The 57208-nt window shown below is 71.3% G+C and carries 52 protein-coding genes and 1 pseudogene (2 of these 53 only partly in view); 19 read left to right on the top strand and 34 right to left on the bottom strand.

Annotation, left to right across the window (positions count from 1 at the left end):
• Positions 1–97, top strand: the end of a protein-coding gene (locus G515_RS21130; protein WP_036555472.1) for a hypothetical protein. Its footprint begins 149 nt before the window's first position; 97 of the gene's 246 nt are visible here — the last part of the coding sequence; its start codon lies beyond the left edge, outside the window; the stop codon is at positions 95–97.
• 55 nt (positions 98–152) lie between these two features.
• On the opposite strand, the gene ccsB is transcribed toward G515_RS21130, so the two are convergent.
• The 6 genes from ccsB to hemL are packed head-to-tail and all read right to left on the bottom strand — an operon-like array spanning position 153 to position 6527.
• Positions 153–1217, bottom strand: coding sequence for a c-type cytochrome biogenesis protein CcsB (gene ccsB / locus G515_RS21125; RefSeq protein WP_051218323.1), 1065 nt, complete (start codon positions 1215–1217; stop codon positions 153–155).
• Entirely contained in the window at positions 1214–2959 is a 1746-nt protein-coding gene (resB, locus tag G515_RS21120; protein WP_084653506.1) for a cytochrome c biogenesis protein ResB, read from the bottom strand. Before resB ends, ccsB begins: the two co-directional genes overlap by 4 nt.
• A complete protein-coding gene (locus G515_RS0112030) occupies positions 2956–3711 on the bottom strand; it encodes a cytochrome c biogenesis CcdA family protein (RefSeq protein ID WP_028660332.1) in 756 nt (251 codons plus the stop codon). Before G515_RS0112030 ends, resB begins: the two co-directional genes overlap by 4 nt.
• Positions 3704–4513: a TlpA family protein disulfide reductase gene (locus G515_RS0112025; protein ID WP_245565375.1), complete on the bottom strand. Its 810-nt coding sequence runs from the start codon at positions 4511–4513 to the stop codon at positions 3704–3706. The genes G515_RS0112030 and G515_RS0112025 overlap by 8 nt, the downstream gene beginning before the upstream one ends.
• 2 nt (positions 4514–4515) lie before the next feature.
• Entirely contained in the window at positions 4516–5202 is a 687-nt protein-coding gene (locus G515_RS21115) for a histidine phosphatase family protein (RefSeq protein ID WP_036555471.1), read from the bottom strand.
• A complete protein-coding gene (gene hemL, locus G515_RS0112015; protein ID WP_028660330.1) occupies positions 5199–6527 on the bottom strand; it encodes a glutamate-1-semialdehyde 2,1-aminomutase in 1329 nt (442 codons plus the stop codon). Before hemL ends, G515_RS21115 begins: the two co-directional genes overlap by 4 nt.
• Positions 6528–6737: 210 nt before the next feature.
• On the opposite strand from hemL, the gene G515_RS23935 reads away from it, so the two are divergent.
• On the top strand, positions 6738–8186 hold the full coding sequence (locus G515_RS23935) for a lytic murein transglycosylase (RefSeq protein ID WP_051218322.1): 1449 nt from the start codon (positions 6738–6740) through the stop codon (positions 8184–8186).
• 108 nt (positions 8187–8294) lie between these two features.
• Here the strand turns inward: G515_RS23935 and hemB are convergent, their stop codons facing one another.
• From hemB to G515_RS0111970, 7 genes are all read right to left on the bottom strand, one after another.
• Positions 8295–9281: a porphobilinogen synthase gene (hemB, locus tag G515_RS0112005; RefSeq protein ID WP_028660329.1), complete on the bottom strand. Its 987-nt coding sequence runs from the start codon at positions 9279–9281 to the stop codon at positions 8295–8297.
• Positions 9282–9405: 124 nt separating this feature from the next.
• The gene (locus tag G515_RS0112000) at positions 9406–11067 is read right to left on the bottom strand and encodes a bifunctional uroporphyrinogen-III C-methyltransferase/uroporphyrinogen-III synthase (protein WP_028660328.1); all 1662 of its coding nucleotides are present in this window, start codon (positions 11065–11067) and stop codon (positions 9406–9408) included.
• 162 nt (positions 11068–11229) lie between these two features.
• The gene (gene hemC / locus G515_RS0111995) at positions 11230–12180 is read right to left on the bottom strand and encodes a hydroxymethylbilane synthase (RefSeq protein WP_028660327.1); all 951 of its coding nucleotides are present in this window, start codon (positions 12178–12180) and stop codon (positions 11230–11232) included.
• Entirely contained in the window at positions 12177–13445 is a 1269-nt protein-coding gene (locus G515_RS0111990; RefSeq protein ID WP_028660326.1) for a glutamyl-tRNA reductase, read from the bottom strand. Before G515_RS0111990 ends, hemC begins: the two co-directional genes overlap by 4 nt.
• A 103-nt stretch (positions 13446–13548) precedes the next feature.
• Positions 13549–14214 (bottom strand): redox-sensing transcriptional repressor Rex, encoded by a 666-nt coding sequence (locus G515_RS0111980; protein WP_028660325.1) that lies wholly within the window; start codon positions 14212–14214, stop codon positions 13549–13551.
• A 159-nt stretch (positions 14215–14373) separates the two neighbouring features.
• On the bottom strand, positions 14374–14631 hold the full coding sequence (locus G515_RS0111975; protein WP_028660324.1) for a glutaredoxin family protein: 258 nt from the start codon (positions 14629–14631) through the stop codon (positions 14374–14376).
• Positions 14632–14645: 14 nt separating this feature from the next.
• Positions 14646–16265, bottom strand: a complete 1620-nt coding sequence (locus tag G515_RS0111970) for an AMP-binding protein (protein ID WP_028660323.1) — start codon at positions 16263–16265, stop codon at positions 14646–14648.
• A 165-nt stretch (positions 16266–16430) separates the two neighbouring features.
• Here G515_RS0111970 and G515_RS0111965 point away from each other — a divergent pair, with 165 nt between their 5' ends.
• Positions 16431–17321 carry an HAD family hydrolase gene (locus G515_RS0111965; protein ID WP_051218320.1) on the top strand — a complete coding sequence of 297 codons (891 nt, stop codon included), beginning with the start codon at positions 16431–16433 and terminating at the stop codon, positions 17319–17321.
• Positions 17322–17427: 106 nt separating this feature from the next.
• Here G515_RS0111965 and G515_RS21105 read toward each other — a convergent pair whose 3' ends face one another.
• From G515_RS21105 to G515_RS0111920, 9 genes are all read right to left on the bottom strand, one after another.
• Entirely contained in the window at positions 17428–18498 is a 1071-nt protein-coding gene (locus G515_RS21105) for a lysophospholipid acyltransferase family protein (RefSeq protein WP_245565373.1), read from the bottom strand.
• Positions 18491–19585: an NAD-dependent epimerase/dehydratase family protein gene (locus G515_RS21100; protein WP_036555468.1), complete on the bottom strand. Its 1095-nt coding sequence runs from the start codon at positions 19583–19585 to the stop codon at positions 18491–18493. Before G515_RS21100 ends, G515_RS21105 begins: the two co-directional genes overlap by 8 nt.
• 29 nt (positions 19586–19614) lie before the next feature.
• Positions 19615–19716 carry a 30S ribosomal protein bS22 gene (locus tag G515_RS23090; protein ID WP_084653504.1) on the bottom strand — a complete coding sequence of 34 codons (102 nt, stop codon included), beginning with the start codon at positions 19714–19716 and terminating at the stop codon, positions 19615–19617.
• Between the two features lie 154 nt (positions 19717–19870).
• Positions 19871–20077 (bottom strand): helix-turn-helix domain-containing protein, encoded by a 207-nt coding sequence (locus G515_RS0111945; protein WP_028660321.1) that lies wholly within the window; start codon positions 20075–20077, stop codon positions 19871–19873.
• A gap of 276 nt (positions 20078–20353) precedes the next feature.
• Positions 20354–21544 carry an acetoin utilization protein AcuC gene (locus tag G515_RS0111940; RefSeq protein ID WP_028660320.1) on the bottom strand — a complete coding sequence of 397 codons (1191 nt, stop codon included), beginning with the start codon at positions 21542–21544 and terminating at the stop codon, positions 20354–20356.
• Positions 21545–21735: 191 nt separating this feature from the next.
• A complete protein-coding gene (gene proC / locus G515_RS0111935) occupies positions 21736–22536 on the bottom strand; it encodes a pyrroline-5-carboxylate reductase (RefSeq protein WP_245565371.1) in 801 nt (266 codons plus the stop codon).
• A gap of 211 nt (positions 22537–22747) precedes the next feature.
• Positions 22748–23443 (bottom strand): hypothetical protein, encoded by a 696-nt coding sequence (locus G515_RS22735; protein WP_051218319.1) that lies wholly within the window; start codon positions 23441–23443, stop codon positions 22748–22750.
• A gap of 142 nt (positions 23444–23585) precedes the next feature.
• The gene (locus G515_RS0111925; protein WP_028660318.1) at positions 23586–24377 is read right to left on the bottom strand and encodes a sugar phosphate isomerase/epimerase family protein; all 792 of its coding nucleotides are present in this window, start codon (positions 24375–24377) and stop codon (positions 23586–23588) included.
• The gene (locus tag G515_RS0111920) at positions 24374–25333 is read right to left on the bottom strand and encodes a Ppx/GppA family phosphatase (RefSeq protein WP_028660317.1); all 960 of its coding nucleotides are present in this window, start codon (positions 25331–25333) and stop codon (positions 24374–24376) included. Before G515_RS0111920 ends, G515_RS0111925 begins: the two co-directional genes overlap by 4 nt.
• 75 nt (positions 25334–25408) lie before the next feature.
• Here G515_RS0111920 and G515_RS0111915 point away from each other — a divergent pair, with 75 nt between their 5' ends.
• The 3 genes from G515_RS0111915 to G515_RS0111905 all read left to right on the top strand — a co-directional run bounded on the left by G515_RS0111915 (position 25409) and on the right by G515_RS0111905 (position 27663).
• Entirely contained in the window at positions 25409–26188 is a 780-nt protein-coding gene (locus tag G515_RS0111915; protein WP_028660316.1) for a DUF3109 family protein, read from the top strand.
• Positions 26189–26281: 93 nt separating this feature from the next.
• Positions 26282–26941 carry a VOC family protein gene (locus G515_RS0111910; RefSeq protein WP_028660315.1) on the top strand — a complete coding sequence of 220 codons (660 nt, stop codon included), beginning with the start codon at positions 26282–26284 and terminating at the stop codon, positions 26939–26941.
• Positions 26938–27663, top strand: a complete 726-nt coding sequence (locus G515_RS0111905) for a class I SAM-dependent methyltransferase (RefSeq protein ID WP_028660314.1) — start codon at positions 26938–26940, stop codon at positions 27661–27663. Before G515_RS0111910 ends, G515_RS0111905 begins: the two co-directional genes overlap by 4 nt.
• A 21-nt stretch (positions 27664–27684) precedes the next feature.
• On the opposite strand, the gene G515_RS0111900 is transcribed toward G515_RS0111905, so the two are convergent.
• A complete protein-coding gene (locus tag G515_RS0111900; protein WP_051218318.1) occupies positions 27685–28737 on the bottom strand; it encodes a LacI family DNA-binding transcriptional regulator in 1053 nt (350 codons plus the stop codon).
• A 145-nt stretch (positions 28738–28882) separates the two neighbouring features.
• Here G515_RS0111900 and radA point away from each other — a divergent pair, with 145 nt between their 5' ends.
• The 3 genes and pseudogenes from radA to G515_RS21085 all read left to right on the top strand — a co-directional run bounded on the left by radA (position 28883) and on the right by G515_RS21085 (position 32163).
• Positions 28883–30301: a DNA repair protein RadA gene (gene radA / locus G515_RS0111895; RefSeq protein ID WP_028660312.1), complete on the top strand. Its 1419-nt coding sequence runs from the start codon at positions 28883–28885 to the stop codon at positions 30299–30301.
• Between the two features lie 158 nt (positions 30302–30459).
• Positions 30460–31540 (top strand): annotated as a pseudogene (gene disA / locus G515_RS21090) (DNA integrity scanning diadenylate cyclase DisA).
• Between the two features lie 8 nt (positions 31541–31548).
• Positions 31549–32163 carry a rhomboid family intramembrane serine protease gene (locus G515_RS21085; protein WP_051218317.1) on the top strand — a complete coding sequence of 205 codons (615 nt, stop codon included), beginning with the start codon at positions 31549–31551 and terminating at the stop codon, positions 32161–32163.
• A gap of 78 nt (positions 32164–32241) precedes the next feature.
• Here the strand turns inward: G515_RS21085 and G515_RS0111880 are convergent, their stop codons facing one another.
• The gene (locus G515_RS0111880; RefSeq protein ID WP_028660311.1) at positions 32242–33045 is read right to left on the bottom strand and encodes a hypothetical protein; all 804 of its coding nucleotides are present in this window, start codon (positions 33043–33045) and stop codon (positions 32242–32244) included.
• A 79-nt stretch (positions 33046–33124) separates the two neighbouring features.
• On the opposite strand from G515_RS0111880, the gene G515_RS0111875 reads away from it, so the two are divergent.
• Positions 33125–33994 (top strand): HhH-GPD family protein, encoded by an 870-nt coding sequence (locus G515_RS0111875; protein WP_028660310.1) that lies wholly within the window; start codon positions 33125–33127, stop codon positions 33992–33994.
• 179 nt (positions 33995–34173) lie between these two features.
• On the opposite strand, the gene G515_RS0111870 is transcribed toward G515_RS0111875, so the two are convergent.
• Positions 34174–35553: a cryptochrome/photolyase family protein gene (locus G515_RS0111870; RefSeq protein ID WP_051218419.1), complete on the bottom strand. Its 1380-nt coding sequence runs from the start codon at positions 35551–35553 to the stop codon at positions 34174–34176.
• Between the two features lie 242 nt (positions 35554–35795).
• On the opposite strand from G515_RS0111870, the gene G515_RS22730 reads away from it, so the two are divergent.
• From G515_RS22730 to G515_RS0111830, 8 genes are all read left to right on the top strand, one after another.
• A complete protein-coding gene (locus G515_RS22730) occupies positions 35796–36398 on the top strand; it encodes a low temperature requirement protein A (RefSeq protein ID WP_084653498.1) in 603 nt (200 codons plus the stop codon).
• A 207-nt stretch (positions 36399–36605) separates the two neighbouring features.
• Positions 36606–37280, top strand: a complete 675-nt coding sequence (locus G515_RS0111860; protein WP_028660308.1) for a fasciclin domain-containing protein — start codon at positions 36606–36608, stop codon at positions 37278–37280.
• A gap of 53 nt (positions 37281–37333) precedes the next feature.
• Entirely contained in the window at positions 37334–37933 is a 600-nt protein-coding gene (gene sigK / locus G515_RS0111855) for an ECF RNA polymerase sigma factor SigK (protein ID WP_028660307.1), read from the top strand.
• On the top strand, positions 37930–38712 hold the full coding sequence (locus G515_RS0111850; protein WP_028660306.1) for an anti-sigma factor: 783 nt from the start codon (positions 37930–37932) through the stop codon (positions 38710–38712). The genes sigK and G515_RS0111850 overlap by 4 nt, the downstream gene beginning before the upstream one ends.
• 5 nt (positions 38713–38717) lie before the next feature.
• Positions 38718–40706, top strand: coding sequence for an FAD-dependent oxidoreductase (locus G515_RS0111845; protein WP_036555467.1), 1989 nt, complete (start codon positions 38718–38720; stop codon positions 40704–40706).
• Entirely contained in the window at positions 40703–42001 is a 1299-nt protein-coding gene (locus tag G515_RS21075) for an SAM-dependent methyltransferase (protein WP_084653496.1), read from the top strand. Before G515_RS0111845 ends, G515_RS21075 begins: the two co-directional genes overlap by 4 nt.
• A complete protein-coding gene (locus tag G515_RS0111835) occupies positions 41998–43287 on the top strand; it encodes an SAM-dependent methyltransferase (protein WP_036555466.1) in 1290 nt (429 codons plus the stop codon). Before G515_RS21075 ends, G515_RS0111835 begins: the two co-directional genes overlap by 4 nt.
• Positions 43281–44129 carry a DUF1295 domain-containing protein gene (locus G515_RS0111830; RefSeq protein ID WP_036555464.1) on the top strand — a complete coding sequence of 283 codons (849 nt, stop codon included), beginning with the start codon at positions 43281–43283 and terminating at the stop codon, positions 44127–44129. The genes G515_RS0111835 and G515_RS0111830 overlap by 7 nt, the downstream gene beginning before the upstream one ends.
• Positions 44130–44174: 45 nt before the next feature.
• Here G515_RS0111830 and G515_RS0111825 read toward each other — a convergent pair whose 3' ends face one another.
• The 7 genes from G515_RS0111825 to G515_RS0111795 all read right to left on the bottom strand — a co-directional run bounded on the left by G515_RS0111825 (position 44175) and on the right by G515_RS0111795 (position 53582).
• Complete coding sequence (locus tag G515_RS0111825) at positions 44175–44777, bottom strand: carboxymuconolactone decarboxylase family protein (protein WP_028660302.1); 603 nt, start codon at positions 44775–44777, stop codon at positions 44175–44177.
• A 219-nt stretch (positions 44778–44996) separates the two neighbouring features.
• Complete coding sequence (locus G515_RS0111820) at positions 44997–47555, bottom strand: ATP-dependent Clp protease ATP-binding subunit (protein WP_028660301.1); 2559 nt, start codon at positions 47553–47555, stop codon at positions 44997–44999.
• Positions 47556–47795: 240 nt separating this feature from the next.
• Positions 47796–48125 (bottom strand): histone-like nucleoid-structuring protein Lsr2, encoded by a 330-nt coding sequence (locus G515_RS0111815; protein ID WP_028660300.1) that lies wholly within the window; start codon positions 48123–48125, stop codon positions 47796–47798.
• A 132-nt stretch (positions 48126–48257) separates the two neighbouring features.
• Complete coding sequence (locus G515_RS0111810) at positions 48258–49031, bottom strand: type III pantothenate kinase (protein ID WP_028660299.1); 774 nt, start codon at positions 49029–49031, stop codon at positions 48258–48260.
• A 53-nt stretch (positions 49032–49084) separates the two neighbouring features.
• Positions 49085–50011: a carboxylating nicotinate-nucleotide diphosphorylase gene (gene nadC, locus G515_RS21070; RefSeq protein WP_036555461.1), complete on the bottom strand. Its 927-nt coding sequence runs from the start codon at positions 50009–50011 to the stop codon at positions 49085–49087.
• A 13-nt stretch (positions 50012–50024) separates the two neighbouring features.
• Complete coding sequence (locus G515_RS21065) at positions 50025–51779, bottom strand: L-aspartate oxidase (RefSeq protein ID WP_051218313.1); 1755 nt, start codon at positions 51777–51779, stop codon at positions 50025–50027.
• A 135-nt stretch (positions 51780–51914) separates the two neighbouring features.
• Complete coding sequence (locus G515_RS0111795) at positions 51915–53582, bottom strand: glycosyltransferase 61 family protein (protein WP_028660298.1); 1668 nt, start codon at positions 53580–53582, stop codon at positions 51915–51917.
• Between the two features lie 294 nt (positions 53583–53876).
• Here G515_RS0111795 and G515_RS22725 point away from each other — a divergent pair, with 294 nt between their 5' ends.
• Entirely contained in the window at positions 53877–54806 is a 930-nt protein-coding gene (locus G515_RS22725; protein WP_051218309.1) for an O-methyltransferase, read from the top strand.
• Here G515_RS22725 and G515_RS22720 read toward each other — a convergent pair.
• Both G515_RS22720 and G515_RS0111780 read right to left on the bottom strand, forming a co-directional pair.
• Positions 54799–56739: a glycosyltransferase family 2 protein gene (locus G515_RS22720; RefSeq protein WP_084653490.1), complete on the bottom strand. Its 1941-nt coding sequence runs from the start codon at positions 56737–56739 to the stop codon at positions 54799–54801. The genes G515_RS22725 and G515_RS22720 overlap by 8 nt on opposite strands.
• A gap of 55 nt (positions 56740–56794) precedes the next feature.
• Positions 56795–57208 carry the final stretch of a nucleotide sugar dehydrogenase gene (locus tag G515_RS0111780; RefSeq protein ID WP_028660297.1) on the bottom strand. The gene runs 846 nt beyond the window's last position, so only the last 414 of its 1260 coding nucleotides appear in the window; the start codon falls outside the window, past its right edge — the gene reads right to left on this strand; it ends in the stop codon at positions 56795–56797.

Raw genomic sequence — 57208 nt, 5'->3', positions numbered from 1 at the left:
GCGACGTCAGCAGGGAAGACCGGTGGCCCCCGACGACGACGAGGAGTTCCTCCGCGAGCTCGACCGCAAGCGGATGGGCAACGACCCCGACAACTGAGCCGGATGGCTGACCCCGGCACCGGCGAGGTGATCGGCCCTCCGCCGGGACGGCCCTACAGGTTCGCCGTGGGCGCCGGTGCGAGGGGTTGATCCACGGTCTGGACGACGGCGGTGGTCGGAGCGGGCAGCGAGCCGGCATAGGAGTGCTGCGAGGCGTCGTTGAAGAAGTTGACGCCGATGAAGCTGTACCACAGCGAAGCCAGGCCGATCAGCGAGATCCAGGCGGCATTGCGGCCCCGCCAGCCGCCGGTCGCGCGCGCGTGCAGGTAGCCGGCGTAGACGACCCAGGTGATGAAGGCCCAAACCTCCTTGGGGTCCCAGTTCCAGTAGCGGGACCAGGCCTCGTGCGCCCAGATCGGCCCGGTGATGAGGACGGCGAAGGTCCACACCGGGAACGCGAAGGCGTGGATGCGGTAGGAGGTGCGCTCCAAGACGTCGGTCGAGGGCACGTGCGCGAGCAGGCCGGTCGTCGCACCCGGCTTGCGCAGCTTGAGCAGGTAGACGATCGAAAGTAGGCCGGCCAGGCTGAAGGCGCCGGTGGCGATCACCGCCGAGACGACGTGGATCACCAGCCAGTAGGAGTTGAGCGCCTCGGTCAGCGGGGCGACCGGGTCGTAGAGCCAGATGACGGCGATCATCAGGCAGGCCAGGTTGAAGATCAGGACGAGCGGGGCCAGCCAGGCCAGCTTGAACTTCCGGTACAGCGCCAGATACGCCACCGAGAGCACGAAGGTGCCGGCCACGGTGAACTCGTACATGTTGCCCCACGGCACCCGGTTGGGGTCGGCGGCCATGCCCCGGCCCACCAGCGACACGCCGTGACAGCAGGTCGCCACGATGGTGAGGAGCAGCCCCAGCCGGCCGAAGAACGCGCGGCGGTGGTCGAGGTCGGGGCCCGAGCCGGTGGCCTCCGTCGTACCGCCCTCGGTGGAGTCGGCGGCGACCGTGTCCGGGCCGGCCTGGCCGGCGGCGACCAGTTCGGGAGCGGCGGCCCGCTGCTTGTCCTTGCCCAGCAGCGCCGCCCACTCGACCAGATGGCACAGCAGGGCGAGGAAGTAGACGACCCCCGCCGCGGCGAGCGCCTGGTTGGAGAGGACTTCCCAGGACGCGTCGGTCATGACTTCTTCTCCGGGTTCTCGGGGTTGTCTGGGTTCTCGGGCTGAGCGGGCTCAGCGGGCTCAGTGGACCCACGGGGTTCGGCGGCTCCGGTGCCTTCCGGCGCCAGCTCGGTGACCAGGCGGGCCACGAGCACGTCCGGGTCACCGCCGCCGGAGCGGTCCAGCGAGGCGACCTCCACCAGTGTGCCCTCTTCGGTACGACGGGCGCGCACCCAGACCCGTCGGGGCCGGATGAACAGCGAACCGAGCAGCCCGATCAGGGCGAGGATGACGCCGCCGAGCGCCAGCTCCTTGCCGGGGGTCTGGCTGATCTGCAGCTTGTTCCAGGGCTGGACGCCCTCGAAGGTGACGCTGCCCAGCCCGTCGGGGAGCTGCTTGGTGTCCCCGACCTGTAGGTCCATCCGGTAGGGGACGTCGTCCTCACCCATCAGCTGGTCGGCCTTGGAGGTGTCGAGCACGTAGACCGACTGCGGTCCGGACTCGAGGTTGAGGTCGCCCTTCCAGACGTTGAGGGAGACCAGCGGGTTGCGGTCGTCTCCCATCAGGGTGGTCGGATCACCCTCGTCGGTCATCATGTACCAGGGGAAGAACAGGCCGCGCATACCGATGCCCTCGGGTTCGGCGTAGGGCGCCTTGACCACGCCGAAGGACATGAAGCTCTCGTCCTCGGGCAGGAAGATGGTCGGGCCGGAGTAGGTGATGTTGCCCTCGCCGTCGCGCACGGTGAGCACCGGGGCGTAGCCGTGACCGATCAGGAAGAGTTCGGTGTCACCGATCTGCAACGGGTGGTTGACCTGCAGGTCGTAGGTCTTCTCCTCCGCGCCCGGCTCTTCGGTGTAGGAGATGTGGGAGACGAACTTCTGCGCCATCCCGGCGCGTGGGCCGTCCATGATCCAGTTGACGTCGAAGTCGTCGATGGTGAAGGAGAACGGCTCCATCGAGTCCTCGTCGAAGAGGCTGCCGGGCTGGAACTCGTCGTACTGCTGGCCGATGTTGGAGAAACCCTGGCCGGCCACCACGATCACGCCACCCTTGTAGCCGAACAGGCTGCCCATCGCGAAGCCCACCAGCACCACGATGATCGAGACGTGGAAGAGCAGGTTGCCCGCCTCGCGCAGGTAGCCACGCTCGGCGCTGACGGCGTCCGCTCCATCGACGCCGGCGCCTGCACCGGCGCCTGTGCGTCGGAGCCGGTAGCGCTTGCCTTTGAGCAGCGTCCGCGCCCGGGCCAGCACCTCCTCCGGCGACTCGTCGGTCGTGTACGACGTGGAGGCGGGCAGGCGGTCGAGATGGCGGGGGGCTGCGGGCGGCTGGGCCCGCAGCGCCTTCCAGTAGACCTTGGTGCGCGGCAGGATGCACCCGATCAGGGAGACCATCAACAGCAGGTAGATCGCCGCGAACCAGGGCGAGGAGTAGACGTCGAAGAGCCCCAGCCGCTCATAGATCGGGGTGAGCTTGGGGTGGGCGTCCTGCCAGTTGGAGGTCTTGAGGGAGTCGACCCCCTCCTGCGGGACGATCGACCCGGGTACGGCGGCCAGCGCGAGCAGCAGGAGCAGCACCAGCGCGGTCCGCATCGAGGTGAGCTGGCGCCACCCCCAGCGCGCGAACTCGACCGCGTTCAGTTCGCCGGCCCGGCGCGGTTTGCGCTGCTTGCCGCCGGAGTCCGCCGACCCGGCGGGCTCTGTTTCCCGACCGGTGCCGGGGGTGGTCTCCGGACCGGTGTCGGTCTCGGGGCTGGTCATACCATCACCGTGGTCCCATTGACGAGGTTGATCTGGAGCCACTGCACTGCGTAGTCCCACCAGCCGGTGAGCAGGGCGAGTCCGATCAGGATCATGAACACGCCACCGAAGCCGGTCACCCAGCGCTGGTGGCGCCGGACGAAGGCGAGGGTGCGCAGCATCCGGCGCCACAGCAGCGCGAAGAGCAGGAACGGGATGCCCAGACCGATGGCGTAGAAGGCGAGCAGCACTCCCCCACGCGCCGCGGTGCCCTCGTTGGCCGCGAGGGTGGAGATGACGCCCAGGGTGGGGCCCATGCACGGCGTCCAGCCGAGCCCGAAGAGGAAGCCCAGCACCGGGGCAGCACCGAGGCCGACGGCGGGGACGCTGTGCACGCGGACGTCACGTTGCAGCCACGGCACCACCCCGAGGAAGGCCAGTCCCATCAGGATCGCGACCAGGCCGAGCACGACGGTGAGCTCCCGCTGATAGGAGACCAACCAGGTCGCGAGCCCGCCGGCGGCGAGTCCGAGCAGCACGAAGACCACGGAGAAGCCGGCGATGAAGAGCAACGCACCGGCGACCAGCCGGCGGCGGGAGGCGTTGCCCTCGGCGAGGTCGGCACCGGAGAGTCCGGTCGTGTAGGAGAAGTACGCCGGCACCAGCGGGATCACGCACGGCGAGAAGAACGACACCAGCCCGGCCACCACGGCGAGCGGGACGGCGAGGACGAGCGACCCGGAGGCCGCTACCTCCTGGAGCCCGTCAGTCATCGCCGATCACGTCCTCGACCACCTCGGTGAGCGTGGTCTTGCTGGGGATCTCGCCGCGGATGACGGCCGCCACCCGGCCCTCGTCGTCCAGGACGACGGTGGCGGGCATGGCGAACAGCGGCACCTGCCCGTGGAAGGCCAGCAGCGCCTTCCCGGACGGGTCGTAGATCGAGGGGTAGCTCACCCCGGTACTGCGCTCGAAGGCCTGTCCCTGGGCGGGGTCGAGGTCGCGGGTGTTGACGCCCACGAAGGCGACCTCGCCCGGTCGCTCGGCCTCGAGCTCGTCGGCGGCCTGCTGGAGCATCGGCAGCTCCCGCTTGCACGGCCCGCAGCCGGACCACCAGACGTTCACCACGACGGCCTTGCCGCGGTCGGCGGCCACGTCGAGCTCGGCGTCGCCGGTGAGCGAATCGCCCTTGAGGTCGACCGGCTCGTCCCGCTCCGCGACCGCGGTGTAGGAGACCTGGCCGTCACCGGTGATGTAGCCGGCCTCGTTCGTGCCGTCGGCTCCCGAGCAGGCGGCCAGCGCGACCACCGAACCGGCCGCCAGGACGGCGGCCAGGCGGCGGCGTACGGCCCCCATCGGGCGGCCGGGACGCTCGGGCGGGTTGGCGCGCTCGCGCCGGTTGGCGCGCGGCAGCGTGTCAGGCGCAGCGGGTGGATCCTGGCGCTTGCGCCCCCCGGCGAGCAGGACACGCTCGCGCAGGTTGGCGCGCGGCAGCGTGTCAGGCGCAGCGGGTGGATCCTGGCGCTTGCGCCCACCGGCGAGCAGGACACGCTCGCGCAGGTTGAATCGGGACATCGTTACGGCTTCTTCTCCTCGGGGGCGTCTCCGGCCGAGAAGGGCGCCGAGCGGTCGCCGGCGGGGATGAGGTCCCCGGCGGGTTCGTGGTAGGAGAGCAGGGTCAGTTCGTCGCCGGTGAAGTGGAACGAGGTGACCGAGCACAGGGTGCACTGCCGCGAGCGGGGGTTGTGCAGGTAGGAGCGCTTCTCGGCGGCGAGCCGGGCGGTCCAGATCGGCAGCTGGTGGGAGACGATGACCGCCTCGTGCCCGCGGGCGGCGTCACGGGCGTCGCGGATGGCGGCGAACATCCTGGCCGCGATCTCGCGGTAGGGCTCACCCCAGGACGGGCGGAAGGGGTTCCACAGGTGCCGCCAGGTGCGCGGGTCCTTCAACGCGTTGTCGCGGCCGGCGAACCGCAGCCCCTCGAAGGTGTTGAGCGATTCGATGACGCGGTCGTCGATCTCCACCTCCACCTCGCGGACCTCCGCGAGCGGTGCGGCCGTCTCCCGCGCCCGTTCGAGCGGACTGGAGCGCACGTGCACGATGTCGTGCTCGCCGAGCCGCTCGGCGACCCGGTCGGCCATCCTCTGGCCGAGGGCGGAGAGGTGGTAGCCGTCCCGGCGCCCGTAGAGGATGCCCTCCGGGTTGTGCACCTCGCCGTGACGCACCAGATGCACGACTGTGTCGGCACGGTCGGCGGTGCTCATCGGGACTCCTGGGCCGCGGCGGCCGAGCGGGCCGCGACCGGGAGGGCGTCCAGCACTCGCTGGACGGCTCGGTCGTCGTGGGCGGCAGAGACGAACCACACCTCGTAGGCGGACGGCGGCAGGTGCACGCCGGCGTCGAGCATGGCATGGAAGAAGGCGCCGTAGGCCGCCGAATCGGTCGACGAGGCGTCCGCGAAGTCACGGACCTGCGGCCGGTCGGTGAAGAAGATCGAGAACATCGTGCCGCTCGACTGCGCCACGTGCGCGACGCCGGCCTCGACCAGGGCGGAGGCGGCGGCGTCCTTGATCACCGTCGCGGTGGCCTCGAGGTGCTGATAGACCTCGGGGGTGGCGAGCCGCAGGGTGGCGAGCCCGGCCGTGGTGGCGACCGGATTGCCGGCGAGGGTGCCGGCCTGGTAGACGCCGCCCTCCGGAGCCAGGTGGCGCATCACCTCGGCCCGGCCGCCGAACGCCGCGGCGGGGAAGCCGCCGCCCATCACCTTGCCGAAGGTGAACAGATCGGGCGTCCAGCCCTCCACGGCGCCGTCCAGCCCCCACTGTCCCTGCCGGGAGGCGCGGAAACCGGTCATCACCTCATCCGAGATGAACAGGGCGCCGTGGGCGCGGCAGGTCTCGGCGAGGAAGGCGTTGAACCCCGGCTCGGGTGGAACCAGGCCCATGTTGCCCGGGGCGGCCTCGGTGATCAGGCAGGCGATCCGGTCGCCGTACTCGGTGAAGGCGCGGGAGACCGCGGCACGGTCGTTGTAGGGCAGGACCACGGTGAGGTCGGTGCTGCTGGTGGGCACGCCGGGGGTGCCCGGCACCGCGAAGGTGGCCAACCCCGACCCGGCGCTGGCCAGCAGCGCATCGACATGCCCGTGGTAGCAACCGGCGAACTTCACCACGACGTCTCGACCGGTGAACCCGCGTGCGAGACGGATCGCCGACATGGTGGCCTCGGTGCCGGAGGTGACCAGTCGGACCTCCTCGGCCGCGGTGCGGGCGACGATCTCCTCGGCGAGTTCGACCTCGGGCTCGGTGGGCGTGCCGTACGACGTGCCGCGCGCGACCGCGGCCTGGACCGCCGCCTGGACCTCGGGGTGGGCGTGCCCCAGCAGCATCGGGCCCCAGGAGCAGATCAGGTCGACGTACTCGTTGCCGTCCACGTCGGTCAGCCAGGCGCCGGACCCGGACCGGATGAAGCGCGGCGTGCCGCCGACGGCGTTGAAGGCACGCACCGGGGAGTTGACTCCCCCGGGCGTCACGGCACGGGCTCGTGCGAAGAGAGCCTCGGAGACTCTGCTGTCAGTGTCGGATCGGCGCACCGTGTCATTCTGTAGCAGCGGTTCAAGGAAATCCTCTTCGCGGCTTTCCCGACGCCTGGGCTGAGAGCCGTCTCACACCTCGGAACACCTCATCCTCCATCCAGGGTACGGCGAGACGCCCCGTTGCCCCTCGCGCGCGGCCATGCCACGATTCAGGGGAGAGGTGAAATGGCCCACGTCGGGTCGTGTCCGGCACTACGAAAGCAGCCTATGTCGCAGCGTTCCGCCCGCTTGAAGAAGGCGTCCGTGTTGCTGCCGCTGGCCGTGCTCTCGGGTGCGTGGACGGTGAGCCTCACCGGTGTGGACCTCGGGGCCGCCGACGCGAGCCGTGTTCTGGCCGAGAGTTCCACCGCCGACACGACCCCGTCCGATGTCGTCTCCGGGGCGGTTCCGGCCGCCGAGGCGCCCGTCGTACCCGCCAGCCTCAGCGACCCTGTGCTGGTGACCCAGGACAAGGTGGAGCGGGCGGCCGCGATGCAGGGCGCCGGCCAGCGGGTCTCGCCGGCCTCCGCCCGGTCCGCGAGCCTGACCGGGATCCCGTCCGCCGCCCTGGCCGCCTATCAGCGCGCCGGCACGGTGATCAATCGTGCCGACCCCTCGTGCCACCTCTCCTGGCAGTTGATCGCCGCCCTCGGCAAGGTCGAGTCCAACCACGGCCGCTACGGCGGCAACGCCCTCGACGCCGAGGGCGCCGCCTCGCCGGGCATCTACGGACTCCCCCTCAACGGCACCTCGGGCACTCGCGCGATCGCCGACACCGACGGCGGGCAGTACGACCGTGATCCCCGGTGGGATCGGGCGGTCGGCCCGATGCAGTTCATCCCCTCCACCTGGTCGGTCGTCGGCGTGGACGGCGACGGCGACGGCGTCCGTGACCCACAGAACGTGCACGATGCGGCCCTGGCCAGCGCGGTCTACCTCTGCTCGGGCGACGACGACCTCTCCACCGACGCCGGCCGACGCTCCGCGGTCTTCCGCTACAACCACAGCACCTCCTACGTCGAGACCGTGCTGGCGGTGATGAACTCCTACCTCGACGGCGAGTTCACCAGCGTGCCGACCAACACCGTGCCCTCCTCCGACACCGTCGTCACCGCACGTGAGCCCGCGACCGGCGGAGACGACGCCGGGGCCGGCAACGGCAAGGGTGACGGAAAGCGTGACGGCGACCAGCTCGCGGTCGCCGCGGGCGGACCGGGCGCCCACGGCGGCACCCAGGGCGAGCAGGGACACTCGGACAAGCACGGGCAGGTCAAGCCGGGGCAGGACGACGGGCCGACCGGCGAGCCGAGCGCCACGACGGGCACGACCGGTCAGGAGAAGCCGGCCACGACGCCGATCAAGGGCAGTGACCCCAAGCCGGCGCCGTCGCCCTCCTCCCCCAAGCCCAAGCCAGACCCGAAGCCGGACCCCACGCCGGAGGAGCCCGAGCCCGAGGTCTGTGAGCCCCGAGCGGACGAGCTACCGATCCTGGAGCACCCCGACCCGGACGCTGCGGACGACCCGGCCACCCCGGAGGACGAGCGCTGCCTGGTCGACCCGGACGCCGTCGAGCCCACGCCGACGCCTACGCCGAGCGAAACTCCCACCGAGAGCGCACCCGCCCAGGAGACGAAGCAGCCGACGCCGGAGTCCACCGCTCCCAGCACCACCCCCTGAGCGCCCGACCGGCTCGCCGGTGGCCACTCGTCGATCACCGGCGTCTGCGATCCTCGTCGTGCGGGACCCTCGCGTCGGAAGGGCTGACCCAGCGCTGGGGGCGGCCGATCAGCGCTGCAGCAGCCGGGCGGCCTCGCTGGCCCAGTAGGTGAGGATCACGTCGGCGCCGGCCCGGCGGATCGAGGTGAGGGTCTCCAGGATGGCTGGTTCGCGGTCGATCCAGCCCTGCGCCGCGGCCGCCTCGAGCATGGCGTACTCGCCGGAGATGTTGTACGCCGCCACCGGCACGTCGACGGCGTCGCGAACCTGTCGCAGCACGTCGAGGTACGGAAGGGCCGGCTTGACCATCACCAGGTCGGCGCCCTCCGCGACGTCCAGCAGCGCCTCCCGGACGCCCTCCAGGGCGTTGGCCGGATCCTGCTGGTAGGTACGGCGATCCCCCTGGAGCGAGGAGTCGACCGCCTCGCGGAACGGACCGTAGAACGCCGAGGCGTACTTCGCCGAGTAGGCCAGGATCGACACGTCGTGGTGGTCGGCCGCATCGAGGGCCGACCGGATCACCGCCACCTGACCGTCCATCATCCCGGAGGGGCCCACCATGTGTACGCCGGCCTCGGCGTGGGCGCGCGCCATCTCGGCGTACACCTCGAGGGTCCGGTCGTTGTCGACCCGGCCGTGCCGGTCGAGGACCCCACAGTGACCGTGATCGGTGAACTCGTCGAGGCACAGGTCGCTCATCACGGTGACCGCGTCGCCGATCTCGCCGACGACATCGGCGATCGCGACGTTCAGGATCCCGTCGGGATCGATCGCACCGGATCCGACCGCGTCCTTGGCGGTGGGCACCCCGAAGAGCATGATCCCGCCCAGCCCGAGCTCGGCTGCCTCGGCCGCGGCCGCCTTCAGCGAATCCCGGGTGTGCTGCACGACGCCCGGCATCGAGGAGATCGGCACCGGCTCGGTCGCCCCCTCCCGGACGAAGACCGGCAGGATCAGCTGCCGGGCCTCCACCGACGTCTCCGCCACCATCCGGCGCAGGGCCGGCGTGGTCCGCAGCCGCCGGGGCCGGATCACAGGAACCTCGATCTCGCTCATGCTGCTCCTCCTACCGTCGCGGGTGTGGATGGGAAGTGGCCCATTTGCACTTTTCCCGGTCAACCGGGGAAAAGTGCACTGGCCGGGCGTTGCCACGCCCAGGCGCGACCGGGCCGGGTCGAACTCAGGCCTTGCGCCGCCGGCTGGCGGGCTTGCGCTCGGAGGGCCTGGTGACGGGCTGGCCGGATTCGATCAGCCCGGCCCGGCGGGCGGCGCCGAAGTCGGCGAGGGCGTCGGTGACGGCCTCGATGCTGGGCGAGGGCGCGATGACGTCGACGCGGAGGCCGTGCTCCTCGGCGGTCTTGGCCGTGGCGGGGCCGATCACCGCGATGATCGTCGAGGCGTGCGGCTTGCCGGCGATGCCGACCAGGTTGCGGACCGTCGAGCTGGAGGTGAAGACCACGGCGTCGAACTTGCCGGTCTTGATCGCGTCGCGGGTCGGCGCCGGGGGCGGCGAGGCGCGGACGGTGCGGTAGGCGGTGACGTCGTCGCACTCCCAACCGAGGTCGATCAGGCCCGCCACGAGGTTCTCGGTGGCGATGTCGGCACGCGGGAGGAAGACCCGGTTGATGGGGTCCAGGACCTCGTCGTACTCGGGCCAGACCTCGAGCAGGCCGGCCGCGGACTGGTTGTCCTCGGGGACCAGGTCGGGGCGGAGGCCCCAGGCCTGCAGCGACTGGGAGGTCTTCTCCCCGACTGCGGCGATCTTGAGGCCGGAGAAGGCGCGGGCGTCCAGGCCGTACTCCTCGAACTTCTCGCGCACCGCCTTGACCGCGTTGATCGAGGTGAAGGCGATCCACTCGTAGCGGCCCTCGACGAGGCCGCGGACCGCCTTGTCCATCTGCTGCGGATTGCGCGGGGGCTCGACCGAGATGGTCGGGACCTCTTCGGGTACGGCGCCGAAGCCCCGCAGCTTGGTGGAGAGCACCGGGGCCTGCTCCTTGGTGCGGGGCACCAGGACCCGCCAGCCGAACAGCGGCTTGGTCTCGAACCAGGAGAGGGTCTCGCGCAGGCTGACCACCTTGCCCACCACGATCACGGCGGGAGGCGCCATCCGTGCGGCACGCGCGTCGGCGGCGATGTCGGCCAGCGTCGAGGTCACGGTGGCCTGCTCGGTCGTCGTACCGACCCGGGTCATCGCCACGGGGGTCTGCGGCGAGCGGCCGGCGGCGATCAGCTCGCGGGAGATCTCACCGATCAGGCCCACGCCGGAGAGCAGCACCAGGGTGCGGTTGTCGGCGTACTGGCTCCAATCGATCTTCTCGCCGCAGGTCACCACGGCCACCTCGCGGTGGTCCTTGGTGGTCAGCGGGATACCGGCGTATGCCGGAACGGCGTTGAACGACGAGATGCCGGGCACGATCTCGAAGCCGATCCCGGCGCGGGTGCAGGACTGCGCCTCCTCGGGCCCGGAGGCATAGAGGAAGGGGTCTCCGGTCATCAACCGGACCACCCGCAGGCCCTTCTTGGCGTGCTTGGTCACCACCTTGGCGCGGGCGGCGTGGGTCAGCGGCTGGCCGTCCTCACCGAAGCCACCGTCGACGAAGAGCGGCGCCGTGGTGTCGGCGGGAGTCCCCTCGGCCTCGTCGTCGACAGCGGGGAGCTGCAGCACCGTGCGGGCCATCTGCTCGTGCTCGGGGGCCTCGGTGACGATGACGTCTGCCTGCTCCAGCAGCTCGACCGCGCGTACGGTCAGCAGCGCGGGGTCACCGGGCCCACTGCCCACGAACGACACCCAGCCGCGAGTCGCGCCGTCGGCCTGGTCGGGAGTGGTCTTGTTGGTCATGCCTCGTGCACCTTGTTCCAGCTCGGGAGCGGCTCGCTGGTGGGGTCTGCCGCCCTTGTCAATGCTTGTTCAGTGGCTTGGTCCTGCTCACGTCCCGCGCGGGGTGGGTCGTGTCCGCCGGTACGGCGGGTGCCCGGTCGCCCGGACGCTTGGGTGGCCGGCTCAGCCGGCCGGAGGTCTGATCAGTTCGGTCGCACCCTCGGCGAGCATCTCTGCCCCGAGCCTGCGACCCAATTCGGCGGCCGCGGCGACCGGCCCGGTGGCCGAGCGGCGGATGGCGACACTCCCGTCGGGCGCGGAGGCCACTGCCCGCAGCCACAGCTCCGGGCCCTCCTCCCCCTCGACCACCTCGCCGAGGGTGCCGACGGGAGCCGAGCAGCCGCCTTCGAGGGTGGCCAGCAGTGCCCGTTCCGCCTCGACGGCTGCCCGGGTGGGGGCGTCGTCGATCGCGGCCAGGGAGCCGGCCAAGGGGTCACCGGCGCGGCACTCGATCGCCAGCGCGCCCTGGCCGGGGGCCGGCAGCACCTGCAGTGGGTCGAGCACCTCGGTGACCTCGTCGAGTCGATCGATCCGGGCCAGTCCGGCCCGGGCGAGCACGACGGCGTCGAGCTCCCCGGATCGGACCTTCCCGATACGGGTGTCAACGTTCCCACGCAGACCGACCAGCTCCAAACCGAGGCCGAGCGCGGCCACCTGGGCCACTCGGCGCGGCGATCCGGTGCCGACCTTGGAGCCGGCGGGCAGCTCGGCCAGGGTGAGCCCGTCGCGCGCGACGACGGCGTCGCGGGGGTCCTCGCGCGGCGGGATCGCGGCCAGCGCGATGCCCTGGGCCGGATAGGTCGGAAGGTCCTTGAGCGAGTGCACGGCGACGTCGATCTCCCCGGAGAGGAGGGCGTCGCGCAGCGCGTTCACGAAGACCCCGGTCGAGGAGGAGCCGGCCAGCGGCGTACCGGCGGCCTGGCTGCGGTCGCCCTCGGAGACGATCTCGACCAGCTCCACACCGAAGCCGAGCGCCTCGATACGGGTCGCGACGTGCCCGGTCTGGGTGCGCGCGAGTCGGGACCGGCGGGTGCCGATGCGGACCACGCCGAGTCCGGTGGTGGCAGCGCTCATGCGAGGCCCTCGGGACGGGTCACCGCGGAGACCGCTTCGGGGTCGAGCGCGAACAGCTCGGCCAGGGCGGCGGCGTAGGACACGGCACCGCTCTCGTTGGCCAGCTCCTTGACCCGGACGGTCGGCTCGTGCAGGAGCTTGTCGGCGACGCGGCGGACGGTGTGCAGCACCTCGGCGCGCGCGGCCGGGTCGAGGACGAGGCGTCCGTCGAGCCGGGCCATCTCGGAGTCGACCACCGAGGTCGCCATCGAGCGCAGCGCCACCACGGTCGGGGTCACGCTGGCCTGCCGGCGGGCGCTGAGGAACGCACCGACCTCCTGGGTCACGATCTCGCGTACGGCGGCGACGTCCTGGGCGGCCTCGCTGTTGGCCAGCTCCTCGGCCAGCTCCTTGAGCCCCACCAGGGTGACGCCTGGCAGCTGTGCGACCTCGGGGTCGACGTCGTGCGGCAGGGCCAGGTCGATCACGCCGAGCCCGTCGGGACGCGGCCCGACCATGTCGACGTCGACGAGCACGCGGCGCGCACCGGCGCAGGTGATCACCAGGTTCGCGTCGGCGATCTCCGTGGCCAGGGCGCTGAGCGGAGCCGCCCGCCCGGCGTACTCGGCCGCGAGCCGCTCGGCCCGGGCGGGCGTGCGGTTGACGATGACCATCTCCGCGGCACCGGCCCGCGAGGCGGTGGCGGTGGCCAGTCCGGCCATCGCCCCGGCGCCCACGATCACGACCCGCTTGCCCTCAGCACCACCGACGTCGGCGAGTGCGGCGGTCACCAGGGAGGGGGCGGCCCGGTCGATGTCGGTCTCGGCGTGCGAGCGTTTGCCCACCCGCAGCGCCTGCTGGAACAGGACGTTCAGCGCGGGGCCGACGGCCCCCTGCTCCTGCCCCAACCGCAGTGCCTCGCGCGCCTGTCCCAGGATCTGGCTCTCTCCGAGAGCCATCGAGTCCAGCCCGGCGGCGACCTGGAACAGGTGGGACACGGCACCGTCGTCGTAGTGCACGTACAGGTGTGGGAGCAGTTGCTCGACCCGGGTGCCGGCGCGCTCGACGAGGAGCCGGGAGAGTTCCTCCACCGACCCGTGGAAGCGCTCCACGTCGGTGTAGATCTCCAGTCGGTTGCAGGTGGAGACGACGGTGGCCTCGTTGACGTGCTCACACGCGGACACCTCGGCGAGCAGCTTGGCCACTCCGGGGGGGTCCAAAGCGACCTGCTCCAGCAGGGTCACCGGCGCGGAGTTGTGCGAGATTCCGACGACGAGCACGCTCATCCGCGCACCGCCCCGATCTCGACCCCGGTGCTGGTGCGCTGCTCCATCTGACGCCTCTTCTGTGATGCCGGCACGCTCGGGTGCCGCTCGACGGATCGCGGGTTCATGCGCTCTCCCCCTGGGTCTTGCGCTGCTCGTGGTAGGCGAGGATCTGCAGTTCGATGGACAGGTCGACCTTGCGTACGTCGACCCCCTCGGGCACCGACAGCACGGTCGGCGCGAAGTTCAAGATGCTGCGGATGCCGGAGGTGACCATGTGGTCGGCGACGTCCTGCGCGGCATGGGCGGGGGTCGCGATCACGCCGATCGCGACCGAGTGCTCGGCCACGATCGTCTCGAGGTGATCGAAGGGCCTGATCCGGATACCCGACACCGACTCCTCCTGTCTGGCCGGATCGGCGTCCAGCAGGGCCACCACCCGGAATCCCCGGCTGCGGAACCCGGAGAAGTTGGCCAACGCGTGTCCGAGGTTGCCGATCCCCACGATGACGACCGGCCAGTCCTGCGTGACCCCGATCTCCCGGGCGATCTGGTAGCGCAGGTAGGCGACGTCGTACCCGACCCCGCGAGTGCCGTAGCTGCCGAGGTAGGAGAGGTCTTTGCGCAGCTTGGCGCTGTTGACCCCTGCCGCCCTGGCGAGCTCCTCACTCGAGCAGGTCGAGATGCCGTGCTCAATGAGCGAGATGAGCGCCCGCAGATACACCGGGAGCCGAGCGACGGTCGCCTCGGGAATATCCCGGGCGGTCTCGGCTGGTGTCCGTGAGGTCACGTCAACTCTTTCATGCGGCTCGCCGCGGGCGGGGGTGGCTGACCGCCCTGGGGCCGCCCGGCGACCCGACCACTTTAGGAGTTTGTGAACCTGAGAACAAACCGAGTGAAACCCACGGATCCTTCCACAGCCGTCAGCTTCCTCTCACCCAGGGGTGACTCAGCGCGGTCGCGCCTGCAGCGCCGCGCGGAGCCTGGCCTCGCTCACCCGCCAGAAGTCGTGCTGTCGCCCGTCGACGAACGTGACGGGAACCTCGTCGGTGAAACGGCGCCGCAGGTCGGGGTCGGTGTCGATGTCGACCTCGTCGAACCTCTCCCCCAGCTCGTCGCACACCCGAGCCAGGACCGCCCTGGCCTCGTCGCACAGATGGCACCCGGACCGGGTGTAGAAGGTCACGCGGGCGGAGGGCTCACTCATCGATCGGGAGTCTCTCACGGGGCGTCAGCGGTCGCGGCGTCGTCCCGACGGTGCCGGTCGAGGCTGCGCAACCGCCCCTTCTTGACCCGCCCGGCGAAGGTGCGCGGCAACGCCTCGACGCTCTCGAACCGGGTCGGGCGCTTGAACGGCGCCAGCCGCTCCCGGCAGTGCTCCTCCGCCCGGGCGACGAAGTCGGCGGGCAGAGCGCCGTCGGCCGGAACGAGGTAGGCGACCACGGCATGGCCGGTGAGCACGTCGGAGACGCCGATCACCGCCGCTTCGCCGACCTCATCGAGCTCGAGCAGGCTGTCCTCGACCTCGGCGGGGTAGACGGGGAACCCGGAGACGAACACGACGTCGTCGGCCGGGTCGAGCAGCCGAAGATCTCCGGTGTCGTCCAGGTAGCCCAGATCGCCGGTGGCCCACCAGCCGTCGGCGGCGGGCGCATCGACGCCGTCGGGCCAGTAGCCGCTGAACAGGTTGGGTCCGCGGATCTCGATCTCGCCCGGGTCGCCGTCGGTCACCGGCGTTCCGGCCTCGTCGACGAGCCGGAGTTCGAGACCGGGCAGCGGGGCGCCCACCGATCCAGGCCTGGCCGTGGTCGAGCTCAGCGTGCTGGTGACCACCGGCGCCGCCTCGGTGAGGCCATAGCCCTGGTGCACGATCAGACCGGTGCGCCGGCGCAGCTCGGCCACCATGTCGGCCCCCAACGGCGCCGAACCGGAGAGGAGGACGCGGACGGGGCCCAACCGTGCCTCGAGGTCCTCCTCCCCCAGCCAGGCCTGCACGACAGGCGGGGCGACGGGGACCACGCTGCAGGCCTCGTCGTCGATCACGTCGAGGGTGGCGTGCGGGTCGAAGCTCTCGACCAGCAGGAGCTTCGCGTGCTGACGCAGTGCACCGCCCAGCACCGCCCCGAGGCCGTAGACGTGGAAGAGCGGCAGGACGCCGAGCACCACATCGTCACCCCGGATCAGCGGCGGATCGAACCCGGCCACCTGGTCGATGTTGGCCAACAGCGCCCGGTGGGTCAGCATCGCCGCCCGCGGACGCCCCGAGGCGCCGCTGGTGTAGAGGAGAACGGCCAGATGCTCCGGGTCCAGCAGGGGTGGCGCAAGGGTCGGCGGAGCGGCCCGGAGCTCGGCGTACTCGTGCTCGCCCGGGTGGACGGGCGCACCGACCACGACCACCCGCGGGCCGGCCGAGGGGTCCGCTGAGGGGGCGCCCCCGGTCACGGCATCGGGCGTCCGGGGGACGGCCAGGCGGACCTGGACCACACCGTTGCCGTCGGCCACCACCAGTCTCGCCCCCGAGTCGGCGAGCATGCGGGCGAGTTCGGCGGGCTCGCTGTGCGGATCGACCGGTACGGCGACCGCCTGGGCGCGCAGCACCGCCAGGTAGGTCGTGACGAACTCGAGCCGGTTGCCGATCGCGATCATCACGCGGTGACCGGCCACCACCCCCTGCGCCCCGAGTCCGGTGGTGACGCGGGCGACCTCCACCTCGAGCTCGGCCCAGGTGAGGCTGCGGCCTCCGGACTCGACCAGGGCGAGCCGGTCCGGCTGCTCGGCGGCAGCGAGTTCGACCAGATCGGCGACACCGACCCGGCCGGGCTGTCGACCAATCGCGGACATGCCGGTGATCTTGTCACAGGGACCACAGCCGGGCCATGGTCCGAGGGCCGGCTCGACCCTCGCCCAGTGGGCCGGCACCATCGCCTCGGCGACCCCGACGTTCTGCCGATCCCATCTCCTGCTCACGGCGGCCGGGCGTTACCCGCCACGTCCTAGAGTGACCCCGTGACTGCGCGGCGGACCACCAGCAAGCGACGCTTGGACCTCAAGCGCCGCTCGGCGCTGGCCGGTGAGGCCGCGGCCGCCAACGCCGAGGTCGAGATCGCGCTCGATCATCCTCCGCAGCTGGACTCGGCGGCCTTCTTCGACGTCGACAACACGATCATGCAGGGCGCCAGCATCTTCCACCTGGCCCGTGGCCTGCACCAGCGGCACTTCTTCACCACCCGCGACCTGCTCAGCGCCGCCTGGAAGCAGGCCTACTTCCGGGTGGCCGGAGTGGAGGATCCGGCACACGTCGCGGACGCCCGTAACTCCGCGCTCGGCTTCATCGCCGGCCACACCGTGAGCGAACTGGAGAGCGTGGGCGAGGAGATCTTCGACGAACTGATGGCCCACCGGATCTGGCCCGGCACCCGCGCGCTGGCACAACTGCACCTCGACCAGGGTCAGCGGGTGTGGCTGGTCACCGCGGCCCCCATCGAGATCGCCGGCCTGATCGCCCGACGGCTCGGCCTCACCGGTGCGATGGGCACGGTCGCCGAGCACGTCGACGGCGTCTACACCGGACGACTCGTCGGAGACCTGCTGCACGGACCCGCGAAGGCCGAGGCGGTCCGAGCCCTCGCCGAGCGGGAGGCGCTCGACCTGAGCCGCTGCTCGGCGTACTCCGATTCCGCCAACGACCTGCCGATGCTCTCCATGGTCGGCGACCCGTGCGCGGTCAACCCCGACCGCACCCTGCGAGCGCACGCCCGCCAACACGGCTGGCGGATCCGTGACTACCGCACCGGGCGCAAGGCCGCCCGGGCAGGGGTCATCGCCGCCGGGCTGGGCGGCATGGCCACGGGCGCGGTAGCCGCCGGCGTGGCCGTCCACCGCACCCTGCGGCACTGACCGCCCCAGCACCCGGCGACCCCGCTCGGGGGAGCCGACCCGGCCCCTCCGATCTGGTCGGCGTTCGCCCTCCGCGCCGACTCGGCGGGACGGGAGGGCCGAGCGGTCAGCGGAAGACGGACTCGCGCTGCATGAGCAGGCTGTAGAGCGTCTGCTGGATGGTCTCGCGGACCTGATCGGTCACGTTGAACACCAGCATGGGGTCCTCGGCCGCGCCGGCGTCGTACTCGTCGGTGCGGATGGGCTCACCGAACTCGAGCAGCCACTTCGAGGGCAGCGGGATCAGCCCGAGCGGACCGAGCAGCGGGAAGAACGGGGTGATCGGGATGTACGGCACGCCGATGAGCCGCGCCAGGGACGGGATGTTGCCCACCAGGGGGTAGATCTCCTCGGCACCGACGACCGACAGCGGCACGATGGGCACGCCGGTGCGCAGGGCTGCGGCGACGAACCCGCCGCGCCCGAAACGCTGGAGCTTGTAGCGGTGGCTGAACGGCTTGCCGACGCCCTTGAACCCCTCCGGCCAGACACCGACGAGCTCGCCCTGGCCGAGCATCCGCTCGGCGTCCTCCTGGCAGGCCAGGGTCGCACCGCCCTTGCGTGCCATCGCACCGATGACGGGCAGCCGGAACACCAGATCCGCTCCGAGCGGGCGGAGGAAGCGACCGCTGTGGTCGTGGACCGAGACCATCGTCATCAGCCCGTCGATCGGCACCGTGCCCGAGTGGTTGGAGACCACCAGGGCGCCGCCTTCGGTCGGGATGTTCTCGATCCCCCGCACCTCGACGCGGAACCAGCGCTCGGCCAGCGGTCGGAGCGCGGAGAGGAAGAAACGCTGGGTGATCTCGGCGTCGAAGCCGAACTCGTCCACGGCGTAGTCGCCGGTGATCCGGCGACGCAGGAAGGCGAGGAAGCGGGCCAACTGGGGCTCCCACGCCTCACCGAAGACCTCGGTGGCGGCGCGGACGAAGAGGCCGCGCCACTGTTCGGTGCTGAGCACGAACCGGTCGCTCCCGGTCGCCCCGGGCGGGGGCAGGACGTCATCGACGTCCGGGGGTGGCACGTCGCCCTCGGACTCGTGTCGAGAGCCGCGCGAGCCGATCGGGATGACCTCGGCCTGCTCGACGGAGTCGTCGGTCGGCGATACGGAGCGCCGGGAGCCGGTCGCCTCAGTCACGCGCACCTCCCGGTGCCTCGGGAAGATCGGAAAGATCAGGCAGATCGGAGTGGGGGCCGCCGACGAACGCCGGGGCGCGATCGAGACGCTGCTCGAGCGAACCGAGCACACGTTCGGCGCGGCCGCCGGTCGGCCGCAGGTCCGCGCCGAAGTCGTCGAGCGCGGCGACGGTGGAGTAGACCGGGGAGAAGCCCAGTTCGGTGCGCATCCGGGTGGTGTCCACCCCGCGCCCGAAGGTGAGGAAGGCGCGCAGCTCGGGGCTGAACTCGCCGAGCCCGAAGCGCTTCAAGGTGTTGCCCACCTGACCCAGCGCGAATCCCGGGATCGGGACGGTGGCGCGACCCAGCCGCCGGAGGATCTGGGAGAGGGGAAGGACGCCCGAGCCGGCGACGTTGAAGGTGCCGGGCTGCCCGGTGGCGACGGCGTGACACATCGCGGTCAGCAGGTCACGCTCGTGGAGGAACTGGAGCCGGGGATCGAACCCCAGCACCGTCGGCACCAGCGGGAGCCGCAGGTAGTCGGCGATCGGGCTGCGCACCTCGGGGCCGATGACGTTGGCGCAGCGCAGCACCGTGACCGAGACGTCGGGACGGCGACGGGCGAGCCCGCGGACGTACCCCTCGATCTCGGCGACGTCCTTGGCGTACCCGCTGCGCGCGGCATGCCGCGGCTCCATCTCCTCGGTGAACATGGCCGGGTCGCGGTGGCTCGCGCCGTACACCGTGGTGGTGGACTTGACCACCAGTTGCCGGACCTGCGGCGACTTCTGGCAGGCGGCGAGGAGCTGCATCGTGCCGATCACGTTGAGCTCCTTCATCGTGGTCCGCCCGCCGGTCGAGCCGGGGGTGGCGATGACGCTCATGTGGACGACCGTGTCGACATCCTCCTTGGCGATCACCTTGGCGATGATCGGATTGCGGATGTCGGCGCGCACGAAGGAGACGCCTCCGATGTCCCCCCGAGGGGGGACGACGTCGACGCCGATGACCCGGTCCACACCGGGATGCTCTGCGGCTGCGCGCGCGAACTTAAGCCCGAGGTCACGTGAGACCCCGGTGACCAGGACGACCCGACCGACGCTAGCCACGAGGTGAGGAGAGGGGGATCAGGCCCGCGTCACTTGCCGAGCTTGCGGCGCTGCACCCGCGTACGCTTGAGCAGCTTGCGGTGCTTCTTCTTGGCCATGCGCTTACGCCGCTTCTTGATGACAGAACCCACGGGAAACCTTCTCCACTCATCCGTTCGGCGACTCTCGCCGGACCGCCCCGCGCATGGATCGCGTGGGACCGGGACAGCCTATCCGGCCGCCGGGCACCGTGGGGAATCGGTGCTCGCGGTGGACGGTGCAGCAGACCCGAACCGGCCTGCACGCTCACCCGGCGTTGTAGAAGGAACGCCGGATGTATTCGTTGGCGTCCTCCTCCCGCACCCGGAAGGACCGCCCCACCCGCACCGCGGGGAGATCGCCGTTGTGCACGAGGCGATAGACGGTCATCTTGGACACCCGCATCATCGCCGCCACTTCGGCGATCGTGAGGAACTTCGCCTCGGAGATGTCCCCGGAGAGGTTGGGAGCCATGCTGCACACCACTTTCGTTGGAGGCGCTCCCCCGGTTCCCCGCCCCGGGGCGTCACGCGCCGCGATGTCGTGAGAATAGAGCCTGATGTGACTGCTGGGGAAGGGGAAACATCTGAGATTTACCCCTGAATCGGCGTGTCGGCTTGCCAGTCGAGCCGGGAGGACTGCGGACCGGCGGATCGGGGGTCGGTCGCGGGGTCACCAGGAGCAGCCGGCCTCCCCCGATCAGCGGCGCGGGAGGGCCGAGCAGCCCGCCTCAGCCGGCCTCGGCAGCCCTCATGGCATCGGGTCGAGCCCGTGCAGCGGGAAGAGCGTCTTCCGGGTGGCGTGCACGGCGCGGTCCAGCCAGGTGTCGGGGTCGTAGCCCTCCCGCCAGTCCCGGTAGAGCGGGGCACGACCGTCGGTCATCCGGGCAGGAGCGACCTCGCCCCGCAGGTGCAGGATGTACTCCCGCCAGGCCTCTGGAGTCTCGGTCTCGGGTGCGATCGGATGTCCGGCGGCGATCGCCAGCAGGTGGGTCCAGGCGCGAGGCACGACCTCGACCACGGCGTAGCCGCCACCGCCGGTGGCCAGCCAGCGCCCGCCGGTGACCTCGTGCGCAAGCCGGTGCAGTTCGTCGTACGCCGCCCGCTGGCCGTCGACGGTGAGCATCAGGTGGGCCAACGGGTCCTGGGTGTGGGAGTCGCAGCCGTGCTGGGTGACCAGGATGGTGGGTCGGAAGGCGCGCACGAGCTCCGGCACGACCGCGTGGAAGGCGCGCAGCCAGCCGCTGTCGGCGGTGCCGGGCGGGAGCGCGATGTTGACCGCGCTGCCCGGGGCGTCCGGCCCACCGTTGTCCTCGGGGAACCCCGTCCCGGGGAAGAGCAGCTGGCCGGTCTCGTGCACGGAGATGGTGAGCACCCGCGGGTCGTTGTAGAACGCCCGCTCGACACCGTCGCCGTGGTGGACGTCGACGTCGACGTAGGCGATCCGCTCCTCCCCGTGGTCGAGCAGCCACTGGATCGCGGCCGCGACGTCGTTGTAGATGCAGAAGCCGCTCGCCCGGCCCGGCATCGCGTGGTGCAGGCCGCCCATCAGGTTGACCGCGTGCAGGCTGCGTCCGGAGTGCACCAGCCGGGCGGCCTCCACGCTCGCGCCCACGATGTGGGCGCTGGCGCGGTGCATCCCCCGGAAGACCGGGTCGTCCTCGGTGCCGAGCCCGTGCGCGATGTCGGCGACCCCGGTCTCCCCGGCGCGCTCCACGGCCTCGATGTAGGCCGGCTCGTGCACGGTCGCGAGGAGGTCGAGGTCGGCGATCGGAGCGGCCACCCGGTGCATCCCGCCGAGCACCCCGAGCTCGTCGGCCAGCCGCATGGTGAGGTCCACCCGGGCAGGGGTCATCGGGTGCTCGGGCCCGAAGTCGTACTCGGTCAGGCTCTGGTCGAAGACGACCGTCGACGGGCCCGTGCATTCGAAGGCTCGCTGCATGGCCGAGACGCTACTCCTCGGTGTGACGCGCGCCGCCTGCGGTCCAGCGGCTCGTCCGCCGGCCCCGATCAGCCCCGGGCAGCGGCTCGGTCCGCGACTCGGTCCGCGGGTCCGGTCGAGGCTCCCGGTCTTGGTCCGGTCCCGGCGATGCGGGCGACCCGGTGTCACCCCGCCCTCGGCCTGGATCAGGCTCAGCCGAGCTCGACCGATCGGTCGCGGCAGGCCTCCATCGCATCGAGGAAGGCGGCTCGGACGGCGTGGTCGTCGAGCTTGCGCAGCGCCGCCGCGGTGGTGCCGCCCGGTGAGGTGACCTGCTCCCGGAGAATGCTGGGATGGGTGCCCGAGTCGCGCAGCATCGTGGCCGCACCGACCAGGGTCTGTGCGGCGAGCTCCGTGGCGGTCGGACGGGCCAGGCCGAGGTGCACGCCGGCCTCGATCATCGCCTCCGCGACATAGAAGACGTACGCCGGTCCCGAGCCCGACACCGCGGTGACGGCGTCCTGCTGCTTCTCGGGTACGACGATCGCCCGGCCCACGCCGGAGAGCAGGTCGACCACCTCGGCGGTCTGCTCCTCCGTGCAGGCCGAACCTGGTGAGACCGCAGCCATCCCCTCCCCGACCATCGCCGGCGTGTTCGGCATGACCCGCGCGACCGCGACGCCCTCCGGCACCCGCTCCTCGAGGAACGCGATCGGAACGCCCGCCGCGAGGGACACCACCAGCTGGCCCGCCCGCAGGCTGCCGGAGACCTCCTGCAGGGCCGCGTCGACGTCGTACGGCTTGACCAGCACGAGCAGCGTGTCGGCACGCTCGGCCACCTCGAGGGTGGAGACGACGTCTACGGCGTACTTCTCGCGCAGTTCCGCGGCGCGAGCGGGCAGCTTCTCGCCGACCACGACGCTGTCCTTCGGCCGGCCCGACGCGAGCAGACCGGCGAGGATGGCCTCACCCATCATGCCGGCGCCGATGATCCCTGTGATGGGTGTGGACACTGATCGCACCTCTCGACTTGCGGTTCGACTGCGGTTGGAGCTCCTGCCGCCACCGGTTTGCCACGGTCGACGGCCCCCCGCAGGATCCCACAGTGCGCCGAAGCCCCGACACGACGGCGGCGCGGACCCGGCACCTCGGATGGCAGGTCCACGCCGCCGTCGGTGGGGCGTGCTCGGTTCAGGGCGCCGGTGGGGCGGCACCCCGGCCGGGTCAGTTCCAGGTGATCTGGTTGTTGTCCCAGGCGCTGTACTTCGACTCCGAGCTGGAGTCGCTGTAGAAAGCACCGTCGACCGTCTGTCCCTTGGGGGCCAGCGCGATCGTGCAGCTCTGGTTGAGATCGCCGGGCTTGGCGCCGTCCTCGTACCCGTCACCGTCGCACGGCTTGAAGTCGCCGAACTCGATCAGGTCGGTGGCGCCCTCCTCGCCGATCATGCCGGAGACGTCGTCGGCCGGGTCGTAGTCGACCACGTCGCCGGAGACGACCTTGCCGGTGACCTGGACGTAGAACGGCGTGTAGTCGCTGGGCTTGTCGTCGCCGGTGAACTCGAACTGGGCGATGTCCTTGCTGGTGCCCTGCTCGATCCCGGTCACGGTGATCTCCAGGACGCCCTTGCCGTCGTTCACCGGAAGGGTCGCCGCCTCGCCGATGGCCAGGGAGCTGCCGGGCTCGGACAGGTCACCGGCGGGCGCCGCGGCCTGGTCCTCGGCCGGGGACTCGCTGGGGGCCTCGCTCGCCGTCTCGGTGGGGGCCTCGGTCGGCGTCTCGCTGGGGGCCTCGGTCGGGGTCTCGCCGGCGCTGGAGGAGCTGCTCTCCGCGGTGGTGGGCTCGGCGTCCTCGCCACCGCAGGCCGTGAGGGACAGAACGGCGAGGGGTACGAGGGCAGCTAGGGCGCGTCGGGTGCGCATGCCAGGTCCTTCCGGGTGATCGTCGGACGACCCGGGACCGGGCCGCCGGGCTCCCACTACCCGGGAGGGCGACGGTGAAACCGTGGGTCGGATGTGCCCCGGATCACCCGACCCAGCCCGACCGAGGCCGGGCGGTCCCGCGTCAGGAGTGCGCGGGCTGGCGGAAGTGCTCGCGGGCGAAGTCGAGCGACTCCCGGAGGTCGGCCTCCCGGTCCGCCTTGGTCTCGGCCTTGCGGGTGGTGATCTCGACGATGATCTCCCCGTCGAACCCGGTGGCGGCCAGGTGCTGGAGGAACGCGTCGGCGTTCATGTCGCCCCGGCCGGGCACCAGGTGCTGGTCCTTGGCCGAGTCGGTGCCGTCGGTGAGATGGATGTGTCGGAGCCGGCTGCCCAGCCGGTCGGCCATCGCGATGACGTCCTCCCGGGCGATCGCCGCGTGGGAGAGGTCGATGGTGGCGTTGGCGAAGTCGTGCTCGCTCGGGTCACGACTGGGGAGATACATCTCCACCCCCTTACGCCGGCGGGCGCGCCAGGGATACATGTTCTCCACCGCGAAGAAGAGCCCGGTGGAGGCCTCCAGGGCCTTGATGCCGTCGACGAACCCGGCGGCGTACTCCTTCTGCCAGCGGAACGGCGGGTGCACCACGACGGTGCGGGCACCCACCGCGTCGGCCATCTCGGCCGAGCGCTGCAGCTTGCCCCAGGGCTCGGTGCCCCACACCCGCTGGGTGAACAGCAGGCACGGGGCGTGGATGGCCGAGATCGGCATCTCGTGATGGTCGCTGAGCTGCTTGACCGCCTCGATCTGCTGGCTGAGCGAATCGGCGCCCACCATGATCTCCACCGCGTCGTACCCGCAGGCACTGGCGTAACCGAACGCGTGCGCGGTGGACTCCGGGTACACCGAGATGGTGGAGAGACCGATCCGGGTCATCGCACCCCTCCTTCGTCGAGAACGCTCATCTGGTCCAGCCGTTCCAAGATGACGCCCTCGCGCAAGGCCCACGGGCAGATCTCGAGCTCGGAGAGGCCGAAGATGTCCATGCAGCCCACCGCGACCAGGGCGCCCGGGAGGATCTGGTGCGTCCGACTGGCGGAGACGCCCGGCAGCGCGGCGAGTTCGTCGGGGGTCATCGCGGCCAGCTTCGGGGTCCAGGCCCGCAGCTCCTCCAAGGAGAGCACCCGCTTGACCAGCGGCCCCTCCCCCGACGGCGCCGCCCCGCAGATGCGGGCCAGCGAACGGAAGGTCTTCGAGGTGGCGACCGCGTGGTCGGGCCGGCCCGCCCGCAACAGGTGCCCCGCGCCGTCCGCGATCAGGGCCCGGATGTCCTTGCGCACCTCCCACAGGACCGCCTCCGGATCCTGCCGGGCCGCTCCGCGTTCGGCGATGGTCCGGGCCAGCCGAGCCGCGCCCAGCGGCAGCGACCAGGCGACGTCGGGCGCCTCGTCACCCCCGCCGGCGATCTCGAGCGAGCCGCCACCGATGTCGAAGACCGCCAGCCGGCCGGCCGACCAGCCGAACCACCGGCGTACGGCGAGGAAGGTCAACCGGGCCTCGTCCTCCCCGCTGAGGATCTCGATGCGGGTGCCGGTGCGGTCGGCGACTGCGGCCAGGACCTCGTCGGCGTTGACCGCGTCGCGGACCGCGGACGTGGCGAAGGCGAGCATCTCCGCACAGCCCTTGTCCTCGGCCACCCGCATGGCCGAGGCCGTGAATCCGGCGAGGGCGTCGACACCGGCCTCGGTGACCGCCCCCTGGGGGTCGAGGTGCTCGGCGAGCCGGAGCGGCTCCTTGTGGGAGAACGCGGGAAGCGGTGCGGCACCCCCGTGCGCATCCACCACCAAGAGGTGCCCCGTGTTGGAGCCGATGTCGAGGACGCCCAGGCGCATGCCTCCACGCTAACCCCCGGCCACCGATTCCACTGCGATCGCGGGCACGCGCCCACCTGCCCGTAGGCTGGTCCGATGCCCGAGGTCGCCCTGGACTTCCCCCGTGCGTGGGTCGAGTTCCCCCACCCCGACGACCACGACGAGGTGCTCCGCTGCGACCTGACCTGGCTGACCTCCAGCTACCGGTGCATCTTCGGCGGCGGCTGTGCCGGGATCTACGCCGACGCCCCCGATGTCGGCTGCTGCACACTCGGGGCGCACTTCGCCGACGAGGACGACGAGCGCCGGGTCGCCGGTTACGTCGAGCAGCTCGACGAGACGCTGTGGCAGCAGGCTCCCCCCCGGCCGGTCCGGCCTCAGGACTGGATCGAGCTCGACGAGGACGGCGACCGCAAGACCCGCACGACCGTCGTCGACGGACAGCGGGCCTGCATCTTCCAGAACCGGCCGGACTTCCGCAGCCCGCTCCCGGGTGTCGGCCCGGGCTGCGCCCTGCACGCGCTCGCGCTCCAGCAGGGCCGGCACCCGCTGGAGACCAAGCCGGACGTGTGCTGGCAGCTGCCGATCCGGCGTACCTATCGAGACGTGGAGCGGCCCGACGGTACGACGTACCTCGAGGTCACCATCGCCGAGTACGACCGTCGGGGCTGGGGTTCGGGCGGGCACGACCTGGACTGGTACTGCTCGGGCAACACCGAGGCCCACAATGCACCGGACCCGGTCTACGTCTCACACGCCGCCGAGCTCACCGCGCTCATCGGCGCCGGGGGGTACGCCGAACTCGCCCGGCTGTGCGAGGAGCACCTGCGATCCCGCTCCCGGCTGGCCGTGCACCCCGCCTCTGCCGGGCGCTGACCCCGTCTCCTACCGGCCGGTCGGATCGTCTCGACGTCGAGAGACACCGACCCCGGATTCACACCCCGGGAGGGGGTGTGACCACAATCGACCATGCGCCTGGACCACCTTTCATACGCCGCCGGACCCGAGGGATTGGCCGCGACCGCCGAGTGGCTCGGTGGGCTGCTCGGTCAGGAGTTCGTCGACGGGGGCGTGCACCCCCGGTTCGGCACCCGCAACATGACCTTGCCGCTGCGCGGAGGGATCTACCTCGAGGTCGTCGAGCCGCTCGACCACCCCGCGTCCGACAAGGCCCCCTACGGTCAGGCCGTCAAGGCCCGCGCCGCCCTGGGCGGCGGCTGGGTCGGCTGGTGCGTGGCCACCAGCAACCTCCCGGCCGTGGAGCAGCGACTCGGTCGCTCCGCCGTCGACGGCAACCGGCGCCTGCCCGACGGCACCGAGCTGGTCTGGAAGCAGATCGGGATCAACGGCCTGATCGCCGACCCGCAGCTGCCCTACTTCATCCACTGGCTCAGCGACCGGAAGCTGCACCCCGGCAACGCCGGCTCCGACGTCACCCTCACCACGCTCGAGATCGCCGGCGATCCGCAGCGGGTCAAGGACTGGATCGGCGAGGACCTTCAGGCGCGCGTCGACCCGTGGACCGGCAAGCCGGCCGCCAACGTCGCCGTCGAGTGGATCGCCGAGCACGGCACCCCCGGCCTGCAGGCCTGCAAGTTCCAGACCCCCGGCGGCGAGGTCCGGATCTGACCCCTCGTCCCCTCGGCGGTGTACCGCGCGGAGCGGTACCCAGCCCCAACATCTGGCACCACACCGCCACCTACGAGGTCGAGAACCGGGCCGCCGATCCGGACGGTCGACTCTGGTCGGCGCTGCGCGAGGCCGCCGACTGGGACGGCCGTGACGTGCTCGACCTGGGCTGCGGCAGCGGCTACCACCTGGGCCGGTTCGCCGCGACCGCCCGCTCGGTCCTCGGCGTGGAGCCGCACCCCGACCTCTGCGCGCTGGCCCGGCGGCGTACCCGCCGAGCGACCAACGTCGAGGTCCGCCAGGGCGTGGCCCAGGACCTCCCGCTGACCGACGCATCGGTGGACGTCGTACACGTGCGGTGGGCCTACTTCTTCGGCCCCGGCTGCGAACCCGGACTGACCGAGCTCGAGCGGGTGCTCCGCCGCGGCGGCACCGCGCTGGTGATCGACAACGACCCGACCCGATCCACCTTCGGCCGCTGGTTCCGGCGCGGCTACCCCACCGTCGATCCCGACGCGGTCGAGCGGTTCTGGTCCACCCGCGGCTGGCAGCGCCGGGTCGTCGACATGGGCTGGCGGTTCGGCTCCTGGGAGGACCTGGCCGCCGTCGTGCGCATCGAGTTCACCCCTGAGACCGCCGAGGCGATCCTCGCCGAGCACCGGGCCGCCGGCGGAGCGCTCGAGGTGGACTACGCCGTCAACCTGTGGTCGCGCGACTACTGACGATCTCCTGCCGGCTCCCGCTCAGCCGAGGCGCGGCCCGCTCGACCCGCGCACCCGCAGGGTCGGCGGGAGCAGCACCCCCGGCCCGACGTACGACGGACGGGCCAGCAGTCCCTCCAGCGCGGCGACGATCTCCTCGGCCACCTGCTCCAGCGGCAGCCGGACGCTGGTGAGTCCGCCGGGGAGGCACTGGGCGACCAGGGAGTCGTCGTACCCGACGACGGCGAGGTCCTCCCCCATCCGCAGGCCGCGCTCGTCCAGCAGGTGGAGCACGCCCATCGCCAGCGTGTCCGAGGCGCACACGAAGGCCGTCGGTCGGGCCTCGTCGAGGAGGACGGCGGCGGCGCTGCGCCCGGAGGCGATGGTGTCCTCCACCCGGGAGGCCATCGCCGTGGTGGAAAGACCGTGTGCCTTGAGCACCCGGCTCCACCCCGACCGGCGCTCCTCTCCGATCCGGGAGTCCTTGTGCCAGCCGATCCAACCGATCCGGGTGTGCCCCAGGCCGATGAGGTGCTCGGTGGCCAGCGCGGCACCGGCCGCGTGGTCGACGTCGACCCACGGATGGCCGGCGTCGGGATCGGCCCACGGGCGGCCGAAGGCGACGAAGCGCGCGCGCCGGCTCTCCAGGAAGGCGAGTTGCGGCTGGTCGAGGTGGGTGTCGGTCACCACGAAGGCGTCGACGGCGGTGGAGCGGAGCAGGTCGTCGTAGCCGGCGGTGCCGGTGCGGTCCTCGGGGTCGTCGGTGACCAGCATGATGTGGTAACCCGCCGTACGGGAGGTGTCGACGAGGGCGTGCACGAACCGGTCCATCAGGGCGTGCGCCGTTCCCTCGGGCGCCGGCCGCGCGCGCAGCCCGATCAGGTGCGAGGCCCGGGTGCGCAGGTTGCGCGCGGCCCGGTTGGGGACGTAGCCGAGCTCGTCGATCGCCTCCTGCACCCGGGCGAGGGTGTCGGCGCGCAACAGGTCGGGATTGTTGATGGCGTTCGACACCGTCTGCCGGGAGACACCCGCGACCTCCGCGACGTCGGCCAGCGTCGGCGCGCTGGCGGCCCCGCGGTTGACGATCCGGGACACCACACCTCCACTGTTCGACCTTCGGGTTGATCGTTCCAAGCCCGATCATAGGCCCGACCGGCGGTGGCCCGGGTCCGGCTACTGCTCGAGCGGTCACCGCCACCTCGATCCAGGACTGTCGGCGCTCTCACCTACGGTTCGGGGCATGGCTAAGTCGACGACCCGGGCCGCGTTCCGATGCAGTGAGTGCGGCTGGGAGACGGTGAAGTGGGTGGGCCGCTGCCAGGAGTGCCAGGCCTGGGGATCGGTGGCCGAGGCGGCAGCTCCGAGCGGGCGGACCTCCGCGGCCCCGACCACCACGGCCGCGGTGCCCATCGGCGAGGTCGGGCTCGACGAGTCCGCCTCGCACACCAGTGGGGTGCCCGAGCTCGACCGCGTCCTCGGCGGCGGCCTGGTCAAGGGCGCGGCGATCCTGCTCGCCGGCGAGCCCGGGGTCGGCAAGAGCACCCTGCTGCTCGAGGTCGCCGCCCAGACCGCCCGCTACCAGCGCCGCACCCTCTACCTCACCGGGGAGGAGTCCGCCTCGCAGGTGCGCCGCCGGGCCGACCGCACCGGCGCCGTGCAGGACGAGCTCTACCTCGCCGCCGAGACCGACCTGGGCGCGGTGCTGACCCACATCGAGGAGGTGCGACCCGAGCTCCTGGTGGTCGACTCCGTCCAGACGATCGGCGCGAGCGGGGTCGACGGCGTCCCGGGCGGCGTCACCCAGGTCAAGGAGGTCGCCGCCGCGCTCATCCGGGTGGCCAAGACCAGGGGCATCACCACGGTCCTGGTCGGGCACGTGACCAAGGACGGCACCATCGCCGGGCCCCGGGTGCTGGAGCACCTGGTCGACGTGGTGCTCCACTTCGAGGGCGACCGGGAGTCACGGTTCCGGATGGTCCGTGCGATGAAGAACCGGTTCGGCCCGGTCGACGAGGTGGGCTGCTTCGAGATGTCGCACGAGGGCATCGCCGGTGTGCTCGACCCGACCGGGCTGTTCATCGAGAGCCACCGCACCCCGACGCCGGGCTCCTGCGTGGCGGTGACCATGCAGGGGCGTCGCCCGCTGCCGGTGGAGGTGCAGTCCCTGGTCACCCCGACCCTGCAGGAGAGACCGCGCCGCACCACCTCCGGGATCGACGGCAACCGGCTGGCGATGGTGCTGGCGGTGCTGCAGCGGCACTGTGGCATGCCGCTGCACCAGCGCGACGTCTTCGTCTCGACGGTGGGCGGGGCCCGCATCACCGACCCCGCGGCCGATCTGGCGCTCGCCCTGGCGGTCGCCTCGGCCGAGCTCTCCACGCCGCAGCCCTCGGGGGTGATCGCGATGGGCGAGATCGGCCTGGCCGGGGAGCTGCGCCGGGTGCGCGATCTGGAGACCCGGCTCGGCGAGGCGGCCCGGCTGGGTTTCTCCCTCGCGCTGGTGCCCGCCGGGGCACACGCCGACGCCGGCCGGCGCGAGCGCACCATCGACGGACTCCGGGTCTTCGAGCTCGCCACCGTGGCCGACGCGCTGGCCCTCACCCGGCTCACCCAGGAGGCCAGACCGAGGCGTCGGGAGGCCGGCATGGCCGAGGACTGAGGAGGCCACCGGTCCGCCCACCGGTCCCCTGGACAGGATCGACTGCGGTGTCCAGACTTCCTGCCCCTCGACCGGTCCGATCCCGCGTTGCCGGTCACGGGTGCCGGAGGGACGAGGCATCGGTAGACTCCCGACACGCCTAGGAGAAGGGATCAACCTTGGGCACCGAGCGTCTGGGTGAGTCGCGGCTGCGCGAGACGTTGGCGCTGATCGCGCCCGGCACCCCCCTGCGTGACGGACTGGAGCGGATCCTGCGGGGCCCGCACCGGGGCACTGATCGTCCTGGGCCACGACAGCACCGTCGATTCGATCTCGACCGGCGGCTTCACCCTCGAGGTCCCCTTCACCGCCACCGGCCTGCGCGAGCTGGCCAAGATGGACGGCGCCATCATCGTGGACGCCCAGATCAGCCGAATCATCCGGGCAGCGGTGCACCTGATGCCCGACCACAGCATTCCGTCCAACGAGACCGGCACCCGTCACCGCACCGCCGACCGGGTGGCGCAGCAGACCGGCTTCCCGGTCATCTCGGTCTCCCAGTCGATGCAGATCATCGCCGCCTACGTCGGCGAGACCCGCCACGTCCTGGAGGACACCGGCCAGATCCTGTCCCGCGCCAACCAGGCGCTGGCCACCCTGGAGCGCTACAAGATGCGCCTCGACGAGGTCTCCTCGACCCTCTCCGCCCTGGAGATCGAAGACCTCGTCACCGTGCGCGACGTTGCCGTGGTCGCCCAGCGGCTGGAGATGGTCACCCGCATCGCCCGGGAGATCGAGGACTACATCGTCGAGCTCGGCACCGACGGACGGCTGCTCTCGCTGCAACTGGAGGAACTGGTCACCGGGGTCGATCTGGAGCGGGAGCTGGTCATCCGCGACTACCTGCCCCGCGGGCGGCGTACGGTCCGACCCGAGGATCTGCTCAGCCAGCTCGAGAGCCTCACCGCCACCGAGCTCGTCGACCCCGCGTCCACGGCGCGACTGCTCGGGCTCAGCAACGGCGAGCACCTCGACGGCGCCGTCGCCCCGCGCGGCTACCGCCTGCTCGCCAAGGTGCCACGACTCCCCACCCCGGTCGTCGACCGGCTGGTGGACCACTTCGGCACCCTGCAGAAGCTGCTCTCGGCCGGTGTCGAGGATCTCCAGGCCGTCGACGGCGTCGGCGAGCTCCGGGCGCGCTCGGTGCGCGAGGGTCTCTCCCGGCTGGCCGAGTCCACGATCCTCGAGCGATACGTCTGAGCCACGCCATGCCCGCGACGAGCGAGACCCGCACCGCCGCCGACGTACGCCGCTCCGGGCTGATCGCCCTGGGCGTGATGGTGCTGGTGATGTGGGTCGCCGAGGTCGTCGACATCCTCCTGGACCACCGGCTCGACTACCGCCGCGGCATCGAGCCGCGGGAGGCCGACGGCCTCGACGGCATCGTGTTCGCGCCGTTCCTCCACGCCGACTTCGCCCATCTCATCGGCAACACCGTGCCCTTCCTCATCCTGGGGGCCGCGATCGCCTGGTACGGCGCCGCCCGACTGCTCACCGTCACCGCCGTCATCGCCCTGGTGGCCGGCCTCGGCACCTGGCTGCTGGGTGCTCCGGGCACGGTCCACATCGGCGCGAGCAGCCTGGTCTTCGGGTACGCCGGCTATCTCGTCTCCCGCGGCGTCTTCTCCCGCCGGGTCGGGCAGATCGTGCTGGGTGCGGCGGTCCTGCTGATCTGGGGCGGCACCCTGCTGACCGGTTTCGTGCCGCAGACGGGCGTGTCCTGGCAGGGCCACCTCTTCGGCGCGATCGGCGGCGTCCTCGCGGCGGCTCTGCTCGACCGGCACGACCGGGCCGGCGCCACCGGCCGGTCCCACCGCGGCTAGTCCGACTGAGTCCGGCCCAGAGCCTGGATCACCATCCTGCTTCTGCGCGCCGCCACGTGGTCCTGGGGCGACAGTCGCTCAGCGGTGCAGGAACGAGGGCGAGGGTGTGGTGGAGGCGGCCGGGGTCTGCGGCGTGGTGGACGCGGTCGGCGTCTGGGCTGTGGTGGGGGTCGGGGTGGGCGTGGGTGTGGGGGTCGGGGTGGCCAGCTCGAACTGGGCCGAGGCCGGCTCGCCGCCCAGCGCCGCTACGGTCACGTGGTACCAGCCGGGGCGGGCCCACTCCGTGCGACGGGTGCAGTCCTCGTCGGACCGGCGGGTCAGCCAGGTGAGGTCGGCGGTGGTGTCGAAGTCGCGACGGACCACCAGGGTGGAGGGGCGGATCAGACGGGGGCACTCCACGGTGGTGTAGACGCGGTCGCGGCCCGAGGTGATCCGCAGCTGGAGCGACTCCGGGGAGAGGTCCCAGGTGCAGGCCTCCTCGGTCTCGGTCCGGAAGGTGAGGCCGATCGTGACCGGCTGGGTCGCGGCCGCCCCGGTGACCGAGGGGGTCACGACGATGTCGCTGTCCTCGCAGGTGCCCGTGGGAGCTGGAGGGGTCGGTGTCGGTGTCGGGGACGGCGTACGGCTCTTCTTGGCGCCCTTCGGGGTGGCCGGTCCCGTGGTGGGCCCAACGGTGGGACCGACCGAGGACGGTGCGCTCCGACTGGGCTCGGCGGCGACGTTGGCGGCGTCCGGGTCCTTCGATGAGCCGTCGGATCCGTCGCTGCCGGCGCCGAGCAGTTTCGCGATGCCGACCACGAGCAGGAGCGCCACGCTCAGCACGATGAGGCGACGGCGCCAGTAGACCGACGGGGGCAGCGGCCCACGGGTCATCGAGGTCATGCGCGGCAGACTAGTCAGCCGGGTGGCCCGATCGGGGGTGCCACTCCGGAGGGTCCCTACACCGGGGAGAATCACCCCGGTGAGCACCCTGCACGATCCGATCCTGCGCTGGTACGACGTCCACCAGCGCGACCTGCCGTGGCGCTCGGCCTCGGCCTCGGCCTGGTCGGTGCTCGTCTCCGAGGTGATGCTCCAGCAGACCCCGGTCAGCCGGGTGCTGCCCGTGCACGCGGCCTGGCTCGAACGCTGGCCGACCCCCGCGGCCCTGGCCGCCGTGCCCTCCGGTGAGGCCGTCCGCGCCTGGGGCCGGCTCGGCTACCCCCGCCGGGCGCTGCGGCTGCACGCGGCCGCGACCGCCGTCGTCGAACGGCACGACGGTGAGATCCCCACCGACCTGACCGAGCTGAAGGCCCTGCCCGGGGTCGGCGAGTACACCGCGGCGGCGGTGGCCAGCTTCGCCTTCGGCCAGCGCCACGTCGTCCTCGACACGAACGTACGCCGCGTCCTGGCCCGGGCCCTCGGCGGCCAGGAGCTTCCCGCGCCCTCGCTCACCCGCGCCGAGCGCGACCGCGCCGCCGACGTCCTGCCCGCCGAGGAGGCCACCGCGGCCACCTGGGCGGTGGCGGTGATGGAACTCGGCGCGCTGGTCTGCACCGCCAACCAGCCCCGCTGCGAGGCCTGCCCGGTCGCCGCGCAGTGCGCCTGGCGGCTGGCCGGACGCCCGGCGTACGACGGCCCGGCGCGGCGTACCCAGGCGTGGGCCGGCACCGACCGGCAGTGCCGCGGCCGGCTGATGGCGGTGCTGCGCGACGCGGACGGGCCCGTGCACCGCAGCTCGCTGGACCTGGTCTGGGAGCAGACCGCGCAGCGCGAACGCGCCCTGGCAGGCCTGCTCGCCGACGGTCTCGCGATCCGGGTCGGCCCCGACTCCTACGCCCTCCCCGACTGACCCCGCGGACTTTCGCCACGCCCGGGACGGCGGCCGGGTGGGCGGCCCCGACTCCTACGCCCTCCCCGACTGACCCAGCAGACCCCGGCCACGCCCGGGACGCCGGCCGGGTGGGCGGCCTCGAAGCCGACGAGCGGACCGGCGCGCGGCGCGCGTGAAGGGCGTGAAGGGCGTGGCGCTCAGGCGCGTCCTCGGGCGGTCAGGAACCGGTGTCGGCCCTCGGCCAGGTCGACGAGGGGCTCCGGGTAGTCCAGCCCCCGACGCTGTTCCGGGTCGAGCCGCCATGGCTCGTGTACGGCTCCGCCGGGCACCCCGGCCAGCTCGGCGACGTACCGGCGGACGTAGCTGCCGTCCGGATCGTGTCGGTGGGCCTGGGAGATCGGGTTGAGGATGCGGTTGGGCCGGGTGTCGGTCCCGGTCCCGGCGGCCCACTGCCAGTTCAACTGGTTGTTGGCGACGTCGCCGTCGACGAGGAGCCGCAGGAAGTGCGCCGCCCCGTGTCGCCAGTCCTGGTAGAGGGTCTTGGTCAGGAAACTGGCCGCGATCAGCCGGGCCCGGTTGTGCATCCAGCCCTCGCGGGCCAGCTGGCGCATGCCGGCGTCGACGATCGGATAGCCGGTCCGGCCCTCCCGCCAGGCCGCCAGCTCCTCGGGGTCCTCGCGCCAGCGGTCGGCGTGCGGCCGGTAGTCGACCCGAGCGGTCTCCGGGCGGGCGGCGAGCACCTGGTGGTGGAAGTCGCGCCAGGCGAGCTGTCGCAGGAAGGAGGTCGCGCCCTCCCCTTCCGAGCCCACCGTAGCCATCACCTGCCGGGGCGAGAGGCAGCCGAAGTGCAGGTACGGCGACAGCCTCGAGGTGCCGTCCCTGTCCATCCGGTCCGATTCCCCGGCGTACCCCGGCACGTCGTCGGCCCAGCGTCGGAGCCGCTCCAGTCCGGCCGTCTCGCCGCCGCGGGGAAGGTCCGGCGAGACGCGGCCGGGTCGGAGTGTGTCGGCGCGCGGGATCCGCCCGCAGGCCATCGGTGGCATCCGCAGCCTCGTCGGCGCCTCCGTCGGGCGGCCCGGGCGCTGCTGCCACCAGCGGCGGAAGTACGGCGTGAACACCGCGAAGTGGTCCTTGCCCTGCGGGGTGAGCAGGCCGGGCGGTACGGCGGTGATCGATCCCCGGTGGACCACCAGCTCCCGTCCGCCGGCCGCGAGTGCGCGGTCGAGCTCGGCCTCCCGACGCTGCGCGTACCCGCTGACGTCTGCGGCCAGGTGGACCCGGCGGGCACCCGCCTGCGCGGCGACCCGGCAGACCTCCTCGACCGCCCCGCCCCGTCGGATGACCAAATCGGCACCACGGTCCCGTAGCCCCGCGCGGAGATCCTCCAGCGTCTTGACCAGGAAGACGGCCCGGTTGGCGGAGACGAAACCCTCCATGCCGCGGTCGATCACGAACAGGGGCACCACCGGCCCGCGCTCCGCGGCCGCCGCCAGCACCGGGTTGTCACGCACCCGCAGATCGCGGGTGAACAACGCGACGGAGACCTCCCCGAGGTCTGGATCCCTCGTCCTCGCCACGGCTTCCTCCTCCCCGACGACCGCGCGTCCAGCGTAGGAGACCTCCCTCGACCCGGACAGGATCGGTCCGGTGCGGGATCGCACCGGGCGCATCCGGCAAGGGATAGCTTGGCGCCCGGTGGGCCCGGTTCGAGGAGGGCTTCCTCGCCCGGAGCAAGGGGCGGGCGCGGCTGCGCCCGGAGGACCTCAGCCGCTCCGAGCGACGCCGCCACGGTCGCGACCTGGGACGCCGGGGCGGCACGATGCCGCCCCGACCGGTGCTGGTGGCGGCCGACGAGGAGCATCTCAGCGAGCGTCTGGGGCTGTTCGTGATCGTCGTCCTGGGTGAGGGCCTCATCCAGATCGTGACCGCCGCCGGAGGGATCGACTGGGACGCAGAGGTCTACGTCGTCGCCGGGTGTTCCTTCCTGATCCTGGTGTCCCTGTGGTGGCTCTCCCTCGAGCGGGGTGACAACGGCCTGCCGATGCTGAGTCGCGGTGCGCTCCCGGTACGACTGAGCCTCCTCCTGCACTGGCTCTTCAGCGGCGCTCTGGTGGCACTGGCGATCGTGCTCGGCGAAGCCGTGACCGAGGCGGACGCCGGCCTGGCGCGTGCTCCTCGGCTGCTTGTGACCGGCGCATTGATGCTGTGCCTGTTGGTGCTCGCCGCCTCCTCGCTCGCCTCCGGTAGACGCCTCGCCGTCGTGTTCGTCTCCGTCCTGCCGGGCGTTGCGGTGCTGGCTGCGGTCGCACTGCCCCATGGCGACGTGTCCAGCGTCGCCGTCCTGCCGCTGCTGACGGCAGCCGTGGTCTGGCCGGTCCTGCACGCTGTGGCGCGCGAGCGAGCGAGCGCCCAGGCCGGTTGAGGACCTACCGGCTCGGCGATCGGCCAGCGACGAGGTGATCGGTCCGGTGCCGCCGCCGACACCTGACGGGGCGGCAGCGCTCGCCGGTCCCGACCCGGGTCCTGACCGCGGGTTCGAGGAATCTGCGATTCACACCCATCCGGTCGGCGGCCCGGCACCGGATCACTGGTGAGACGAGCGAAGTGTCCGCAATCGAAGGGAATCGACATGCTGCTCCACCAGGTGCGACGTACAAGCGGGATCGTGGCCCTTGCCGCGGTGCTCGCCCTCCCCCTCGCGGCCTGCGGTGGCGAGGACGACACGAGTGACGCGGCTGGATCGGATGAGACCAGTGCCGCGACCGACGAGAGCTCGATGAGCGAGGACGCCATGGCCACCGAGGTCTTCGGTGACGGGTGCAGCCAGGTGCCGACCGCCGGGGAGGGGTCGGTGGGCGGCATGGTCGACGACCCGGTCGCCACGGCGGCCGCCAACAATCCGCTGCTCACCACGCTGACGACCGCGATCGGCTCCATCGACGGGCTCTCCGACACGCTGAACAGCGCCGAAGCGCTGACCGTCTTCGCACCGGTCAACTCGGCCTTCGAGGAGATCCCCCCGAAGGACCTGCAGGCGATGGTCGAGGACGGGCAGAAGAACGGCGAGGACAGCGACCTGTACGGCGTTCTCGCCCACCACGTGGTCGGCGAGAACGCCGACGCCACCGCGGTCGTCGGGGAGCACGAGACGCTGGCCGGCGACACACTGACCGTCGAGGGCGACCCCGAGACCGGGATGACGGTGAGCGACGGCACCGTCACGGCCAAGGTCCTGTGTGGGAACGTGCCGACCGCCAACGCCACCGTCTACGTGATCGATTCGGTCCTCACGGGTACTGGCTGACCCAGGGACCACGTGAGCGAAGCGACCGATCTCTACCGCGGAAGGACCACCGCATGGATCCGGGTAACCCCGAACCGGCCGAGCGCCCCCTCGCAGGGACGCCGGCCGGTGCCGACCTGGCCGGGCTGCTGCGCAGGTCGGCGCGTGGTGATCGCGCCGCCTTCGCGGAGGTCTACGACGCCACCGTGTCGCGCGTCTACGGTCAGGTCGTCCGGGTGATGCGCGACGCGGCCCAGGCCGAGGAGGTCACCCAGGAGATCTATCTGGAGATCTGGCGTCGGGCCAGCCGTTTCGATCCTGCCCGTGGCAGCGCGCTCGGCTGGGTGTTGGCCATCGCCCACAGCCGAGCGGTCGACCGGGTCCGCAGCTCCGAGGCGGCCACCCGGCGCGAGACGACGTACCAGGTGCGCAACCGGAGCATCGACCACGACACCACGGCAGATGCGGCCCACTCCTCACTCGAGGCGCGCCGGGTCCGTACGGCGCTCGCCCAGCTCACCGAGGTGCAGCGGGAAGCGGTCGAGCTCGCCTACTTCGGGGGCTATACGCACACCGAGGTGGCCACGCTGCTCGACCTGCCGGTAGGGACAGCGAAGTCCAGGATCCGCGACGGCCTGATCCGGCTCCGCGACACGATCGGAGGGGCACGATGACCGATCAGGAGTTCTACGACGGCGGCGACGTGCACACCCTGTCCGGGGCCTACGCGGTGGACGCCGTCGACGACACCGAGAGGGCGCGCTTCGAGGAGCACCTGCGCGGGTGTGCCGAGTGCCGGGCAGAGGTGGCCGAGCTGCGCGAGACCGCGGCCCGGCTCAGCACCGACCTGGTGGAGCCACCCGCCGCCCTCCGGGGCCGGGTGCTGGAGGGCATCGAGTCGATCCGGCCGCTCCCGCCCCTGCCGCCGGAACAGTCGCCCGAACAGCCGACCGAGGCCCGGTCCGAGGAGGTCGGCGACGAGCTCGCGACCCGTCGTCGGCGTCGGATGCCGCTGCTGCTGGCCGCGGCGGCGTCGGTGGTGCTGATCGCGGCGGTCGCCCTCACCGCGTGGCTCGGCCCGTGGTCCCAGGAGGACCCGGAGCCGATCACGGCGACCGAGAGGGTGCTGACCGCCGACGACGCCACCCGTAGCACGCTGGAGTTCGAGGACGGCTCGAGCGCCACCGTGGTGATGTCGCCGAGCGTGGACCGGGCCGCGATCACCACCGACGACATGGCACCCGCACCGGAGGGGCAGGTCTACCAACTCTGGTACGAGGACCCGTCCGGGGGCATGGAGTCCGCCGGCCTGATGCCCGACGACAGCGACGCCACCGTCCTGCTGGACGGGGAGGTCGGTGACCACACCGGCGTCGGGATCACCGTCGAGCCCGACGGCGGCTCACCGGCGCCCACCTCCGATCCGATCGCGCTGTTCGCGTTCGACGGGTGAGGCCGATGACGCCACGACCGCCGCGACACCTCGCCGTGGTGGGCTCGGGAGTAGCCGGGCTCACCGCGGCCTACGTCGCCTCGCGCACCTGCCGGGTCACCCTCCTCGAGGCCGACGACCGGCTCGGCGGACACGCCGACACCCACCGGGTGATCGATCCGAACGGCGTCGAACTCGCCGTCGACAGCGGATTCATCGTGCACAACCGGCGCACCTACCCGGTGCTGTTGAGACTCTTCGACGAACTGGGCGTGGCCACCCAGGAGTCCGAGATGTCGCTGTCGGTCAGTGACGAGGTCACCGGTCTGGAGTGGGCCGGCGCGCTCGGCCCACGTGGGCTCTTCCCCACCCTGGACAACCTCCGAGACCCGGCGTTCCTGCGGATGCTGGCCGAGATCCCCCGGTTCCACCGGCGCGCCCGACGACTCCTGCGGGAGGCGGGCACATCGGGACAGACGTTGGGGCGGTTCCTGGACGCGGGTCGGTTCTCGGCGTACTTCCGCCGGCACTTCATCGAACCCCTGGTCGCCGCGGTGTGGTCGTGCGACCCGGCAGTGGCCCTCGAATACCCCGCGGCGTACTTGTTCACCTTCCTCGAGCACCACGGCATGCTCGGCGTCCTCGGGTCGCCCACCTGGCGCACGGTCTCCGGCGGCTCGCAGGCCTACGTCGAGCGGGTGGCCGCGGCCGTGCGCGCGACCGGCGGGGAGATCCGCACCAGGTCCGCGGTCCACGGAGTAGGCGAGTGCGCCGACGGCGTCCGACTCCTCGTCGGCGACCGCACCGAGACCTACGACGCCGTCGTCGTGGCCACCCATCCGGACCAGGCGCTCGCCCTGCTCACCGACCCGAATCCGGTACAACGCAAGCTCCTCGGCGCCCTGCCCTACTCGACGAACACCGCGCTCCTGCACACCGATGCCCGACTGCTGCCGCGGTCGCCGTCCGCCCGGGCGGCCTGGAACTTCCGGCGGCCGCTGCGCGACCAGGATTCGGTCCTGGTCACCTACGACCTCACCCGGCTCCAGCGACTGCCGACCGAGACCCGGTACCTCGTGACCCTCGGCGGCGAAGGCCTGGTCGACCCCACCACCGTGATCGCCCGGCGCGAGTACGCCCATCCGCTCTACACGCCGGACTCCGTCGCCGCCCGGGGACGGCTGCGGGAGGTCGACACCGAACGGGTCGTGTTCGCCGGCGCCTACCAGGGCTGGGGCTTCCACGAGGACGGCGCCCGATCCGGGCTGGAAGCGGTGGAGCGACTGGGCGTGACCTGGCCGGAGCGGGCCCGTCCGGCCACGGCGTACGCCACGACGATCACCCACACCCGCCGTACGCCGTTCCGCCGTACCTTCCGGCACCGCTCGCACACCTGGCTGGTCGATCTGGACCACCTGCCCGACAGGGTGCCCGGGGGCGGCCGGTTCAGCGCGCGCGACCACTTCACCGGCGACGCGGCCACCATCCGGGCAGGGCTCGACCGGTTGCTCACCCTGCACGGCCTCGACCTGCGCGGGGGGCGCGCGCTGATGCTCGCCCACCCGCGTGCCTTCGGCCACTGCTTCAACCCGATCACGGTGCACTGGTGCTGGGCCGATCCGGCGGGCCTGGGGCGGCCGGCCGCGACCGTGGTGGAGGTGCACAACACCTACGGGGACCGGCACGCCTACGTTCTGCGCGCGGACGAGCACGGTCGGGCGGAGATCCCGAAGGCGATGTACGTCTCCCCCTTCCACGGCACCGACGGCAACTACCGGGTCCAGGCCCCACCCCCCGACCCCGGCAGCGGCCGAGTGCGGGTGAGCGTCTCGCTGCGCACGCAGGACGGGGCGCGGTTCGTGGCCGGCCTGACCGGCGCGCCGACCGATCCACCGCGGCTACCCCTCGCCTCGCTGCGCACCGCCGCACTGATCCGCCTGCACGGCATCGCGCTGTGGGCGCGCGGCCTCCCCATCCATCCGCGACCGCACCACCGCCAGGAGGGCGCCCGATGAGCACACCGGACACCGCGACCCGGCCCGCGCTGCGGGCCTGGCCCGATCTGCGCCCGACCCGTCCCGGAGGCCCGGGCGCGGCGATCGCACGCCGGCTCTTCCGGTCCGCGATCCAGCGTCTCGACGTCCAGGTCCACGTCGCGGCTGGCGACCGCACCCCCGCCGAGGTGCTCGGCCGCGGCGGCCCTGCGATCGAGGTACGCCGCCCCGACGAGTTCTACGCGCGGCTCGCCCGCGATCAACTGATCGGCCTCGGGGAGTCCTACCTCACCGGTGCCTGGGACGAGGGGCCCGGTGCCCCGCCAGAAGCGCTCGGCGACTTCCTGGCCGTGCTCGCCGCCGACCTGACCGGGCTGGTGCCCGCTCCCCTGCAACGGCTCCGCCGGCTGGTGGTGACCGCCCGGCCCGAGTCCGACCGAGGCAGCCGGCGCAACACCCGCACCAACGTCGCACACCACTACGACCTGTCCAACGAACTCTTCGGCCTCTTCCTCGACCCGTCCCTCTCCTACTCCGCCGCCCTCTTCGAGGGACCTCCGGCCCAGGCCACCGCAGCAGATCTGGAAGGCGCGCAGCACCGGAAGATCGACCGCCTCCTCGACCGGGCCGGGGTGGGCCCCGGCACCCGGCTGCTGGAGATCGGCACCGGCTGGGGCGAGCTCGCGATCCGCGCCGCGGCCCGGGGCGCGCGGGTCGACACCATCACCCTCTCGGCCGAGCAGGCCCGGCTCGCCCGCTCCCGGATCGCATCCGCGCGGCTCGACGATCGGATCGACGTCCGGCTCTGCGACTACCGCGCGCTGCTCGAGGATCCCGGCGCAAGGGCGGCGTACGACGCCGTCGTGTCGGTCGAGATGGTCGAGGCGGTCGGCCGGGCGTACTGGCCGACGTACTTCCGCACCCTCGACCACGTCCTGGCACCCCAGGGCCGGATCGCGATCCAGGCGATCACGCTGCCCCACGAGCGGATGCTCGCCACCAGGAACACCCATACCTTCATCACCAAGTACGTCTTCCCCGGCGGCTCCCTACCCTCGGTCCGGGCGATCAGCGAGACCGCGGCCGCACACAGCTCGCTGCGCGTCGTGGACGACCTGGCGATCGGTCCGCACTACACCCGGACCCTGGAGCTGTGGGACCAGGCCTTCGGGGCCGCGCGCGAGGACGTGCTCGCCCTGGGCTTCGACGAGACGTTCTGCCGGCTTTGGCACTTCTACCTGCAGTACAGCAGGGCCGGCTTCGCGGCCGGCTACCTCGACGACCATCAGCTGACCCTCGCCCGGGAGGACCGATGACCGCGCTCCGCACCACCACACCCGAGAACGGCATCGCCGCCCGGCTCGGCGAGGCGCTGACACCATTCGTCGGGGGCGAACTCCCGGTGCGGCTCGTCGCCTGGGACGGCTCGGAGGCCGGGCCCACCGGAGCTCCCACCGTGGAGCTACGGTCGCCGGACGCGCTCCGCCGGTTGCTCTGGCACCCCGGGGAGCTGGGCGCGGCCCAGGCCTACGTGACCGGGGAGATCGACGTACCGGGCGACCTCGAATCGGCTCTCACGCACGCCTTCGCCGTGGCCCGGGAGCGCGGACTGCGTGCCGGACGGCCTTCGTTGAGCGCGCTCACCGGCGCGCTACGGACCGCCGCCGGGCTCGACCTCCTCGGCCGCCCGCCCGCCGTACCGGCCACGCAGGCCCGGGTACGCGGCCGGCTGCACACCAGGTCCCGCGATCGGCAGGCGATCGGTCACCACTACGACATCCCGGCCGAGTTCTACCGGCTGATCCTCGACCCGGCGATGACCTACTCGTGCGGCTACCACGTCCGCCCGTCGGTGGGGCTGGCGGAGGCCCAGCAGGCCAAGCTCAGCCTGGTGTGCCGCAAGCTGGGGCTCAGTCCCGGCGGTCGACTCCTCGACGTCGGCTCCGGCTGGGGCGCGTTGGCCCTGCACGCGGCCGAGCACTTCGGTGCGCACGTCGTCGGCGTCACGATCTCCGCCGAGCAGCAGGCCTACGCCGAGCGGACGGCCCGGCAGCGGGGGCTCGGCGACCGGGCCGAGTTCCGGCTGTGCGACTACCGCGACGCCGTACCGTCCCCCGGGGAGGAGTACGACGCGGTCGCCTCGCTGGAGATGGGCGAGCATGTCGGACGCCGCAACTACCCGACTTACGCGGCCGTCCTGCGCGACGCGGTCCGTCCCGGCGGGCGGGTGCTGGTGCAGCAGATGTCGCGCTCCGGGAAGTGGCCCGGGGGCGGGCCGTTCATCGAGTCCTTCATCGCGCCCGACATGCACATGCGCCCGGTCGGCCAGACCGTCGCGCTGCTCGAGGGAGCCGGGCTGGAACTCCGGGACGTGCACGCCCTGCGTGAGCACTACGTGCTGACCGTCGCGGGCTGGAGGGCCCGCTTGGAGGAGAACCGCGACCGGCTGACCGACCTGGTCGGCGAGGAGATGATGCGGGTGTGGCGGCTCTACCTGGTCGGTGGCGCGCTTGCGTTCCGCGATGGCCGGATGGGGGTCGATCAGATCCTGATGGTGCGTCCCGGCGCCGACCATCACCTGCCGGCAGTGCGCGCATGGTGATCGACCTGCTCGTGGTGGCCGGTGCCACCGCGGGCGTCGCCCTGGTCGTCATGACCGTGACGGCCCTGGTGGCCCGCACCCGGGATCGGGTCGCGGTCGTCGACGTCGCCTGGGGACTCGTGCTCGTGCTGATGGCACTCGCCGCAGCAGTGGTCGCCACCGTCCTCGGCGCCGGGACGCTGTGGCGTTCCTGGCTGGTCGCGGTCCTGGTGGCCGTCTGGGGCCTCCGCCTGGCCTGGCACATCCGCCGCCGCGCGCAGGGCGCCGGGGAGGATCCCCGCTACGAGGAGATGCTCGGCGGAACGCTCGCCGAGGTCGGACTCGGGGTCGCGGTGCGCGAGGTCTTCGCGGTCCAAGGCGTGGCGGCCTGGTTCATCGCGCTGCCGGTCACGCTCGGCGCGGTGGTCGAGGTGGCGTGGTGGCCGGTCGTCCTGGCGGGCGCGTTGATCTGGGGGGTCGGTCTCCTCTTCGAGGCGGTCGGCGACGCCCAGCTGGCGGCGTACCGTCGGCGACCCAGGGACGAGCGTCCGAAGGTGCTCGACACCGGGCTGTGGCGCTACTCCCGCCACCCCAACTACTTCGGAGATGCCTGCGTGTGGTGGGGCCTATGGCTCAGCGCCGGTCTGGCGAGCGGTTGGCAGCTGGGGCTGGGCACCCTCCTGGGACCGGTCGCGATGACCTACTTCCTCGCCTTCGCCACCGGTGCGCGCCTGCTGGAGCGGTCCATGATGCGGCGGCCCGGGTACGCCGAATACGCCGCGCGCACCTCGATGTTCATCCCCCTCCCACCGCGCAGCCGTGGTTCCACCGGTGCCTCGGGAGCCTCCAGGACTCACCGCTAGACGGCACGACGTGACCGTTTTCGTCGAGCCGGTCACGTCCTCCGTCTAGGACTCGGTCTTGGCCGGCCCGACGGGGCGGCCCACGATCATGGTGGCCAAAGCCCGGTCGTCGAAGGTCGCGGCGGTCTCGAGGTCCGTCAGGGCTCCGAGTCCGTCGAGGACTCGGGTGAAGAACGCGCGGGCCGCGACGGCATAGACGACGTCGGCGATGTCGGTGTCGCTCAGGCCGACCGCGCGTAGACCCTCTATGTCGGCCCGGTCGACCGACGTGGCGTCGACCGCCACCTTCGTGGCGAACTCGAAGACCGCGCGATCCTCCTCGCCCAGACGACCCCCGCTCGGATCGGCGATCAAGGCCTCCAAGGTGGCCTCGTCGTGGCAGAGATCGCGCAGGAAGGTGGCGTGCGCGATCGTGCAGTAGGTGCTGCCCAGGGCGCGAGCCGCGGCGATGCTCGCCAACTCGTAGCGTCGCCGGTCCATGTGCACGACGACGGCCGCGCCCATCCGGGCCCAGGCGGTGGCGACCGCCGGGCGAGGGGCGAACGCCGCGGCGTAGTTCGGCAGGAACCCCCACCGCTCACGCTGGGTCCGGTAGTACTCGGCCAGCGCTGCGGATGCCTCCGCCTCAGGGGCGACCTCGATCAGCATCCGACCAGTGTCCTACTTTCCCGGTCGGCCCACCAGCACGCTCTCGGGGCCGGCCGAGCGAGGTCCCCGCCCGCAATCGGCTCGACGAACCGGTCACGGTCAACCCGTCTCGATCCCGCCTCGATCCCGCCTCGATCCCGTCTCGTGGGCGCGGACGAACGACGCCCCGGCCCCTCACGAGGAGGGACCGGGGCGTGTTCTCAGGCGGACCGGTGCGGGTCAGGCCTCCTCGCCGGAGGACTGGCCCAGGTCGACCGAACCGTCGTCGTCGGCGACGCCGGCGGCCTCCAGCGGAAGGGCGTCGGGAAGGGCACCGACCTTCTGCCCGGCGAAGGTGAAGGTGGCGGCCGGGCCTTCGCCCTCGACGTCGACCAGCACGATCTGGCCGGGGCCGACCTCGCCGTAGAGCATCTTCTCGGCGAGGATGTCCTCGATCTCGCGCTGGACGGTACGACGCAGCGGCCGCGCGCCCAACACCGGGTCGAAACCGCGCTCGGCGAGCAGGGTCTTCGCCGCCGGGGTGAGCTCGATGGCCATGTCGCGGTCCTTGAGGCGGACCTCGACCGCCGCGATCATGTTGTCGACCATCGAGATGATCTGCTCCTGGCTCAGCGGCGGGAAGACGATCACCTCGTCGACACGGTTGAGGAACTCCGGACGGAAGTGCTGCTTGAGCTCGTCGGAGACCTTGCTCTTCATCCGCTCGTAGGAGCCCGCCGCGTCGCCGCCCTGGTTGAAGCCGAGGTGGACCGACTTCGCGATGTCGCGGGTGCCGAGGTTGGTGGTCATGATGATGACGGTGTTCTTGAAGTCGACGACCCGACCCTGGGAATCGGTCAGGCGGCCCTCCTCGAGAATCTGCAGCAGGCTGTTGAAGATATCGGGGTGCGCCTTCTCGACCTCGTCGAAAAGGACCACCGAGAACGGCTTGCGCCGCACCTTCTCGGTCAGCTGCCCGCCCTCTTCGTAACCGACATATCCCGGCGGGGAACCGAAGAGTCGCGAAGCGGTGTGCTTCTCACCGAACTCGGACATGTCGAGCTGGATGAGAGCCTCTTCGTCACCGAAGAGGAACTCGGCCAGGGTCTTGGAGAGCCAGGTCTTACCGACACCGGACGGGCCGGCGAAGATGAACGACCCACCGGGACGCTTGGGGTCCTTCAGGCCCGCACGGGTACGACGGATCGCCCGGGAGAGCGCCTTGACCGCCTCGTCCTGCCCGATCACCCGCTTGTGGAGCTCGTCCTCCATCTTGAGCAGGCGGGTCGACTCCTCCTCGTTGACCTGGACGATCGGGATGCCGGTCGCCACGGCGAGCACCTCGGCGACGAGCTCCTCGTCGACCTCGGCGACCTCGTCCATGTCGCCCGCGCGCCACTGCTTCTCCCGCTCGGCCTTGGCGTTGATGAGCTGCTTCTCCTCATCACGCAGCCGGGCCGCGGCCTCGAAGTCCTGGCCGTCGATCGCGGCCTCCTTGCGCTGCCGCACGTCGCCGATCTTGTCGTCGTACTCACGCAGGTCGGCGGGGGCCGTCATCCGCCGGATCCGCAGCCGCGAGCCGGCCTCGTCGATCAGGTCGATGGCCTTGTCGGGCAGGAACCGGTCGGAGATGTAGCGGTCGGCCAGGGTCGCCGCCGAGACCAGCGCCTCGTCGGTGATGGTGACCCGGTGGTGGGCCTCGTAGCGGTCGCGCAGGCCCTTGAGCATCTCGATGGTGTGCGCGATCGAAGGCTCGGGCACCTGGATCGGCTGGAAGCGGCGCTCCAGCGCGGCGTCCTTCTCCAGGTGCTTGCGGTATTCGTCCAGCGTGGTCGCACCGATGGTCTGCAGCTCACCGCGGGCGAGCATCGGCTTGAGGATGCTGGCCGCGTCGATCGCGCCCTCGGCGGCTCCGGCTCCCACCAGGGTGTGGATCTCGTCGATGAACAGCACGATGTCGCCCCGGGTGCGGATCTCCTTGAGCACCTTCTTCAGGCGCTCCTCGAAGTCGCCGCGGTAGCGGCTGCCGGCCACCAGCGCACCGAGGTCGAGGGTGTAGATCTGCTTGTCCTTGAGCGTCTCGGGGACGTTGCCCTTGACGATGTCCTGGGCCAGGCCCTCGACGATGGTGGTCTTGCCGACACCCGGCTCGCCGATCAGGACGGGGTTGTTCTTGGTACGCCGCGAGAGCACCTGCATCACGCGCTCGATCTGCATCTCCCGGCCGATCACCGGGTCGAGCTTGCCCTCGCGGGCGTCCTGGGTGAGGTTGCGGCCGAACTGGTCGAGCACCAGGCTCGAGCTGGGTGCCTCACCGGCCGCGCCCGCCGCAGCGGTCTGCTGCTGCGAGGACTCCTTGCCCTGGAAACCGGAGAGCAGCTGGATGACCTGCTGTCGCACCCGGTTGAGGTCCGCGCCGAGCTTCTGCAGCACCTGCGCCGCCACGCCCTCGCCCTCGCGGATGAGCCCCAGCAGGATGTGCTCGGTGCCGATGTAGGAGTGCCCGAGCTGCAGCGCCTCGCGCAGGGACAGCTCGAGCACCTTCTTGGCGCGAGGGGTGAAGGGGATGTGCCCGGCCGGCGCCTGCTGGCCCTGGCCGATGATCTCCTCGACCTGGGCGCGCACGGCCTCCAGCGATATGTCGAGGGACTCCAGCGACTTGGCGGCGACGCCCTCGCCTTCGTGGATGAGACCGAGCAGGATGTGCTCGGTGCCGATGTAGTTGTGGCTGAGCATGCGGGCCTCTTCTTGGGCCAGCACGACCACCCGACGGGCTCGGTCCGTGAACCGCTCGAACATGCGCATCGCTCCTCGTGCTTGGGGTGCCGCCCTCGGCGACATAAGTCAGGGCGTTCTGTGAGAGATAACCCCGCGAACAGCCTACGCGTTCCCGGATCAGGACCCAGCCCGGTCCGCTGAGAGCGAACACGGATGCCGCCGGCGCTCCGCCGATGAGGACACGGCCGGTGGGATCCGTGCGCGTCGGCCGAGTTCATCGAGCCCGGGCCGGCGCCCGCGAGACCGACCCGGGTGTGTGATTCAGTGGGCGGCGTCGTAGGCCGAGCGCACCTCGGCCGGGATCCGGCCGCGGTCGGGCACCGTGTAGCCCGCCTCACGGGCCCAGGCCCTGATGTCCTTGGGGCTCGGGCCACCGGCGGGCGCCGCACCCCGGCGGCCGGCTCGGCGGCCACCTGCGGTGATCTTGCGGGCGTGCCCGGCATAGACGGCGAAGGCGTCACGGAGCTTGGCGGCGTTCTCGTCGTTGAGGTCGATCTCGTAGGAGGCCCCGTCGAGAGCGAATGTGATGGTTTCTGTCGCTTCAGATCCGTCGAGATCGTCCTCGAGCACGATGTGCACTTTCTGCGCCATGATTTGCCTTCCTATCGGATTGCCATTCGCCGACGTCTGGGTGTGGACACCGGCTCACGAATCATGACACGTCGCACCACGCATATGTCTATGGCATTGCGCGGGCAATTGGTCGATATTCCTCAATTCACCTCAACTGTTGCGCTCGAAGATCATTTCGAGGCCATTGAGTGTGAGCCATCTATCACGAACGGTGAAGCATCGACATTCGTCCACCACGACATCGGCCAGATATCCGGTGGCGATGACTTCGACGTCGTCGGCGGGCACTCGCAATTCATCAATCATCCGGGCCACCATGCCCTCCACCTGGGCGGCCACGCCGAAGGTCATCGCGGACTGCACCGCCTCGACCGTGTTGCGGGCGATCACCGATCGGGGCCGCAGGAGCTCGACCTTGCGGAGTTGGGCGCCGCGCCGGCCGAGCCCCTCGAGGGAGACCAGCATGCCGGGCGCGATCGCGCCGCCGACGTACTGCCCGTCGGCCGAGATCACGTCGAAGGTGGTGGCCGTGCCGCCGAAGTCGACCACCACCGCCGGGCCACCGTGCTTGCGGGAGGCCGCGAGGGCGTTGGCGATCCGGTCGGTGCCGACCTCCCGCGGGTTGTCCATCTGCATCGCCATGCCGGTGCGCACCCCCGGCTCGACCACGACGTGCGGTACGTCGCCGAAGTGGCGAGCCAGCATCTCCCGCCACTCGTGCAGCGCCGCCGGCACCGTTGCGCAGACCACCAACCCGTCCACGTCGTCGAGCCGGTCCTCCAGCAGGCCGCGGAGGAGCACCAGCCAGTCGTCGGCGGTACGACGCTCGTCGGTGGCCACCCGCCAGTCCGCGATCACCTCGCCGTCGACCAGAAGACCCATGATGGTGTGGCTGTTGCCGATGTCAGCTGCGAGCAGGGGCACGATCTCTCCTCAGGCCAGTCCTCCGTGGGCGCGAAACCAGGTCGGCCCCCGGCTCAACCTTCGGACAGGTCGAAGCCGATGTCGAACACCTTGACCGAATGGGTCAGCGCGCCGACGGAGATGAAGTCGACGCCCGTCTCCGCGACCTCACGCGCCCGCTCGACGGTGAGCCCGCCGGAGGCCTCCAGGACGGCCCTGCCGCCGGTGATCGCGACCGCCTCGCGCAGCTGCTCGGGGGGCATGTTGTCCAGCAGCACCCGTCCGCAGCCGACCTCGAGCAGCGCCCGCAGGTCATCGAGCGAGTCGACCTCGACCTCGACCGGCACCTCGGGGTACGCCGACCGCACGGCCTCGTAGGCGGCGACCACTCCCCCGGCGGCGAGGACGTGGTTGTCCTTGATCAGGGCCATGTCCGCCAGCGAGTTGCGGTGGTTGACCCCGCCGCCGGTGCGCACGGCGTACTTCTGCAGGCGACGGAAGGAGGGCAGCGTCTTGCGGGTGTCGAGCACCTTGGCGCCGGTGCCCTCCAGGGCGTCGGCCCAGGCTGCGGTCGCGCTGGCGACCCCGGAGAGGTGGCTGGCCAGGTTGAGGGCGGTGCGCTCGGCGGTGAGCAGGCCGCGGGTCGGCCCGGCGACCCGCATCACGACGTCCCCGGCCCTGACCCGGGTGCCGTCGGGGACCCGGTCGAGGATCTCGACCGTGTCACCCATGACGTAGTGGAAGACCATCGCGGCCACGCCGAGGCCGCACACGACGCCGTCCTCGCGTACGGCGAAGTCGCCGATGCCGCGGGCGTCGGGGGCGATGGTCGCGGTCGAGGTGACGTCCTCGCTCGGCATCCCGCCGGGGACGAGCTCGGGGAGCTCCTCGTCTATCGCGGTCTCGACGAGGTCGTAGAGCTCCCCGACGTCCAGTCCGGTCTGGCGCAGTTCGTCGAGCAGGGTCGTGGGCAGCTTGTCGAACTCGGCACGCACGATCATGGTGTTTCCTCCATCAGGCCTGGGCAGGGTGGTCAGGGCGGTGGTCGGGGTGGGACGCACAGCCGGGTGGGGCCGGCGTCGGGGTCAGGTCGGTGGCCACGGACGGCACGAAGTCCAGGCGCAGGGAGCCGTCCTCGGTGAGCCGGGCGTCGAGATGGCCGGCCCAACGGGCGTCCTCGCGGTCGGGGAAGTCCTCGCGCCAGTGCGACCCGCGGGTCTCCTCGCGCCGGGCGGCAGCCAGCGCGAGCGCGGCCGCCACGGTGACCAGGTTGGTGGTCTCCCACGCGGCCGGGTCGGGCCGGTCGGTGGCATCCGCCGCGAGGCCGACCAGCCGGTCGGCGGCCTCGCTCAACCCCGGCGCATGCCGCAGCACCCCGGCCCGGTCCGACATCAGTGCCTGGAGGTCGGCTCGGACGGCACCGCTGATCAGCCCCTCGTCACGCAGGTCGGGCGCCGGGTCGGCGTACGGCCGGAGCTCGCCGGGCAGCACCTCGGCGATCCGGCGGGAGAAGACCAGTCCCTCCAGCAGGGAGTTGGAGGCCAGTCGGTTGGCTCCGTGCACGCCGGAGCAGGCGACCTCGCCGGTGGCGTAGAGGCCGGGTACGCCGGTGCGACCCCACAGGTCGGTGCGCACCCCGCCGGAGGCGTAGTGGCAGGCGGGCGCGACGGGGATCAGGTCGGTCACCGGGTCGATTCCGTGGGCGAGGCAGGTGGCGTGGATGGTGGGGAACCGGCGTTCCCAGAAGGCCCTGGCACCGGCGTCGTCCTCCGCCCCGGCCCGGCCGAGGTGGCGCGCGTCCAGCCACATGTGCGGCCGGCCGGAGGACACCATGCGGGTCATGATCGCCTTGGCCACCACGTCCCGTGGCGCCAGGTCTGCCAGCGGGTGTACGCCGTCCATCAGCCGCCGGCCACGCTCGTCGACGAGGAACGCACCCTCGCCGCGCACCGCCTCGGAGACCAGCGGCTGCTGCCCGCGCGAGTCGGCGCCGAGGTACATCACGGTCGGGTGGAACTGGACGAACTCCAGGTCGCGCAGGACCGCACCCGCCCGCAGGGCCAGGGCAGCACCGTCGCCGGTGGAGACGACCGGGTTGGTGGTCTGGTCGAAGACCTGGCCCAGCCCGCCGCTGGCGAGTACGACGGCTCGGCAGTCCACCGCACCGACACCGTCGCGCTGCCCCTCGCCGAGCACGTGCAGGGTGACTCCCGCGACGCCGCCGTCCTGGCCGAGCTGGAGATCGAGGGCGAGGGCGTGCGCGATCACTTCGATCCGGGGGTTGTCCGCCACCGCGGCGAGCAGGGCCCGCTGGATCTCGGCGCCGGTGGCGTCGCCGCCGGCGTGGGCGATCCGGTCACGGTGATGGCCACCCTCACGGGTGAGCGAGAGGTGACCGTCGTCGTGGAGGTCGAACCGGGTGCCGAGCTCGATCAGGTCCCATACGGCGGCCGGACCCTCGGTGACCAGCGCGCGGACGGCCTCCCGGTCACAGGCGCCGGCCCCCGCCACCAGGGTGTCTGCCAGATGCTGTTCGGGGGTGTCTCCGGGGCCGAGCGCGGCCGCGATCCCGCCCTGCGCCCAGGTCGTCGACCCGGCGTCCAGGACGTCCTTGGTCACCACCAGCACTCGCCCGACCTGGTCCACCAGGCGCAGGGCGGCGGTCAGCCCGGCGATGCCGGAGCCGATCACCACCACGTCGGCGCGCGTGCTCCAGCCCGGCGCCGGGGCACGCAGCCGGCCGGGGAGTCGGAGCTCGGGCGAGGTCACGCGCGGAGACTAACGCGTCACAGGCAACTGCATCTCCGGGGCCCGTCCCCCGACCGCCGGCGCCCCGTGATCGAACGCCGACGTGGGCGTCAGCGCTGGGATCGCCAGCCGCCCTCGAGCCCCTGTTTCCAGCAGTCAGGCCCACCCCGCCACGAGTTCCCGGACGAACTCCCCTTCACGTCCGAAGTCGAAGGAGAAGTCAGCCTGGATCGATTCCGCCCCGGGCTCCCATCCACCGTCGATCCAGCGCGCCTCGCTACGACACCAAGCGATGTGGAGATCGTGTCCCGCCAATCCCGCGATCAACCATTCGTTCTTCGCCCTGTACGACTCCGAGGTCAGCATGATCACCTTCTTCGGCTCCCGCGCCCAGACCAGTCCGAACATCCCGCTACCGGCGTAGCCGGCCACGACCTCAGCGTCGCGGAAGAGACTCACCTGATCCGCGATCTCGTACTCCTCCGGGAAGAGGACCGTGAATCCCATCGATTCGAAGAACCGCTCCACCTCGCTCGAGTTCCGACACGACCGCTTCTCGAGCTTTCGCCCGATGAAGATCCGCAGGGGCGTCTGGTGGCGCGTCGAGCGCACCACCAGACGGTCCCCGATGCCCCGCCAGATGCCCACCATGTCCGGGTGCGCGTACCCCGGCTGTGCGAACATCGGGGTCGCCGTCAGGAGCCGTTCGACATGCACCGGTCCCGGCTCGTAGACCAGATCCTCTCCAGCCACCCCCGCTGCTTCGAGGACGTCGCGCTCCCACATCGCTGGCGCCCCCCGCTTGTTGGCATGCACCAGTGCCTTCGCATCGGGATACCGTTCCTTGACCAGCGGCCAGGCCCATAGCTTCGACACCACATCGGTGAGCGTGTGACCGAAGTGTCCGCGAAACTCGTTGTCGAGATGGAAGTAGGTGCCGTGACGCCGCGGGAGCGGACCCGTGGCACGGACTGCCTCCGGAGGAATCTCGTAATCCGAATCAATGAAGTACCGATTGATCGATTCCGACCACCTGTTCCTGTTGCCTCGAAGCCATGGCTGACGGAGGCTGTCGGGCATCAGGACCGAGCCGGACTCGACCACCTGCCCGGGACGGGTCACGCAGTGCACGTACTCTCGCAGCGCCAACTCCAGGGTGGTCCACTCATGCTTGAGCATCTGAGGATGGTCAGCATCCGAGGCCGTCACATGCGCCGCGGAGATCACTCGGCGGCTCGGCTGAACGGTCACCACCCGACCGACGTGTGGCGCAGCGGTGAGGAACTCGGTGGCCTGCGACTCCCGGACCACTGCGAGCGCGCTGCGCGCGTTCTTGAGCGCGATGAAGTTGGGCCAGACCCTCGTCTCCGAGGCGTTGAGGCCGATAACTCGATCGACAGCCCTGCGATAATCGCGCCTCTGCTCGGCGGTCGCGCGAGGCACATCTCCGAGGTGGGACAACAGGGCGCCACCTCGTCTGGTGTGGAAGAGGAGCCGCGCCAACCGAGCAGGCTTGGTGGGGTGAGCCGGCGCGGTGTCCACCAGGAGGTCACACTGCCCGTACGCGGCCAAGGCAAGGTGCAACGCGTCGTCATCCAGGGATGAGGAAACTCGCTCCACCCGGATGCGAGGGTTCTTTGCCCGGAGGAACGTCTCGAGTCGCGAATGACGACTCCCCGACTGGATGATCAACACGAACAGCTCGGCATCGGAGCCGAACCAGGTGTCGATCACCCAGGCGACCCGCTTCTGGAGACGCGACACTGGCGCAACGTCGGCGACGGTCCCCGTTGTCGTACTCCTGCCCCAGCGTCTGAAGTCCATGCGCACATCCTGAATCATGCATGCGGCGCTGCCCCATGTGGCATGGACGACCAGCACGGGGATGGACCACCGCAGACGACCGAACTGACCCAGAGAGCCGAGGGCTCCCCCACCCCCGGACCGAGGTGGCGTTCCGGGTGCGCGGAAGCGTCATCGAAGTGCCTGCCTGCTAGCGTCACCGCAGCGTCGAGTCCTCGGCCAGCCCTCTGAGCGGCATCGGACGGCGACGCCGAATCGCGTGACCCACGTGGGGTCACGATTGTTCTCACCTTGATTGGATGTACACGAATGAGGATGCGTGGGCTCGCCGCTCTGAGCGGGGCGATCTGGATCGCGGCGGTCGTCATCGTCGTCGTCGTGTCATCGGCGTCGACGGCAATCGTGCTTCTCCTCGGCGTCCTGGGGTTGCTACTCATCGCCACGCTCGCGATCTCCCTCTCCTCGGTGCGCCAGGGCGCGGGTATGGAGAGGAACCTGGGCCGACGGATGAACAAGCTGGCCAAGCAGGGCAAGCAGCAGGCCCAGTCCGCTGCGACATCCGCGCCGGTACCCGCGAACGACCCCAAGATCGACAGCCTCGTACGGCGGGAGGTCGATCGCTCCTTCAAGCAGCTCGAGGCCCTTCAGAATCTCTACAGCATCATCGACATCCGCCATGCGCTCCCGGCCTCACGCGGGTGGCCGGCCTCACCCGACCTCCTCCTGATGTTGGTCGACCTGATCGACCGGCATCGCCCCAAGGTCGTCGTCGAGTGCGGGAGCGGCCTCTCGACCCTGTGCTTCGCGCTGGCGATGCGGCGCTTCGGCATCGATGGACGAGTGATCGCGCTGGAGCATCTGGAGACGTACGCCGAAGAGACCCGCGAACTGCTCCGGCGGCACGGAGTCGATGACATCGCCGAGGTGCGCTACGCGCCCCTGGAGCCGGTGCGCATCGGCGAGGTCGCCGTCGACTGGTACGCCGGTGAGGCGTGGCAGGACATCACCGACGTCGAACTCTTCTTCGTCGACGGTCCGCCGAGTGCACTCTCGCCGCACTCCCGCTATCCGTCGGTGCCGTTCTTCCTCGATCGTCTCCCGAGTGGGGCGCACATCGTGTTGGACGACTACCGACGCGCCAAGGAGCAGGACGTCGTCAAGCGTTGGCAGGCGGAGAATCCGGACCGTCTCACCGTGGAGACGGTGCCGCTGGAGAAGGGCGCCGCCCTCATCCGCGTCAGCTGATCCTCGACCCCTGCCGGCCGGTAACGGCTCGGCCAGCGGCACCGAGCCGCTGCGCCGGGCTACGCCGGTCGATGTCGAGGTTCAGCGTTGGGCGGAAGCGAACGACGTCGACGGACCAGACGCTCATCCGTCGCCGCCAGGAGATCGACGGTAGCCCCTTGACCGAGAGTCGTCGCCGCAGAGGCGTGGCTCCCGGACCGATCCGGACACGCGCACGCCACCGCCCCTCCTGAAGCCGGTCGACGGGGATGGACACCGAGATCGTGGCCTCGCGCACCTGCCCGTCGAAGACCGCGCTACTCCCCTGAGTATCGAGTTCGATCGCGACCGGGAGGTCGACGTCCACCGCAGTGGTGGTCGTCAAGGCGAGTTCGGTCCCCTCCCACTGCGCGCGCCAGGTGCCGATCAGGTCGGCAATGCGGAACTTGGTTCGTCCGAGGTCGAGGCTGAACGTCCCTGCCGGGGTCAAGAACGGCACGAGCGTCGTGTTCCACCGGCCGGCCATGCCGGATAGCGCCACAGGCGTCGGCTCCGGACAGCGATCACCGGTTCCCAGACGCGCGGTCTCCCGGAGGTCACCGTTCACCACCCGCACGTAGATGTCCCAGACGCCCGCCGCCAACGGTTTGCCGTCCCTGAGCGAACTCACGTCCACCGACCCTTCGAACGTGCCGTCGTCGTCGTGGGTCACCGGTACGACGAACTTCCTGGCGGGCCTGTCCCGACGCTGCACGATCAACTGCACCTGCGATCCGCGGACACGTGGAAACCTCGCCGAGCCCCCGAGCCGCAGGATTCCCGAACGGCAGGCGTAGGTGGTCAGACTGCTGACCACCCTGACCCGGTCAGTGACGTCGTAGCACTCGTCAGCCACGCCGACGTCGGGGTCACGGAAGAAGGGGAGGTGCGCATAGACCCGGCCGGCCTCGGTGGTGATGGCATAGGACGGCTTCTCGACGAAGGCTCGGGCGGCGACCACTGTCCGGTCGAGCGATCCACCCAGTGCCACGCTGTATGCCACCCGCAGGTCAGGGGTCAGCCGTCGGAGGATCTCGTCGTCGAGATGCTCCTCGAGGAGCGCTCTGATCCTCCCGAACAGTGCCTCTTGCTCACCGAGCGGGAGATCGGGCAGGTACGACATCACCAGGCCCAGGTCGATCTGGAGGTGGCGGGTGAGGAACGGGACCCGGGCGGAGACCTCGGGAACCTCTCGGGCCACGAGTGCGCACATCTCCTCAACGATGTCGGCCCGATTCGAAGCCGACCCCGATTGGGTGACGTGCCCACCGTCGTCGCGCTGCACCACGAAGTAGTAGTCGTAATCAGCCAGGGCGCTGATCTTCTTGGCCCGGAAGTAGGCCGTGGCCGTGAACGGCTGATCCGACCCGTTCGGGAGATGCTCCGGGAAGCGGATCCGGTTTTCCTCGATGAGGGCTCGGCGGAACAACTTCAGGGGGGCCAAGGTCCAGTACACCCGCGACCGAGCCAGGTCCGCATCCACGTTGGTCCGCTTGAACATCGACTCGGGGACGCCCCGACCGTTGTGGCTGACCATCCGACCCAGCACGATGTCAGAGTCTTGCTCCCGCGCCACCGCCAACATCCGCTCGAGGGCCTCCTCGCCGAGGAAGTCGTCGGCGTCGAGGAAGAAGACATATTCACCCCGTGCCGCATCGAGTCCGACATTTCGCGGCCCGGCCGGCCCTCCCGAGCCACCCCGGTGGAGCACGCGGAAGAGCTCGGGATAGCGGGCCGACCATCGGTCCGCGGCTTCATCCGTCCCGTCCGTGGAGCCATCGTCGATGACGATGACCTCCAACTTCCCTCGCTCCAGGGTCTGGTCCACGACGGACTGCAGGCACCGCTCCAGGTACGGCAGGGCGTTGTAGGCCGGAATGATGATGCTGACCGTCGGATCCGACACTCGGGTCACCGAACCTCTCTGAACTGGGCATGCTCATGGCTGACGGGAGACCAGTCGGGCAAGGTCAGAGCCGTTCCACGTGTTTGCCACGACACCGATTCCGGGTGTCGAGGACGTAGCGCCCGTGGGACGCGATCAGGTCGTAGTCGAACACGTCATGGTCGGTGAGCAGTACGACGGCGTCAGCCGAGGCGAGCTCAGCCTCGGTGAGCTCGGCCTTCGCCACCTCTGGCGGGAACCGCTCGTCGCCGAGGTAGGGCTCCACGACATGGAGGTCCGCCTTGAGACGGACCAACTGCTCGGCCACCACCAACGCAGGTGACTCCCGGATGTCCCCGACGTTCTTCTTGTAGGCGAGTCCGAGCAAGAGGATCTTCGATCCGTTCACCGCCAGGCCGCGGTCGTTGAGACCGTCCCGGAGGCGCTCGACCACGTAGTCGGGCATGTGGTCGTTGATGTCGTTTGCGGCCGCGATCAT

The organism is Nocardioides insulae DSM 17944 (assembly GCF_000422825.1).
Taxonomy (GTDB): domain Bacteria; phylum Actinomycetota; class Actinomycetes; order Propionibacteriales; family Nocardioidaceae; genus Nocardioides; species Nocardioides insulae.
The sequence above is the reverse complement of the archived record's forward strand: the minus strand, read 5'-3'. Positions and strand labels throughout refer to the sequence as shown.

Bases quoted from the DNA above. Each gene is read 5' to 3' on its own strand.
- G515_RS21115 (WP_036555471.1), bottom strand. From the start codon at position 5,202: ATGAGCACCGCCGACCGTGCCGACACAGTCGTGCATCTGGTGCGTCAC.
- resB (WP_084653506.1), bottom strand. From the start codon at position 2,959: ATGACCAGCCCCGAGACCGACACCGGTCCGGAGACCACCCCCGGCACC.
- radA (WP_028660312.1), top strand. From the start codon at position 28,883: ATGGCTAAGTCGACGACCCGGGCCGCGTTCCGATGCAGTGAGTGCGGC.
- hemC (WP_028660327.1), bottom strand. From the start codon at position 12,180: ATGAGCGCTGCCACCACCGGACTCGGCGTGGTCCGCATCGGCACCCGC.
- G515_RS23935 (WP_051218322.1), top strand. From the start codon at position 6,738: ATGTCGCAGCGTTCCGCCCGCTTGAAGAAGGCGTCCGTGTTGCTGCCG.
- G515_RS0112000 (WP_028660328.1), bottom strand. From the start codon at position 11,067: ATGACCAACAAGACCACTCCCGACCAGGCCGACGGCGCGACTCGCGGC.
- G515_RS0111825 (WP_028660302.1), bottom strand. From the start codon at position 44,777: ATGCTGATCGAGGTCGCCCCTGAGGCGGAGGCATCCGCAGCGCTGGCC.
- G515_RS0111970 (WP_028660323.1), bottom strand. From the start codon at position 16,265: ATGTCCGCGATTGGTCGACAGCCCGGCCGGGTCGGTGTCGCCGATCTG.
- G515_RS0111945 (WP_028660321.1), bottom strand. From the start codon at position 20,077: ATGGCTCCCAACCTCTCCGGGGACATCTCCGAGGCGAAGTTCCTCACG.
- G515_RS0111845 (WP_036555467.1), top strand. From the start codon at position 38,718: ATGACGCCACGACCGCCGCGACACCTCGCCGTGGTGGGCTCGGGAGTA.
- G515_RS0111920 (WP_028660317.1), bottom strand. From the start codon at position 25,333: ATGCGCCTGGGCGTCCTCGACATCGGCTCCAACACGGGGCACCTCTTG.
- G515_RS21085 (WP_051218317.1), top strand. From the start codon at position 31,549: ATGCCCGCGACGAGCGAGACCCGCACCGCCGCCGACGTACGCCGCTCC.
- G515_RS0111940 (WP_028660320.1), bottom strand. From the start codon at position 21,544: ATGCAGCGAGCCTTCGAATGCACGGGCCCGTCGACGGTCGTCTTCGAC.
- G515_RS21075 (WP_084653496.1), top strand. From the start codon at position 40,703: ATGAGCACACCGGACACCGCGACCCGGCCCGCGCTGCGGGCCTGGCCC.
- nadC (WP_036555461.1), bottom strand. From the start codon at position 50,011: ATGATCGTGCGTGCCGAGTTCGACAAGCTGCCCACGACCCTGCTCGAC.
- sigK (WP_028660307.1), top strand. From the start codon at position 37,334: ATGGATCCGGGTAACCCCGAACCGGCCGAGCGCCCCCTCGCAGGGACG.
- G515_RS0112025 (WP_245565375.1), bottom strand. From the start codon at position 4,513: ATGTCCCGATTCAACCTGCGCGAGCGTGTCCTGCTCGCCGGTGGGCGC.
- G515_RS0111860 (WP_028660308.1), top strand. From the start codon at position 36,606: ATGCTGCTCCACCAGGTGCGACGTACAAGCGGGATCGTGGCCCTTGCC.
- hemB (WP_028660329.1), bottom strand. From the start codon at position 9,281: ATGAGCGAGATCGAGGTTCCTGTGATCCGGCCCCGGCGGCTGCGGACC.
- G515_RS0111975 (WP_028660324.1), bottom strand. From the start codon at position 14,631: ATGAGTGAGCCCTCCGCCCGCGTGACCTTCTACACCCGGTCCGGGTGC.
- G515_RS0112030 (WP_028660332.1), bottom strand. From the start codon at position 3,711: ATGACTGACGGGCTCCAGGAGGTAGCGGCCTCCGGGTCGCTCGTCCTC.
- G515_RS0111880 (WP_028660311.1), bottom strand. From the start codon at position 33,045: ATGACCTCGATGACCCGTGGGCCGCTGCCCCCGTCGGTCTACTGGCGC.
- G515_RS0111915 (WP_028660316.1), top strand. From the start codon at position 25,409: ATGCCCGAGGTCGCCCTGGACTTCCCCCGTGCGTGGGTCGAGTTCCCC.
- G515_RS0111830 (WP_036555464.1), top strand. From the start codon at position 43,281: ATGGTGATCGACCTGCTCGTGGTGGCCGGTGCCACCGCGGGCGTCGCC.
- G515_RS22730 (WP_084653498.1), top strand. From the start codon at position 35,796: ATGCCGCCCCGACCGGTGCTGGTGGCGGCCGACGAGGAGCATCTCAGC.
- G515_RS22735 (WP_051218319.1), bottom strand. From the start codon at position 23,443: ATGCGCACCCGACGCGCCCTAGCTGCCCTCGTACCCCTCGCCGTTCTG.
- ccsB (WP_051218323.1), bottom strand. From the start codon at position 1,217: ATGACCGACGCGTCCTGGGAAGTCCTCTCCAACCAGGCGCTCGCCGCG.
- G515_RS0111820 (WP_028660301.1), bottom strand. From the start codon at position 47,555: ATGTTCGAGCGGTTCACGGACCGAGCCCGTCGGGTGGTCGTGCTGGCC.
- G515_RS0111925 (WP_028660318.1), bottom strand. From the start codon at position 24,377: ATGACCCGGATCGGTCTCTCCACCATCTCGGTGTACCCGGAGTCCACC.
- G515_RS0111835 (WP_036555466.1), top strand. From the start codon at position 41,998: ATGACCGCGCTCCGCACCACCACACCCGAGAACGGCATCGCCGCCCGG.
- G515_RS0111990 (WP_028660326.1), bottom strand. From the start codon at position 13,445: ATGAGCGTGCTCGTCGTCGGAATCTCGCACAACTCCGCGCCGGTGACC.
- G515_RS0111815 (WP_028660300.1), bottom strand. From the start codon at position 48,125: ATGGCGCAGAAAGTGCACATCGTGCTCGAGGACGATCTCGACGGATCT.
- G515_RS22725 (WP_051218309.1), top strand. From the start codon at position 53,877: ATGCGTGGGCTCGCCGCTCTGAGCGGGGCGATCTGGATCGCGGCGGTC.
- G515_RS0111910 (WP_028660315.1), top strand. From the start codon at position 26,282: ATGCGCCTGGACCACCTTTCATACGCCGCCGGACCCGAGGGATTGGCC.
- G515_RS0111850 (WP_028660306.1), top strand. From the start codon at position 37,930: ATGACCGATCAGGAGTTCTACGACGGCGGCGACGTGCACACCCTGTCC.
- G515_RS0111795 (WP_028660298.1), bottom strand. From the start codon at position 53,582: ATGGACTTCAGACGCTGGGGCAGGAGTACGACAACGGGGACCGTCGCC.